This is a genomic window from Sorangium sp. So ce726 (assembly GCF_051521405.1).
GTDB lineage: Bacteria > Myxococcota_A > Polyangia > Polyangiales > Polyangiaceae > Sorangium.
The window spans coordinates 1,960,833-2,018,503 of the sequence record NZ_CP150349.1 but is presented as its reverse complement, the minus strand read 5'-3'; the positions used below and the strand labels follow the sequence as shown (position 1 = coordinate 2,018,503).

The following is a 57,671-nucleotide window of genomic DNA, read 5'->3' as shown; positions in this document are numbered from 1 at the left end:
CGCCGTTCGCGTACGACGTCGCGCCGAGGAGCGCCAGCTCGACCTTCCTGGAGCTGCCGCCGAAGAGCCGGACCCCGTGCCCGAAGACGATGGGATTCACCTTGAGGACGAGCTGATCGATGAGGTCGTGTTCGAGGAGGAAGCCGGCGAAGGCGCCGCCCCCGCAGAGATAGATATCGGCCCCGTCGCCCTCCTTCAGCCGCTTCAGGACCGCGATCTCGTCACGGTCCACGACCTCTACCTCGGCGCCCTCGCCGAAGCGGAGGGTCTTCGAGAAGATGTAATGTGCCATGTGCGGGTAGGCTCGCTTCCCTGGGACGAGCCCGAAGGGATAGCCCCACTCGTACGTCCTTCGCCCCATCACGACGGTGTCGTAGCCCTTCAGGCGCTCGACGTACTCGGCGACGTGCTCTCCTTGCATCACGAAGCCATCCACCGAGCCGTCCTCGTGCGAGACGAAGCCGTCGACCGTCACCGCGATGTCGTAGACGACCTTTCTCATTCAAATCCTCCCTGAAACGCTGCCCTGAGCTCGCCGTGGGTCGGTCCATCGAGAGCGCCGGGCCTCGGCGCGTCGACGACATTCTCCTCGCGCAGCTCGCGCCAGCGCAACCAGAGAAAGCTCGCCGGGGGGGCTGTCGAGCCCCTCCGGCTGGAGTTGTCACGAATTCAGGCTGTTTGAAGCGCTGGCGCGCCTTGCGCGCTTCGCTGCGTGAGGTGCAGCGTGCTCCCCGGCTGGCCCGGGATCAGTCGGCGATGTGGGTCAGCAACGAGCCGGCCACCGGCATGTAGTTGCCGACCACCATCGGCGCCACGCCGGTCGTGAACTCGAACGGACCCACCACGTGGATCACCTCTCCGCTGGAGCCACCGCCTTCACCGCCCGCGCCGCCGACACCGGCCGAGCCGCCTTCGCCGCCCGCGCCGCCGACACCGGTCGTGGCGCCCTCGCCACCAGCGCCGCCGACACCGGACGTGGCGCCTTCGCCACCAGCGCCGCCGACACCGGACGTGGCGCCTTCGCCACCAGCGCCGCCCACGCCGCTCTCACCGCCGGCGCCGACGTCACCGCTCGTTCCACCGGCGCCACCTTCGCCGCTCCACCCGCCAGCGCCACCTTCGCCGGTCCACCCGCCGGCGCCGCCCGCACCACCGGCGCCGCCCTCGCCGCGCTCGCCGCTCGGTGCGGCGCCTCGCGCGGCGCTCGGAGCGCCGGGTTTCGTGACGGTGATGGAGTCGACGTAGAGGACGGTCGGGTTGGTCCAGGGCCCGGTGCCGCCCGCGGTGATCTGAAGTCCGATCAACTTCACCCGTGTGCGGTTGAAGTTGGGACGAGCCGGGGCCAAGGCGTCGACGTCCATCGTGATCTCTTGCCAGTCTGTCAGCCCGGCGATCGGATTCCACGAATAGCCGATGTTCGCATAGAACAGGTCCGCCCCGTTTTGCACGAACGGCTGCACGCCGCCGTTGGTGCCGGCGTGGGTCTTCACACGGAACTTGACCGTGCTCCCCGTCAGATCGACCGGCGAGGCGAACTCGATGAAGAACTGCGTCGCGGTATTCATGGTCGTGAACGGAACGGACAGCCGCGCGCAGCCGGAGCAATGCTCCGCCGGGACCGAGCTGCCGCCGCCTTCACCCGAGCTGCCGCCGCCTTCACCCGAGCTGCCGCCGCCACCGACACCCGGGCTGCTGCCGCCGTCGCCCGAGCTGCCGCCGTCGCCCGAACCACCGCCGCCGTCGCTCGCTCCGCTGCCGCCGTCTCCCGAGCCACCGCCGCCGTCGCTCGCTCCGCTGCCGCCGTTACCCGAACCACCGCCTCCATCGGCGTTCGAACCTCCATCACCCGAGCCACCGTCGCCGCCAGAGCTCGTGCTCGTCGGGCTCGACGACGTGCTGGAGGTGGACGAGCTCCCGCCGCCCGCACCGCCCGCACCGCCCGCACCGCCGCTGCCGGTCGACTCGTCGTCACCGCAACCCGTCATGGCGAACGCGCCGACCAGCACCCCGTACAACGCCAAAGAAAGAACTGATCTCATCGTGACCCCTCCTGGATAGGCCCCCGCGAGGCTGCGCGGCCGAAGCCGCCGTTCGCCGGAGCGGCTCTCACCGCACTCGATCTCTGCCGAGCCAGCCCCGCAAGCAGCGACATTATCCTGGACAGACAACTTTCTCAACAGCCCGGACATGCGAATCCGTCACCAGAACCCAACGCGCTTGGCATCACTCGGCGCTGGCGCCGCTGCGAGCGCGACAGCCACATGAGACCACCTGCGGAGTCGAGCCCGAGCGCGGCGCAGCGGCCACATGAGACCACCTACGGAGTCGAGCAAAGCGGGGCGCGGCAGCCACATGAGACCACCTGCGGAGTCGAGCCCGAGCACAGCGCGGCATCCCGAGAGCGCAAATCAGCGCTCTCTCATGCCAATCGCTTCATCAGCGACCATCGTCGCCGCGACGACGCCACCGACAGCGCACCTCGTTCAGTCAAGGCACCTCCGGACGCGGCAGCGCGCTCGGCTCGTCGAGCGTGCCGAGCCCCTCGCCGTCGCGTCCGGAATCGTCGTCAGATCAGTGCAGATTGATGCTTCAACACGTCGCGTGGACCTCCCTGGCGGGGTACAGCGGGCGCCACGGGATCGCAGGGGTCACGGGGCGACGTGGCTCACAGTCGAGCCTTCCACGGGCTGGTAATCGTTGACCACCATCGGCTCTTCGCTCGTCGTGAACTCGTACGGACCCATCACATGAATCACATCGACGCTGGAGCCGCCGCCTTCGCCGCCTCCGCCGCCTTCGCCGCCTCCGCCGCTCGAGCTGCTGCTGCTCGAACTGCTGCTGCTCGCGCTGCTGCTGCTGCTCGCGCTGCTGCTGCTGCTCGCGCTGCTGCTGCTGCTCGCGCTGCTGCTGCTACTCGCGCTGCTGCTGCTACTCACGCTGCTGCTGCTGCTCACGCTGCCGCCGCCTTCGCCGCCTTCGCCGCCTTCGCCGCCCGCGCCTCCTGCCCCGGCCACCCCACCCGCGCCTCCCATACCCCCGGCGCCGCCATCGCCGCTGGTGCCGCCCACGCCTCCGGCGCCGCCCATACCCCCGGCGCCGCCATCTCCGCTGGTGCCGCCCGCGCCTCCGGCGCCGCCATCGCCGCGCTCCCCGCTAGGGCCAAAGGAGAAGCGCTGGCTGCTCGGAGCCCCTTCGCCTGTGCCGGGTCTCGTGACCGTGACATAGTCGACATCGACAACGGTCGGATTGGCCCAGGGCCCCGTGTTGCCCGCCGTGACCTGAACCCCGATCATCTCCACCACGGTGCGGTTGAAGAATGCATTTGTCGAAGCCAGCGCGTCGACATCGATCTTGAGCTCCTTCCACTCTCCCAGGTCGGCAAGCGGGTTCCACGAGTAGCCGATGTTCGCATAGCCGACATCGCTCCCGTTCTGCACGAACGGCTGCACAGCGCCGTTCGTGCCGGCACGGGTCCTCACGCGGAACGTGACGGTCGCGCCGGTCAGGTCGACCTTCTTCTTGAAGAAGATCATGAACTGCGTGGCCTGCATCGCCCTCGTGATCGGCACGGAGAGCCGCGCGCAGCCAGGGCAGCCATCGCCCGGATCAACGTCGCCACCTACACCGCCGCCGCCACTACCACTACCACCTGCGCCGCCCTCACCGGTAGTTGCTGCGCCGCTCGAGCTGCTGGTCGCGCCCGTCCAGCCCGACGATGTGCTCGGGGGAAAGGGGAAGCCCCCGCCCGTAGCGTCGTCGCTCGCAGGATTGTCCGTGCAACCCATCACGGCGAACGCGCCAACCAACAACCAACACCCCGCCGTGGAACGAACTGTTCTCATCCTAGCCCCTCCTAGATCCATCCCGCGAGGCCCCGCGGCGGATGCCGCCGTTCGCCTTCAGCGGCTCCGACCGCGCCCGAGCTCCTCCGAGCCAAACCGCACGTGGCGAGACTATCCTGGACAGAGCAACTTCTCAACAACACGGACGTGTGGATCCGTCGTTACAGTTCAGCGCATTTCGCGATCACCGACGCCGGCGCCAATGCGCGTGAAGAAGCCACATCATACCACCTGCAACGTCGCGTCCGGAGCGCGGGCACCCGCCAGCGCCAACGGCTGAGCGTTCCTGGCTGCTCGGCCGTGGTGCGATATCGAAGCGGCGCGCGCCGCTGATGGAGCGGCCCCATCCGGACGCAGGGCTCAGCGCCCGCCCGACGACGGGGCCGCGGTGGGGTGGAGTAGCATCATGGCAATGGCGACCACATAAAACGAGAGGCCGACCAGCAGGAACGCGATGGCGACACGGTAGATCGTGGTCTTGCGATCGCGGTAAGCGAGCGAGGCGACGAGCCAGCCGCGCAGGTCGTCGCCCGGCTGCTGGGTGAGCCACCGAATGTGCTGCACACCCCAGACGATCAGGGTCGCGGAGAGCAGGACGATCGCCACGCCGGCGATGATCAGCCCCTGCGCGTGGGGGCTGGTGCCGGCGATGAGGCGGCCCGAGAAGCCGGTCGTGGTGATGACGATGCCGCACAGGCCGATGAGCACCTGGGCGCGGTTGTGGAGGACGGCGAACTGCCGCTCCAGGATCCCGTGGAGGACCTCCCAGGACTCGGCGCCCATGAGCTTGACGAGCCGGTCCACCTCTTCCTCTCTCGCGATCTTCTTCATGACAGGCGCCCTAGCACCACGGCGCCCGCGCCTCATCACGCCGCGCCGCGCGCGCGACGAACAGGCCGAACGCCGCGATCGTCAGCGCGACGAGGAGCGCGCCCGAGGCCCACAGCACGGGGCGCTGCCCATAGCGATCGACGCCCATCCCCACGACGGGCCCGAGCAGCACGAAGCCGAGGCGGAAGAGGAAGCTGCGGAGCGAGACGCAGCTCGCGCGATCGCCGTCGGGCGCGAGGCGCTGCTCCTCGTGGTGGAGCAGCGGCATGTGCAGCCCGCGCACGAGCGTGAGAAGGAAATAGAACGCGACCCCGAGCACGTGGCGCGAGAGCGCGAGGCCGAGGTACCCGGCCGCCACAAGGACGACGCACGCGAGCAGCGTCCCCGTCATGCCGAGGCGGCGGCCGGCGCGCTCGCTCAGCATCGAGCCGAGCGCGGTGGTGAAGCTCGCGACGGCCCACATGGGGCCTATCCACGCGACCGGGGCGCCGGCCTCGGTCGCGTACAGCGCCATGAGCCAGGTGGGCAGGTACGACGCGAGCGCGAGCACGACGCCGAGCAGCAGCACCGCGCGGAAGTCGGCGCGCTCGAACAGCGCGTCGCGCACGATCGCGCGCATGCGGCCCAGGTGGTCCTCGACCTTCGGCTCGGCGCGCCGGGTCTCGCCGAACCGGAGGGCGATCCCCGCCGCGAGCGCCCAGGCCGCGGCCTCCATCGCGAACGGCAGGCGGGACCAGCGCGCGTAAAGGAAGCCCGCGGCGAGCGCGGCGCTCCCCGAGGCGATCTGCGCGATCGAGCGCATGCGGCCGTACCAGCGGGCGAACTCGTGCTCTTTGCCCTGCTCTCGCAGCGAGTCGAAGAGGAGCGCGGAGTCCGCCCCCGAGACGAGCGAGAACCCGACGCCGAGCACGAGCTCGGCGAGCAGCACCGACCAGAGCCCGCGCGCGAGCGCATAGAGGACCCAGCCGGCCAGGATGCAAAAGGAGGCGATCACGAGCGCGCGGCGGTGGCCCAGGCGATCGGCGATGTAGCCCGACGGGAACTCGAAGAGCGCGATGCTCAGGCTGAACGCGCCCTGCACGGTCATCATGGTGGCCACGCTCATGCCGATGTCCTGCGTCCAGAACAGCGGGAAGATGGCCGCCGGGAACATCAGCGACTGAACGCCGTGGTAGACGCAGATGCGCCAGGGGTTCTGCTGGACGGACGACATGGCGGGGAGTCCTGGAGCGCGCGCTGCCGCGGGCGCGCCGGACGCCTAGAACTCGGTCCCGATCATGTACCTGAGTTGCCCCGTCTTCAGCGAGAACACGTAGAGCGCCGTCCAGCTGGCGAAGAAGACGTCGTTCGCCGAGATCGAGATCCCGGACGAGACCTGCGACTTCTTGTGGACCTGCACGTCCCACAGCCGCTTGCCGGTACCAGCCTCGAAGCAGGCGAGGCGCGTGCCGTCTTTGTGATCCTTCATGTCATAAGGGATGACCAGGAACCCGCCTTCATAGGCCCCCGCCTCCACCCCCGTCGCCCTCGTGGTGAGCGGGTCGACGCCGGGCACCACCGTCTTCCAGAGGACCTTCTTCTTGTCCACCGCGGCCACCATGCCGACCTGGCTGCCCTTGCTCCGGCCGCCGAGCAGGAACCGCGGTCCGGGCCCGCTCGGGAGGATCGCGCCGCTCACCGACATGCCCTCGACTTCATGCGACCCGGGCAGCCCGAGCTCGTCGAACTCGTGCCAGCGGGCGAACCGATAACCGGGCGCCTCTTCCTGGCTCGAGCTCGGAACCGTCTTGCAGGCCGCGTCCTTCGCGAGCTCGCGCCGCTTCCCGGTCGCCGGCTCGAGCCCGTGCTTCACGTCGTCGACCGTCTCGACGACGATCACGCCGTCGCCCTGGCACAGCCGCCTCGCCTTCTCGCCGAGCAACGCCGACCATGACGGCGTCCCGGTGCGCAGATCATAGGCCTGCGCCTTGCCCAGCGCGTCGATCGAGATCATCCGATCGAAGACGATCGCGCGCCGCGCCTCGTGGTTGGCCGCGTCCTTGGTGAGCGCCGCCGTCTTCCAGATCGGCTTCCCGTCGCGCCCGTCGTAGGCCGCGATCCACTCCTCGCCACCGGGGACGTTGTTCTTGCCGATCACGTCCGGCGCGCCGTCGCCGTTCACGTCGGCGAGCATGGGCCGATCGCTGAAGTACGAGTTCGGTCCCAGGGCGAGGAGCGGCGCCGACCGGCCCTTGGACGGCCCCGACGCGCTGAACATGAAGGCGCCGGCGGCCGCGCCGGCCACGACCATGGCCATGACGACCGACAGCACGATGATCCCCGCCGCGTTGCTGGACGGCGGGGCGACCCGGACGACGTGCATGCCTTGCGGGATCGGCGCGGTGGTCGGCTTCCTGCCGCGATCGACGAGCGACCGCGCGCCGCAGTACTGGCAGGTGACGGCATCCATCCCCGGCTGAATCGGCAGCGGGGCGCCGCAGCGCGGACACCTGGTATCGACGATCCGTGCCATCGTCCCACTCTACACGAGCGCGCGACCGTCTATTTCTTCTTCTCGCGCTCGCCCGGGGCTGCGCGCGACGTCGCGCGGCCCGAGGGCGGGGGTTCCAGCAGCGCCGCGCGGGTGAGCCCCTTCCCGCCGAAGCGCTCGGCCACCTCCGCCACGACGCCCTCGAGGCGCCGCCGGCGCTCGGAGGCGACCGGGAACAGGCTCAGCGTCGGGCCTGCGGTCTGGCTCGTCAGGTCGCTCGCGGCGACGCCGACGAGCCGCACCGGCCGCGAGAGATCGAAGCGCGAGAGCAGCCCCTTCGCGGAGGTGTAGATCGAATCCGTGTCGCTGACCGGCTCGGACAGCTTCGTCTGGCGCGTCCGCAGCGTGAAGTCCGAGTACTTGAGCTTCACCACCACCGCGCGACAGGACAGGCCCGCCTTGAGCAGGCGCCGCGCCACGCGGCCCGACAGATCGAGCAGCCAATGCTCGATCGGCTCCCTGCCCCGGAGGTCCTCCTCCACGGTCTCCTCCGCGCCGATCGACTCCGCCACGCGGCCCGGGACGACCGCACGCTCGTCGACGCCCGCGGCGAGCAGCCGCACGTGCTCACCCCACGCGGGGCCGAGCAGCTCGTGGAGGCGCGGCGCGGGGCAGCGCGCGAGATCGCCGACGGTCGCGAGCCCCGCCGCGCGGAGCCGCTCGGCCGCGCGCGGGCCCACGCCCCACATGCGCTCGAGCGGCAGCGGCTCGAGGAAGGCGGCGACGTCGTCGGGGACCACGACGAGGCCGTCGGGCTTTCGCAGATCGCTCGCGATCTTCGCCGCGAACTTGCACGGCGCGACGCCGGCGGAGGCCGTGAGCCCGGTCTCGTCGCGGATCGCGCGCTTGATCTGCGCCGCGATCGCCTCGCCGTCGCCGAAGAGCGCGCGGCTCGCGGTCACGTCGAGGAACGCCTCGTCGAGCGACAGCCCCTCCACGAGCGGCGTGAAGCGGCGGAAGATCGCGAAGACCTGCGCGCTCACCTCGGCGTAGCGGGCGTGCCGCACCGGCACCACGATCGCCTGCGGGCAGCGGCGGAGCGCCTCGACCATCGGCATTGCCGAGCGGGCGCCCGAGGTGCGCGCCTCGTACGACGCGGCCGCGACGACGCCCCGCCGGGAGGCGCCGCCCACCAGGACGGGGCGGCCTCGCAGCGAGGGATCATCGCGCTGCTCGACCGACGCGAAGAACGCGTCCATGTCGATGTGGAGGATCTGTCGCATCGGTGCTGCTCTTCTGTACCGCCTCGCCGCCCGCGCGCCGCGGTGAAGCGCCGAAGCGGCGAAGCGCCGAAGTGCTGAACGCCGCGGCGGCGCCGTGCTGCGCGGTAGCGTCGTCGTTCGTTTGCTGCTACGGGTCGACTCTACTTCTTCCTTCGTCAGCCGGACACGTTGGACCGCGTCGGGGATCGTGAGTCATGACGCCGAGCGCCGCACGACCGAACTGCCCCCGTTGCGCCGCGCGCCGGCGCAAGGCGCCCGCGCTGCTCGCGGCGGGATGGCTCGCGCTAGCGTCGGGCGCGGCCGCGGCGGACGAGCCGCGCGCCCCGGAGCGCGCCGGCGCGGGTGAGGCGCCCGCAGCGCAGCGCGCGCTCGTGCTGATCGTCGCTGGGCGTCCGGGCTCGCCGCTCGAGGCGCACGCCGCGGCGCTTGTCGCGGCGCACGTCCGGCCCTCCGGCGTCGGGCTCCACGTGGTCCGCCGCGCGCCGGCGCCCGCGCTCGATCTGCACGAGCGCGTCGCGGCGGCGCGCTCGCTCGTGGAGCAATGGTCCGCGCACGGCGCGCTGTGGATCGAGGCAGGCCCGGGCAACGAGCTCGCCCTCTACCTCTTCCCTCGCGGCGGAGAGCGCGTGTACTCGCGGCGGTTCCCTGCGCCTCCCGGGCGGACATCCGCGGCCGTCGAGGCGCTCGCGAACGTCGCGGGCTCGGCGGCGGCGGAGGTGCTGGAGGGGCCCATCACCGGGGCCGGGATGGCCAGCGTCGAGGTCGGCGGCGCCGCGCAGGCCGCGCAGGCCGCGCCCGCCGCGCAGGCGCCCCCGCCGACGCCGTCCGCGCCACCGCCGGACGCGCCCGCCCCGCCCGCGGCCCCTCCGGTCCAACCGGCCGCGCCGCCCGCGGCAGCGCCGGACGAGCGCCCCGCGCCGCCGCCCTCGACGCTCGAGCACGCTGACGCCGCGTGGTGGCAGCGGTGGTTCCTCTCTGCCGGCTATGCAGGCGGCACGTTCGGAGAGCACGTCCCCTGGCAGAGCGCCGTCTCGCTCTCGCTGTCGTGGACGCCCACGCCCGATTCGTACGTCGGCGCCGGCTACGACTGGATGGACACACAGCACCTCCAGGTGGAGCGCGCGGGCCTCGATCTGGATCTCGATCGGACACCGCTCTTCGCGAGCGGGGGCCACCGCTTCGACCTCGGGAGTGGGCGCTGGGCCTTCCATCTCGGCGGCCGGGCCACCTTCGACGTCGTCTCGCGGAGCGGCGCGTGGCGAGCGCCGCACGCGCTGTGGAGATCGCCGGGTCCGCCGGAAGCATCCTCGCCAGAGGGACCGCCTCTTTCGTCCGACAAGCGGGTGACCGACCTGCTGATCAGCGTCGCGCCCACGACGGGCCTGAGCTTCCGGATCTCCGATGAGCTCCGCATCGCCCTCTGGACCAGCCTCGACGTGCCGCTGAACCGGCTCTCGACCCCCGCGCCGCAGGTCGCCGATCTGCAGCCCGATCCCGTGCGCTTCCTCGGTGGGATCGGCCTCGAGCTCGGGCCGGCCACGCGGAGCGCCCCGCCTCGCACAGTCGCGGGGCGGTGACGACGGGGGCGCGGCGCGCCCTCGCCCCGCCGGGCCACCCTCGCGCCGGGCCACCCTCGCGCCGGGCCACCCTCATAAAAATGACCCGATCGTGCCCGCGGGAGGCACAGGGTCACCGTGATCGTGGATGGACAGGCTCTCCTCATGGGTGTGCGCGTCACGGAGGGGTCGCGCGCTCACCAGGCCGAAGGTCCCCTCGTCTCCTCCATTGATCTCGAGCGGACCCGCCGCGCCGGGGCGGGTGATCCCGCGTCCCAGGCGTGGCTCGTGGCCAGGCTCCTCCCGGGCGTCCGTCAGGTCGCGCAGGCGTTCCTGCGGCGCTCGGCCGACGCGGACGACGCGGCGCAGCTGGCGATGCTCGCCATCCTGAGGGCCGCGCCCGCGTATCGCGGCGAGGCCGCGATCGAGGGCTGGGCGCGGCGCATCGCCGTGCGGACCGTGCTGCGGTACCTCCGCGCCCTGCGGCGGCGCGACGCCCCCATCGCAGGCGACCTGTCGGACGCCGAGGAGGTCCCGGCGTCATCGAGGGGGAGCGCCCAGGAGGCGCTCCCGCGCCACGTGCGCGATTACCTGGGGGAGCTGCCCGAAGCCCAGCGCGAGGCGCTGATCCTGCACCACGCGCTTGAACACACCGTCGATGAGATCGCTGAGATGACCGACGTCAGCCCGGACACCGTGCGCAGCCGCCTGCGCCTCGGGATCGCCGCCCTGCGAAAGCGGGTCCGGCAGGACATCGCCGTCGGCCGGAGAAGATCGTCGTGAAGACCATCATGGCCCATGCCTCGGACGAGGAGCACTGGATCGCGATCGTCGCAGCCGAAGGTCGCGGGACGCCGATCGGGCCCGAGGACGCCGCGTTCCGCCGCCGCTACGAGGAGGCTCACCCGGAGCTCGCCGACGAAGCCGCGCTCTGGGCCGACCTCGGCCGGCTCGGCGCGCGGCGCGGCGGGGCTTCGGGCCCCGTGGACGACGACGTCCTGGCCGCGCGGATCCTCGCGCAGATCGCCGACGAGGCCGGGGCGCAGCGCGTCCCTGCGCCAGAGGAGCGCCCCAGGCGGCGCGCGATCGTGCGGCGCGGGATCGCGGGCACCTTCGCCGGGGTCGCGCTCGCGGCGACGTTCCTGGCCGCGCTCGCGGCCGAGCTGATGAGCGGCCGCGACGTGGCGCCCCCGCCCCCGCGCGCGCCAGACGCGGCGCCCGCGCAGGCCAGCGCCGGGATCGAGCCGCCGCCGCGCTCCCTCGACATCCAGCCCGCCGCCGCGGCGCCCGCGCTGAAGGAGCCGCCTGACGCGGGCGTGGTGGAGGCCGCCGGGGCGGCGGCCGCTCCGAGGGCGGGGGCAGCGCGCGAGGGCCACCGCGGCGAGGCGCACCCCGGTCCGAGCGCCGACGAGCTGCTGCGCGACGCGCAGCTGGCGCTCGCCGCCGGCCGCGACGCCGATGCGTCGGCCGCGTACCTCGCGCTGCTCGCGCGCCATCCTGGCAGCCCCGAGGCGCGCGTCGCGCTCGTATCGCTCGGCCGGCTCTCGCTCTCCGGCGGAGATCCCGCCACGGCCCTCGCCTATTTCAATCGTTACCTCGCGGCCGGGCGCGGCGGGCTCGGCGTCGAGGCGCGCTACGGCCGCATCGAGGCCCTGCGCCAGCTCGGGCGCGTAAGCGACGAGCGGGCCGCGATCGACGACTTCCTCTCACGCCACGCCGACAGCGTCTATGCGGCCCGGCTGCGCGCCCGCGCCGAGGGCGCGGCCGAGCATTGATGGAGCGTTGATCCTCCTCGCGAGACGCCGTCAAATTCATTGACCCGATCTCGCCCCCGGCGGGCACAAGGAGGGCAGGCAGCCGCGCCTGAAGCGCCCCGCTCTACTACTCCAGCCGCACTTGGTCCGAGGTGCGGCCGGAGGCGTAAGGAATTCCCTTATTTCGTGGCCCTTTTCAGCGAAAATATTTGAACAGGGAGGCGAGGAGACAGGGAGTATTTTGAATCTCTCCTCCCCGTCTCCCCGCCTCCCTGTGAATTTTCTGAAGAATTTCACGGCCGGCACACCCAACATCCTTAACAACGAGGAGGCTCGCGTGAGCGCGATCCTGCGATTGAAAGAGCTTGCACTCAGCGATACCGGATTCGTGTTCGATCCCGCGTCGGGCGCGACGTTCACCGTCAATCCCACCGGCCTCTGCGCGCTCAACGCCATGAAAGAGGGGCTCTCGCGCGAGCAGGTCGCCGCCCGGCTCCGCGAGCGCTTCGACATCCGCGGGGGCGACCCGGCGCGCGACGTCGGCGAGTTCGTGGAGCTCCTCCGGCAGCACGGCCTCATCTCCGCGGAGCCGGAGGGAGCCCAGTGAAGACGAGGCCCCGCACCATCGCCGTCACCGGCCTCAACGCGACCGACAACCCCGCGCCCGGCGTCGGCGTCATCCGGGCGCTCCGCGCGGGCGGCGACGCCTCGCTTCGCATCGTCGGCCTCGCGTACGACGCGCTCGATCCCGGCGCGTACGCCGGCGACATCGTGAGCGATGTATTCATGATCCCCTATCCATCGCAGGGCCTGGAAGCGTTCGTGTCCCGCCTCGAGTACGTCCACCGGCGGGTCGGGCTCGACGTGATCATCCCGACGCTCGACGCCGAGCTGCCCTCGTTCATCGACATCGCGCCGCGGCTCCACGCGATGGGCATCGGCACCTGCTTGCCCACGCGCGAGCAGCTCGATCTCCGCTCGAAGGCGAGCCTCGCCGCGCTCGGCGCCCGCGCCGGCATCCGGGTCCCGCGCACGGCGGCCCTCTCGGACGCCGACGAGCTCCTGCGCATCCACGAGCGGGTGCCTTACCCCTTCCACGTGAAGGGCGTGTTCTACGGCGCAACGCTGGCGACGACCTTCGATGAGGCGGTGTCGGCCTATTACAAGGTGATAGCCCAGTGGGGCCTCCCGGTCCTCGTCCAGGAGCACGTGAGCGGGGAGGAGTTCGATGTGGTGGCGGTCGGCGACGGGGAAGGCGGGCTCGTCGGCGCCGTGCCGATGAAGAAGATGCTCCTCACCGACAAAGGAAAGGGCTGGGCCGGAATCACCGTGCGCGACCCCGAGCTCGTCGGCATCGCGCAGGCCTTCGCGGAGACGACGAGGTGGCGCGGCCCCTTCGAGGTCGAGGTGATGCGCGACGCGCAGGGACGCTATCACCTCATCGAGGTCAACCCGCGCTTCCCGGCGTGGGTGTACCTGAGCGTGGCGGCGGGGATGAACCTGCCTCGCGCCGTGGTCGATCTCGCCGCAGGCGCGCCGATCGAGCCGCTCCGCGGCTACGAGGTCGGCGCGATGTTCGTCCGCATCTCGATCGACCAGGTCGCGCGGATCAGCGACTTTCAAAGCATGGTGACGACGGGCGAGCTCGTCCGTTCAGGAGGCCTCTCGTGAATAGCCCGGTCTACGAATCGCCCAGCATCGTCCGGCACCAGATGGGGGCGATGAACAAGTTCGGCCGCCTCCAGGGCGTGCGGCCCCTCACCCACATCGATGGAGTCGCCATCGCCGATCTCGTCGCCGAGCACGGATCACCTCTCTTCGTGTTCTCGGAGCGGACGCTCGTCAGCCGGTATCGCGAGCTCCACGGCGCGTTCGCGCGCCGATGGGCCAAGGTGCGGATCGCCTGGTCGTACAAGACGAACTACCTCGAGGCGATCTGCCGCACCTTCCACCGCGAAGGCGCCTGGGCCGAGGTCGTCTCGCCCTTCGAGTACGACAAGGCGATCCTCGCGGGCGTCCCGGCCGAGCGGATCCACTGGAACGGCCCCTACAAGCCCGACGCGGCGCTCGCGCGCGCGGTCTCCGGCGGCTCGATCATCCACATCGACAACCTCGACGAGCTGGCGCGGATCGAGCGGGTCGCCGAGCGGGTCAAGGCGCGCCCGAAGGTGGCCATTCGGGTCAACATGAACATCGAGGGCCTCGCGCCGTGGAGCCGGTTCGGCCTGAACCTCGAGTCCGGCCAGGCCAGGGAGGCGGTGAACCGCCTCGTGAGCGGAGATCGCATGGAGCTCACCGGGCTGCACTGCCATATCGGCACGTTCATCCTCGACCCGGGCGCCTACGGCAAGGCGGCGTCCAAGCTGGCGCGCCTCGCCAACGAGATACGCGCCGCGCACGGGATCCGGCTCTCGTTCCTCGATCTCGGCGGCGGCTTCGCCTCGAAGAACACGCTGAAGGCGCAGTACCTGCTCGGCGAGCAGGCGTCTCCGTCGTTTGAGCGCTACGCCGAGGCGATCTGCGACGGCCTCGGCGAGCTCGATTATCCCGCGCGGGAGCTCCCGACGCTCGTCCTCGAGACAGGCCGCGCGCTGGTGGACGACGCGGGGTACCTCATCTCGACGGTCGAGGCCAAGAAGCGCCTCCCCGACGGGCGCAGCGGCCTCGTCCTCGACGCGGGCGTCAACCTGCTCTTCACCTCGTTCTGGTACAAACACGATGTCGTCCCGGCGCAGGAGTTCAGCGCCATGCAGGAGCCCACCGTGATGTTCGGCCCGCTGTGCATGAACATCGACGTGGTGCGCGACACCATGCAGTTCCCGGCGTCGTCCCCGGGAGATCGGCTCGTGTTCCGCAACGTGGGCGCCTACAACGTGACGCAGTGGCACCAGTTCATCACCCTCCGTCCGGCGGTGGTGATGGTGGGCGAGGGAGGCGCCTCCTGCATCCGCCGCGCGGAGACGCTCGACGATTTCCGCGCCGTCGAGGACGTGCCGGCATGGCTCAGGTGATCCCCGCGCCGATGAGCGACGTGAGCGGCGCGGCGCACGCGACCGGGACGGCACGGCGCCGTCGGGTCGCGGCGGCCGTGAGCTCGCTGGTCGCGAGGAGCGGCGTCGTCGAGATGGGGGAGTCGCTCCTCCGGGTCTACGCGCACATCCTGTTCTCGCGCTCGCCGGCGGTGGGCCTCCTCGTGCTGCTCGCGACCGCCACCGTGCCTCGCGCCTTCGTGTTCGGCGTCATCGCGGCGTGCGCGGCGAACGGGACCGCGCTCCTCCTCGACCTCGAGAAGGACGCCGTGAAGGACGGGTCGTACGCGTACAACGCGCTCCTCGTCGGCCTCGGCGTGGCGCAGTCGTTCACCGCGGACGGCCCCGCCGTCGCCGTCGCGCTGCTCGGCGCCGCCGCGTGCGTGGTGGTCACGGCCGCGCTGCGCTCCCTCTCCGGTCCCGGTTCCGGCGGCGCCGCCGGCCTGCCGGTGCTCTCGCTCCCGTTCATCGTCGTCTTCCACCTGACGCTGAGCACCTCGGCGTTCTCCGGGCTCACGCTCGCGGCGCACGCGCAAGCCCCGCTCGCGATCGAGGGCCTCCCCGCGCCCATCGCGCTGTTCGCGCAGTGCCTCGGCGGCCTCTTCTTCCTGCCCCGCGTCGACGCGGGCGCGCTGGTGCTCGCCGCGCTCCTCGTCCACAGCCGGATCGCCGCGCTCCTCGCCGCGCTCGCGTTCGCGGCGGTGCTCGGGCTCGCCTCGCGGTGGCTCTCGCTCCCTGACGGCGCGCTCGACGTGCTCGGCTACAACGCCGTCCTCACGGCGGTCGGGCTGGGCGGCGTCTGGTTCGTCCCCTCGGCGTCCTCGTTCGCGCTCGGCCTGACCGGCGCCGTCGCCGCCGCGCTCGTCACCGCCGGCGCGATGGCGCCGCTCGCGCGGCTCGGCGCGGCGCCGCTGATCCTGCCGTTCAACGTCACCGTCGTCGCCGTCCTCCTCGCGATGCGGCGGCGCGCGCGCGACGAGCGGCCCAAGGCCGTGGACTTCCTCCCGGGCACGCCCGAGCAGAACCTCGCGTACTTCCGCACGCGGCGCGCGCGTTTCCAGCAGTCGCCGCACGGGGTGAGCTTCCGGCTCCCGTTCCGCGGCGCGTGGACGTGCACGCAGGCGGTCGACGGCGCGTTCACGCACAAGGAGCAATGGCGCTATGCCTTCGATTTTCAGGTGATGGGCGAAGATGGCCGGGCCTTCCGCGGCGCCGGGAGCGCGCCGCAGGACTTCCACTGCCACCGGCTGCCCGTGGTCGCGGCCGCCGACGGCACCGTGGTGAAGGTCGAGTCGAGCGTGCCCGACAGCGACGTCGGCGCGATGAACCTCGAGCAGAACTGGGGCAACCACGTCATCGTGGCCCACGCGCCCGGCGTCTACTCCATGGTCGCGCACCTCGCGCGCGGGACGCTCAAGGTCGTGGAGGGGCAATGGGTGAAGCGGGGCGACGTCCTCGGGCTCGCCGGCAGCTCGGGTCGATCCCCCGAGCCGCACCTGCACTTCCAGCTGCAGTCGACCCACAAGCTCGGCGCGCCGACGCTCCCGTGCAGGTTCAGCGACGTGGTCACGGTCAGCGAGGAGGCGCGGCTCTGGCCCAGCCTGGAGCCGCGGGAGGGCGACGCCGTGCGCTCGATCGAGGCCGACGAGGACGTATCCGCGTACTTCGGCTTCACCTGCGCCGACACCTGGGCGTACCGCGTCGGCGCGCACGTCGAGCGCGTCACGTGCGACGTCGACGTCCACGGGCGGCTCCTGATCCGCTCGGAGGACCGCGCCGCGTCGCTCTTCTACGGCAGGAGCGACGACCTGTTCACGAGCTTCGACGCGGTGGGCGACGACGCGTCGGTCGTTCACCTGCTGCGCGCGGCGCTCCCGCGGGTGCCGCTCGAGGGCAGCGCCTCGCTCCGCTGGGCGGACACGCTGCCGGCGCGGCGATTCCGCGCGGTCGCGCTCCGGGTGCTCGCCGACTTCGCCGCCCCGTTCCTGCCAGGCGACGGGATCGAGATGGACCTCAGGATGCGCCGCGAGGGCGACCTCCTCGTGGTCCTCGGCGAGTCGCGGCGGCGCGATCGCCGCGGCGAGCCGCTCGTGCGGACGCGGGCGGAGCTCACGAGGGGCAGAGGGCCGCTCCGGGTCGAGGTGACGGCGCAGGGCCGCACGCGGGTGGCGGAGCGGGCCCAGGACGCCGACAGGAAATTCACCGTGTCATTCGGCGAGGAGACGTCATGAGAGCGAGTCGATGGTTCTTCGTGATGCTGGTCGGTTGTGCGTTGAGCGGCGTCCCTTCCGGGGCCGCCGAGGCGGAGGGGAGGCCGGCGGACCTGTTCCAGCTGTCCTATGACGCCGAGGCCGCCGGGAAGGTGCAGGACGCGCTCGCCGCGCTCGATCGCCTCCCTGCGCCGCAGAAGGATGGCTACGTCGCGGAGCTCCGCCGCGGCTGGCTCTATCACAGGCTAGGGCGCAACAAGGAGGCCGTCGACGCGTACAGCAGGGCGAGCGCGATCGAGCCGAAGTCGGTCGAGTCGCGCGTCGGCGCGCTGCTCCCGCAGATGGCGCTGCGCCGGTGGGCCGACGTGGAAGCGACCGCGCGGAGGGCGCTGCAGCTCGATCCCGCGAACTACCTCGCGAGCCTGCGGCTCGCGTTCGCCCTGTACAACCTGGCGCGCTACCCGGAGGCGGCGACGATCTACGGCCGGCTCGCCGAGATGTACCCGAGCGACGTCGAGGTCCGCTCGGGCCTCGGCTGGTCGCTGCTCAAGATGGGCAAGGGCGGCGACGCCGCGCGGGAGCTCCGGCGGGTCCTCGACATCGCGCCCAAGCACGCGCTGGCCCGGGACGGCCTGCGCGCGGCGGGCGTTTCGAACTGACGCGCCCGCGCCCGCTGCCGTGGTCGCCCGACGTGTCGATCCACGCCGCCGAGCGCGCCAGCCAGGCCGCGCGCGGGGCGGAATCAACGCGGAGTCGATCACCGGAGCGCGCCAGCGCGCGCCGCGAGCCGCCCCGGTCGGGTCAGCCGCCAGGCGGGCCCAGGATCACCGGCCCTGGCGAGAGGACGTGGGTGCCGTTCATCAACCACACCGAGATCTGGCTCGTCCCCAGGCGTTGCCATACGACATCCGACATCAGATCGGCGTTGACGTCGCCGGCGGCGACCGCTCTCCAGCCGTCGCCGATGGGCCCGCGGATCACCGGCCCCGCGTCGAGGACCTCGACGCCATTCATCAGCCATACCGCTGCAAGGCCCCTCTCCTCGTTGGACCAGAGCACGTCCGCCATGCCGTCAGCGTTGAAATCGGCCGCCCAGAGGACTTCCCATCCCTCGCCGGCCGGCCCGGGGATCACCGGCCCTCGCCCGATGACCTCGGTGTTGCTCATCAGCCACACCGTCATCAGGTTGTGCACTTCGTCGTTCCAGATCACGTCCGCGATGCGGTCGAAGTTGAAGTCGGGCACGGGGCCGATATCCCAGTCGCCGCCCGGCCCCGGAATGAATGGGCCCGGCGCGAGCAGCTGGGGGCCATCCAACAGCCACACCGTCATCAGGTTCTGCTCCTCGCTGTAAAAGAGCACATCCGAGGCGACGTTGCGGTTGAAGTCGTTCGGCCGGACCACCCAGCCTCCGCCTCGCGGCCCGGGGATCATCGGGCCCTGCGCGAACGGCCGGCCTCCGTCCGTCAGCCAGATCGTGAACAGGTCCCGCTCATCGTGACGCCAGAGCACGTCCGCCAGGCCGTCGAGGTTGAAGTCGTGCCCTATGGCGATCCAGCCCCTGCCGGCCGGCCCACGAACGATCGGGCCCGGCGTGAGCAGCTGGTTTCCGTCCATGAACCATACGGCCATGAGGCTGCGTTCGGCGTCGATCCAGAACACATCCTGCTTTCCGTCGAAATTGTAGTCGATCACCTCGATGACCCTCCACCCGTAGGTGCTGGACCGCTGTTCCGCGACCCCGAGGGTGGAAGTCGCAGGCGCCGCGGGTCCCCCCTCGTCGGGCGGGTCGACGCCGGCCGCGCAGCCGAGCACGGAGAGAATCGCAGCGGCGGCACACATATACTTGGTCACGACCACAGGACTCGTCACGCTCGCCTCTCTTGCGCCGCGTGCGCAGCACGGCCGCCGATCCTGGGGGGATGCGCGACCTCGCGCGTGGGCACGCCGCTCACGCGCCTCCTGGAACGGCAAACGCCAGTCCATCCGAGAACGGCGTTTGCGCCGGGGGGTGTTCGCGCTGTGGACGCCACCATGGCGCGCGCAGGGGATCGCGCTCCACTCCACGCTTCTTGCAGGGAGCGTCGCCCCATAGGACTTCTATGCTCATCGAGCTGGTCTCACGGAGGACTCCCGAGCTCACGGCGCTCACCGGGTGGCTGAACTCTGGCCGCCGCCGCCTCGGAGTCGGAAGAAGAGGCCTCCCGGGACACCGGGACGCGAAAGGTGACGATCGGCTCCTCGGCGCTCTCCACGCCTGAGTGGCTCCGTCACTTCGCTGCTCTGATCGCAACCCAGGGGAGTGAACATGTTTGTTCCTGACGTGAAGCTCGTGCTCGGCACGGCGATGCTGCTCGTTCCATCCATCACTTGCGTGAACCCGCGCGAGGCGTCCGAGGTGCCCGAGCGCGCGGACAGCGGCGTACGAGCCGAGGTCGGAGAGGCCCGGCAGGCCCTGTGTTTTGGTCAGACAATCACGAACGTCCTCGTTCTACCGGAGACGTTCCACTGGGAGGATGCCGCCCACCTGCTCCGCGTGGCGGAGGGGTTCGGCCCGCGGACCCTCAGCGTCTCCGTGTCGGCGAGCGTCTCGCCGGCGGTGCGCGTCCTGAGCACCGTCACGCCCCGGCCGCCTCTGGCCGCAGAGCGCACGATGGGCAGCCGCGCGCTCAACAACCTCTGGCCCTACCCGGCGCTATCGGAGGACGAGCCGTTCGGGTTCTTCCAGCCCTTCCCGGGCATGCCGGGCGGCGTACCGGGGGGCGACGACGACACCTTTGGCCCTCAGCCTTCGACTGGAAGGCCGGGCGGCGGCGGCGGCTGGAGCTATCAGCCCGCGCCGGGCATGCCGGGCGGCGGCACCTGGGGTCCTCGGCCTTCCTCGGCCACGTCGGGCGGCGACACGTCCTCGAGCGCCCAGCCCACACCGGGCCCGCTGGACGATTGCGTGCCATCGGACGACCAGATCACCAAGGCGGTCGGGTTCGACGTGACCGCGACCGTCGCGCTCGACGCGACCTCGGTCCTGTTCGTGCCCACGGCCGCGCTCGCGCGGGTCTCGGCCTATCCGGTCTACCAGCAATACACCTGGGATATCATCAGCACCACCGGCTGGAACTGGGAGACTCATGTAGCAGAGACCGTCGTGGTGGGCTCTGGCATCGCCTACAGGCCGATCGGTATCTATTTCGATACCGACCTCATCTATGATCTGGCCGCGATCGGCGGCGGTCTGATCGACCCGGGCCCATACGTGGACCCCGGTGGCGGCACCAACGGCGCGGGCGGCACCAACGGCGCGGGCGGCGCCGGCGGCGCCGGCGGCGCCGGCGGCGCGGGCGGCACCGGCGGCGCGGGCGGCGCCGGCGGCGCGGGCGGCGCCGGCAACGGCTCGACCCCCGGCGAAGACGAGGGCAGCGGCGTCGGGACCACCGGTGTCGCTGCCACCGGCGCAGCGGCCGCCGGCGGCACGGGAGCCGGCGCCGGTGGCCCCGGTGATGCGGGAGCCGGCGCCGGTAGCCCCGGCGGCGCGGGCGGCGGCGGCGCCGGCACCCAAGACGGCGCGGGCGGCGCGGGCGGTCCTTGGATCATCGATCCGTAGACCGCTGGCAGCGCCGGCGCTTCAGGTAGGGCGGCCGGCACCGGCGGCGGGGGCTCGCAAAGCGGCCGATCTCGGCGATCCGGCGCGCAGCCCAGGAGACCGAAGCTGGAGCGCATCGCCCCTCCGATCGCGGTCAGATCCGATACCAACGAGGGTGTTCCTGGCGTTCATCGTCCTCGATCACGGTCGTTCGAGCTCGAGGCCCCACTGCCGCCGGACCTCCGGAGGAAAGTGATGATCGAGGACGTCATGGGAGAGCGCCTTGAACGCTTGGCGCCGATAAAACAGCGTCCTCAGGGCGGATCGCCAGGCCTTCGCGACGATACGGCCGTCTCCCGCATGGATTGCCTCCCGGATCGCCTTCACATGATGGCTGACGAGGTCGGACACATGATCTCCGTAGTCCGTCACGAGCGCGGGGCGGTCGAGCTTGAGGACCTGGATCGTCCTCTTGCCCCTGCGGCTCCCGCCACGAGCCACGGGGATCCACTTCTCTTTCTTCCCGGCCTGGCGGAATGGCACGAACTGGATGTGCTCGATCGGATCGTCCTCGCCTGAAGGATCGATGAGGATAGCTCGCTCGGGCCCCGGTGGACGGTGACCCGCCGGCAGGATACGGCTCCCCCGGGCAAGGGGGAATTTGTTCTTCTTGTGCCTTCGATTGCAGCTGGGACAGGCGAAGAGGAGATTCGCCCACGTCCACGCCAGCCACCAGTAGCCGTGCATGGGACGCCCCTGGCCGCGGTAGGCGCGGGTCTTGGGCCGGAAGTGCTCGACATCGTTGTAGAGGCGGTCGATTCGGCGCTCGCAGTAGCAGCAGGTCCGTCCTTGCGCTTTCCAGAGATCTCGGCGGGTGATGTTGTATCTGTTGCCGAAATCCTTCGCCTTAGGTGGCGCCTCCCGTGCGAGGGCCGCGAGCCGCTTCACCTCCACCTTGCGGATGGCCTCCAGCCCTTCCGGCTTCGGGCCTCGGTCCACGCGGATCACCGGCCTCGTGCCTTCTTCGTTGACCGCCCCTCGCTCGTCCTGGTGCGAGGCACGGGTTCCCACTCGGGCTCGACCTCAGCGGCGCGGAGCTTCTGCCGCAGCGCGACCATCTCGTGCTCCTCCGCGTCCGAGCGACCGGGATCGTTCGCGAGCAGGCCGTAGCGCTGCGCGGCCTCGCCGAGGTCGGTCGGAAAGAGGCGATCGATCCCGAAGAACTCCTCGTACAGCTCGCTCCCGGTCATGAGCGCAGGCGACTCCCCGGTCTTCCGGGCGATCACGTCGCCGTCCCGGTTCCGGCCGAGCCGGACGATCTCGTCCTTCGCGAAGCCGGGGAGGACCAGGGGCGAGTGGGTGGTCACCACGAACTGCATCCGCGGGAACACCTTCCTCAGCTTCGGCACCAGCTCGGCCTGCCAGCTTGGGTGCAGGTGGAGGTCGATCTCGTCGATGAGGACGAGACCGCTCATCTCCGCGGGGTCCACCAGGGCAGTGGACATCGACGTGTCGGCGACGATCTGAGTATCGGCCAGGATCTGACCGATGAGGTCCGCGATCCAGGAGATCAGCCCCTGGTAACCATGGGACAACCACGTCGCCGGCAACTTGAAGGTGGACGAGCCCGACCGCAGCTCGAAGCGGTGAGCTTCCACAAGGTCCGCGGCGCTCTTCACCCCGCCGCGGCCCCGAAGTTCCAGCCCACGCACGCGCGGGAGGAGGCGGGAGCGGCGAAAGAGGGCGTCCGACAGCATCTCAGCGTAGCGGGCCGGGTCGATGCCGAGGTCCTGGAGAACGTCGGCGAACCCGGTGCCGAGGATGGGGGCGCCGTCGAACAGGGAGTCGAGCCGACTCAGGGTCGGATCGTCCGGGCGCGCGGCGCCGTGCGGCTTGGGCAGGCGCCGGTTGACGCCGTACCCGGCCACGAACCACCACGGCGCACCGACGGCGCGGGCTTCGCGCAGGGGGCCTGGGTCGGCGCTGCGCGCGGGATCGAGGTGTTCCTGCGGATGTTCGGAGGGTTCCCCGTAGTCGGACGAGCCCACGAAGACCTTCCAGCCGGGCGAAAGACCCAGCCGGCTGTGCAGGAGCTGGGGCGGCTGGCCCGGCTTGCCGCCCCAGCGCGGATACGCGCGCGAGCGCCCTTCGGGCAGGGGGCCGAACGCGAAGCTGGCCGCGATGTCGAGCGGCTCGTCCGGGTGCCGCCGGTCCGGCAGCGACGGGATGTCGGCGAGCTGGTTGGCCCGGTCGGGGCCGCTGGCCGCGAGGGCGATGGCCTGCAGGATGGAGGTCTTGCAGAGGCCGTTCTCGCCGACGATCGCGGTCCACATCCGCGGTTCGCCGGAGGAGGTGGTGAACGACAGCCGCAGATCGCGGAGCAGCTTGAGGTTCCGGATGTAGATCTCGCGGAGGTACACGGCGGCATCCTAGCGCAAGGGGCGCGCGGATGTTGCGCGCTGCGCGCCCGTTTGGAGGCGCGAGGCTAGGCAAGGACCTCCGCCACGAGCGCCTCGGCGAGCTTGGCCGCCTTCTCGTCACGGACGCGGAGCTTGGCTTCGAGGTCGTCGCACAGGGCCATGAGCTGGTCGACTTTAGCAACGATGCGCTTCTGCTCGGTGTATGGGGGAAGCGGGATGGGGATGTTGGCTACAACAGTCTGGCTAATCTTCGGCATCGAACCAGCGGTGCCGCTCGCACGTGCGCGGACGAAGGAACGAGTGGGGGATGCGAGAAGCACTCGGTGAACGTAGTCGGCATCGACACTCGCGCTAAGCCTTACCTTCATCATCAAATCGGGATATATGTACTCGCGAGACTTGCCGCGGTACACAGCCGCCATTCCCACATGCTCAAGGGAATTTGAACGCTGAATTAGGACATCGCCATCCTGGAGCCAAAGATAAGACTCTTCCGGAATCGTCTCGTCGATGTATTTATAATGCTGACCATTGAACCGTCCGGAAGTTGTGGCGGTGAGCGCGAGAGTCCTCGTCGCCGTAAGATAACCTACGGCCTTAGGAGAATACCCATTTTTGGGTCCGAATATTACAATATTGGACAAGCGTACCCAGGACCAGGATTCGGGCGCGTCGTAACCAGCATCCGAAGCGATCTGCCTTGGCTGCGGCTCTAGCCATTGACCTCGACATGCGCCAACCTCGCTTCTCAGTGCCGATAGCAAGTCTGCTCCTCTGCCTTCTGACCTGGAGCGAGGAACAAGCCGCCCTCGAACAGCGAGATCGAGGATCAGCCTCCGAGCGCGTTGTATTCCGCCATTCGCATCAATAATAATTGATAATTTTTCGGCAAATTCAGGCCTATTTAGATCATCATTGACGCAAGCAGCGCTCGCAAACAACACATTTTCCTTAAAGAGAGACCTCTGAGTCGTCATCCGCGCCCCTGCTCAAATGCGAGACAAAGCTCTGCTGTCAGGGAGTTGCGCAGTTGACTCGCTTCATACACCGCGACCCGATACTCATTTAACAGCTCATCTACATCGCCAGGCTCATCATCGGCTGCACGCGGATTCTTGACATCGAGATTGTAGCTCCGCGCCTTGATCTCCTCGATGCTCACCTTCCAGGCGTGGTCATTCTCCTTGCGCTTCCCCCACCACTTCTTCTCGGCCTCGAACTCCTCGATCCGCATCGGCTTCGTCTTCGAGTAGCTCTTGTATCCCGCCGGGTACGGGTGCTCGTAGTACCAGACCGTCTTCGTCGGCGCGCCCTTCGTGAAGAAGAGGACGTTGGTCTTGATTCCCGTGTAAGGACTGAACACCCCCTTCGGCAGCCGCACCACGGTGTGCAAGTTGCACTCCTCCAGGAGCTTCTCCTTGATGCGCGTCTTCACCCCGCCCTCCCCGAACAGCGATCCATCCGGCAGGACGATCGCTGCGCGCCCCTCGGGCTTCAGCAAGGTCATGATCAGGGCGAGGAACAGATCCGCCGTCTCCCGCGTGCGGAACGCCTGCGGGAAATTCTGCTCTATTCCGTCCTCCTCCATGCCGCCGAAGGGCGGGTTCGTCACGATCACGTCCACGCGATCCGTTGCTTTATAGTCCCGCAGCGGAGACGCCAGCGTGTTGTCGTGGCGGATGTTCGAAGGCACATCGATGCCGTGGAACATCATGTTCGTGACACAGAGCAGGTGCGGGAGCTGCTTCTTCTCGACTCCCTGGATGCTCTCTTGCAGCTTGGCCTCGTCCTTGGGGCCCTTCACGTACTTCTTGCGCACGTGCTCGATAGCGCACGTCAGGAAGCCGCCTGTGCCGCACGCCGGGTCGAGGACCGTCTCCCCAAGCTTGGGGTCTACCTGGTCCACCGCGAACTGCGTAACCGCGCGCGGCGTGTAGTACTCGCCCGCGTTCCCGGCGCTCTGAAGGTCGCCGAGGATCTTCTCGTAGATCTCGCCGAACTGGTGACGATCGCTCGTCTTGTTGAAGTCGATCTCGTTCAGCTTGTTGATGACCTGCCGCATCAACGTGCCGGACTTCATGTAGTTGAACGCGTCCTCGAACACGCCGCGCACCACGGCAGCGACCCTGGCGTTCTTCCCCCCTGCGGGCAGCGCCTTCAAGGTCCTGAAGAGCTCGTTGTTCACGAAGTCGAGCAACGCATCGCCGGTGATGCCCTCCGGGTCGTTGGCCCAGGTGCGCCACCGGAGCTTCGCGGGAATCGGCGACCTGTACCCGTCGTCCCCCGCATTCTCCTTCTCGAGTTCGCAGTCATCGAACACCTTGAGGAAGATCATCCAGCCGAGCTGACTGATCCGCTGTGCGTCTCCATCGACGCCTGCGTCCTTCCGCATGATGTCCTGGATGGTTTTGATCGTCGTTCCGAGAGACATAGCTCGCTCTTCGTTCCTTCGACGGGCCCCGTCAAGACGCCCGGTACAACTCGTTCTCCAGCGCGCGCACCGCTTTTAGGTACGCCTCCCTACCGCCGAAGGACCGGACGATCTCCATGGGCGTCCCGAGCTTCGTGAGGGGCGCCACCTTGAGGATCGCGAGGTCGGCGATGTCCTCGACCCCCTCCTCCGCGTACTTCGCCAGCAATGCTTCCAGTACGGCGCGGGCAGGCTCGCCGTGCGCGGCGAGGACCTTCCGCTGGCGGAGGTTGCTGGCTCGCTGCTTCCGGCTGATCGGCGGCTGACCGAAGGCGACGTGGCACACGAGGTCGAACGCTGCGTACTCGCGTCCGATCTCCTCCGCAAGGTGGTCGAGCAGGAGGCCCCGCTCGATCAGCTCGTCCACCACGGCCCTCTTGCGCTCCGTGTGGATCCAGCGCTGCACGAACGCATCGAGCGTCCCGTACGCACCGAGCACGGCCTTCTTCGAGAACTCGCGGACGGATTCGTTGATGGGTTTGCCATCCTTCCCGTAATACTCAACCCGCTGCATGACCACGAGGACGGGCACGTCGGCCACCACGTACTTCATCGGCCGCGCACCCGCACCGGTACCCTCGTCGTCGCCTTCGCCGCCAGGAGCAGGCGCGACCGGCTTCTGGACAGCGCCCTCCCCGGCCGGTCCTGCCGTCTCGGGCAGGTCGTCCGGCGGCGCGGCCGGGTCGCCCCGCCTGGGCTCGTAGACCTGCACGGGCTCGCCGTCGAACGCAGGATCGGCGAAGTACGCGGTCGCGCGCCGGAAGTCGAGAATAGTGAAGTACTGCTTGCCCGCCTCCTCGTGGATGCGGGTGCCGCGCCCGATGATCTGCTTGAACTCGCTCATCGACTCGATGTTCTGATCCAGCACGATCACCTTGCAGGTCTGCGTGTCCACGCCCGTCGAGAGCAGCTTCGAGGTGGTGACCAGGACCGGGTAGCGCTCCTCCGGGTGGATGAAGTTGTCGAGCTCGGCCTTGCCCTCAGGGCTGTCGCCCGTGATCCGCATCACGTACCTGCGGTTCTTGGCGCAGAGGTCGCCGTTCTGGTTCACCAGCGCCTCACGCATCCGCTCCGCGTGCTCGATGTCCTCGCAGAACACGATGGTCTTGGCGAAGCGGTCGGTCGCCTTGAGGAACTCGCTGATCTTCCGGGCGACGAGCTCGGTGCGCTGCTCGAGCACGAGGTTGCGGTCGAAGTCGCGCTGGCGGTAGGTCCGGAGCTCGATCTCGCGGCCGAGCTTGTCCTTCTTGCCCTTGGGTGGGCGCCAGCCTTCCAGATCCTTGTCGAGATCGAAACGCACGACCTTGTAAGGGGCCAGGAAGCCGTCCTCGATCCCCTGCTTGAGCGAGTAGGTGTAGACGGCAGGACCGAAGTAGTCGGTCGTGGAGACGTCGGCCGTCTCCTTGGGGGTGGCCGTCAGACCGAGCTGCGTGGCCGACGTGAAGTACTCGAGGATCTCGCGCCACGCCGAGTTCTGATCCGCGCTGCCCCGGTGGCACTCGTCGACGACGATAAGATCAAAAAAATCGCGCGAGAACTGCTTGAAGATGTCCTTGCTCTCGTCGGCGCCCGAGATGGCCTGGTAGAGCGCGAGGTAGATCTCGAACGACTTGTCCACCTTGCGGTCGGTGATCTTGGTCATCGCCCCACCGAACGGTTTGAAATCGTTCGTCTTTGTCTGATCGACGAGGATGTTCCGATCGGCGAGGAAGAGGATGCGCTTCTTCACCCCGGCCTTCCACAGGCGCCAGATGATCTGGAACGCGGTGTAGGTCTTGCCAGTCCCCGTCGCCATCACGAGCAGGATGCGCCGCTGCTTGAGGGCAACCGCCTCGAGGACGCGGTTGATGGCGTTGATCTGGTAATAGCGTGGAGCTTTGCCCGGCGCGTCGGGAAAGTAGTCCAGGGTGACGATGCGCTGCGCTTCGGTGGTGAGCCCCTTGTACTTCGCGTAGCGCTCCCAGAGCTCGTCAGGTGACGGGAACTCGTCGTTCGAGAGGTGCCGCTCCGGCTTCTTCGCGTTGCCGGTCCGGTCGTGCTCCACGAAGCCGTCGCCGTTGGATGCGTAGGCGAACGGCACGTCGAGCGCCTCGGCGTACCGGAGGGCCTGCTGCATGCCCTCGCTGATCGGGACGTTGTTGTCCTTCGCCTCGACGACCGCGAGCGGGACGTTCGGCTTGTAGAGCAGCACGTAGTCGGCGCGCTGAAATTTCCCGCGGCTCGCGGCATTGCCGTGGACGAGCATCGGCCCCGGCTTGACCTGGTACTCCTCGCGGAGCTGCGTGTGGAGATCCCAGCCGGCCTTCACGATGGCCGGGGTGATGTACTTCGTGCAGATGTCCCGTTCCGTGAGGTCCTTCTTGTTCACGCGCGGCTCTCCGCGACCACCGGGGCGCGCACGGGGCAGCGCCATCCCAGGGCCTCCTGGACCGCCGGGCGACCGGACAGCCGGGTGGCCGCGTACCGAGGCTAACCCAGGTCGACCGACGACGTGGTCGAAAGGCAAATGGAACGAACAAGCTCCACGTAAGCACCGGCTCGTCCGCGGCCCCGCGCGGTGCTTGACACACGGCCGATGAGCGCGTCACCACCGATGGGGGCCTCGAGCGCACGCTCCGCAACCATGACCCGGTGGAAATCCAGCACTATCGTGGCGCGTGCTCGTCGTTTGATGTCAGGAAAGGTCCTCATGAGCATGACCTCGCTTGCTGGCATTCCGGCGCAACAGCTCGCGGCGGCCGCGGACGACAACATGGCCGTCCACGCAAGCTGGGCGCAGGAGCGGCTCCCCGGCGCGCATGTCGTGCGCGGCGCCGATCTCGTCCTCGTCGACTCCGGGCTCCCCTGCGACACCTTCAACTTCGTCCTCCGAGCCCGCCTCGACGCCGCGACGGCACAGGCCCGTGTGGAGCAGGCCATCGATCACTTCCGCCGCACCCGCCGCCCTTTCTCGTGGTGGGTCGGCCCCGCGGACGAGCCGGAGAACCTCGGCGAGCTCCTCCGCACCGCGGGGCTCGAGCCCGCGGAGTCGGAGGTGGGCATGGCCGCGGATCTCCACGCGCTCCACGCCGATCGCGAAGCGCCGCGCGGCCTCGCGATAGCGCGCGTCAGAACCGCCGCGCAGCTGCAGGACTTCGCGCGCCTCCTTGCGGCCAACTGGACACCGCCGGATCCCGATGTGGTGCGGTTCTACGAGATGGCGACGCCGGCGCTCCTGTCGGACGACGCGCCGCTGTGGCTCTACGTCGGCTACGTAGGGGACACGCCCGTGGCGACCTCGGAGCTCGCCGTGGGCGGCGGCGTCGCCGGCCTCTACAACATCTCGACGGCCCCGGCGCACCGGCGGCAGGGGATCGGCCGTGCGCTGACGCTGCGCCCGTTGCTGGACGCGCGCGATGCTGGGCTCAGGCTGGCCATCCTGCAGGCCTCGGCCGACGGGCTGGGGCTCTATTCGCAGATAGGCTTCGTCGCGACCGGCCAGATCACGGAGTACAAACCGCCCGGCGAAGCCGCCCCCTGAAGGCAGCTCGCCGGGCTCCTCTGTCCAGCGCGCGCCGCCCCTACCGCGCTGCCCGCGCGATCTCGTCGGCCGCGCGCGCCCTCTCCTCCGCCGACTTCGACAGCGGCCCCGTCAGGAGCGCCTGCGCCTCGCGGAAGCGCGCCGCCACGTCGGACCAGTAGCTCGCTTCCGCGCCCTGCGGGGCGGCGATCTGCTTGATGACGGCCGCGTCGTACGCCGCGATGCCCGCGTACGTCGAGGCGGGCTTCGCGCGGGCCACCCAGTCGAGCGCCGCGAGATCGCCCAGGCCGAGCGCCGCGAGCGGCGCCCGCCGCATCATGAGCGCCGCGTCCTCGGGGCCGTTGCGCAGGCCGAGCGCGACCGCGAGCAGCGCCGTCGCCTCGGCGGGGCGCGGGGTGTCCTTGGGCCACGCCGCGAGCAGCGCGGTCGCCTGATCGAAGTCCACGGCCCGCCAGTACAGCCGGCCAAGCTCGAGCCGCGCCCTCGCATAGAGGAGCCTCGACTCGGGCGAGAGCTGCGCGGTGCGCAGCGCCGCGCGGTGCTGGAGCGGGACGCCTCGGCCGAGCAGGACGCGCAGGATCTCGGGCCGCGCCGCCGCCTCGGGCGCGATCAGGCGGCCCGCGTAGTACGTCGGCAGCCGGGCCGCGAGCCGCTCGACGGCCGACGAGGGGGGGCTGCCCGCCGCGAGCGGCGGCAGCTCCAGCGCGTCCAGCGCGTCGACGCGCCGGCCGCCGTAGAGGCGAGACAGCATCTCGCGCGCGCCGTCGACGCGGGCGTCGCGGAGAACGCCGACCGACGAGAGCTCGCGCAGGCCGACGAGCGCTGCGTCACGGCCGCGGGCCTTCCAGGGATCGAGCAGCTGATCGAGCTCGCCGTAATAGACGTTGGCGAGCTCCGCGTCCTTCCGCATGGCGTCCGGCAGCGGCGCGGACCGGACCGCCTCGACGAGCCGCATGTCGGCCCGCCCCGACTCCACGGCGACGATGCCCTTCGCATAGAACGGAAGCTCGACGCCGCGCCGCCCGAGATCCTCGATCGCCCGGGCCTGCTCCGTCACCCACGCGAAGAGCGGCCCCTTGGTGAACGCGAGGACGCGCTGGACATCGTAGGGCGGCCGCAGCGTGGGCGGCTCGGTCGCGGTGCGCGCGAGCCGGGCGGAGAGCGTCAAGCCGAGCAGCACCTGGTAGAGGTCGCCCCGGAGCGCGGCGGGCGGCGCCTCCAGCAGCGGCGCGGCGATGGCGTCGCCGCAGGTGATGGGCGCGAGCTCGGCCCGGAGCGCGCGCGCGAGGCCCGCCTCGAGGCCCGCGCACGCCTCGACGCCCGCGAGCCGCGCGTCGCGCTTCGCGGCGTCGTCCTCGGCGAGCGCGGCGTCGAGCGCCTCGGTCGCGCCCTGCGCGTCGCCGCAAGGCTGCGCGGGCGCGACGGGGGCGCGCCGCACGAACGCCTCGCAGGCGCGCGGCGCGGCGGGCACGCCGGCCGGCGCCGGGGGGACCAGCGCGGTCTTCGGGTCAAAGGGCGCGGGCTTCAGGATCGGGAGCCACTCGTCCTTGAGCGTGCCGTGGACGGCGAAGGCCTCCTCCTCCGGGAGCGGCGCCGGCGGCGGGGCCGCCTGGCGGCCGTCGCCGGGCGAGACCGGCGCGTTCGGCGCGGGCGGAGGCGCCCCGGCGCAGGCCGCGAGGGAGAGCCCGATCGCGGCGGCGAGGGCGTTGAAGGCGAAGTGCGAGCGAAGGTGGGAGGGCATCACGTCTCCTTGGACACGGGCGGTCCGCAAAGGTTTCGCGGAGGAGCGGCGGGCGTCCATCACAATCCGAGCGGGGGCGCAACCTGAGCGCGGCCCACGGCACGACGCCGCGGCCGGCGCCCGACCTGGGGTCCGTCTCTCGGTCACGCTCTCACCGCAGCCCGACAGCCGCGTTCGACGGGCATCGATCGCAGAACGCAAATAGCGAACCTTGTGGTTCGCATCGCACCCACGGCCCTTGACGCTCCGTCCTCAATGCGATGTCATCGTCTCGAAGGACAACCATGTACACTGGGATGCCTAACGTTCTGGACTGCCTCCGTCGAGCCGGCACATGGCTGGGCGCTCGCAGGCGACGCATGCGCTGTATGGAGACCGGGCTGATGGTGGGACTCGCGTCCCTGCTCTCGGCGTCCTGCTCGTCGACGGCGCCCGAGGAGGCCGACGAGACCGAGAACGCCATCAAAATCGGGGCCCTCCTCCCCTTCTCCGGGAGCGAGTCGGCCATCGGCCGCAACCTCGAGCAAGCCATGTTGCTCGCGGTCGAAGACCTGACCGCCGCGGGCGGGCTCGAAGGGAGACCGTTCGACATCGTGAGCCGAGACAGCCATTCGAGCCAGGAGCGCGGGCTCGACCAGCTGCTCTCGCTGATCTACACGGATGATGTCCGGTACCTGGTAGGGCCCGAAGAGAACGAGCTCGCCCGCGACATCGCGATCGAGGTGAAGAAGGAGAACCTTCTCCACATGCTGCCGAGCTATGCCGCGCCCTCCATCGCGCGCCGTGAGGACGACGGCGGCAAGGTGAGGCTCGCCCCTTCCCCGTTCGGAATCGGCTGCGCGCTCGCGAAAAACCTCGTCAGCGAGGGTGTCCGCACTGCCAATTGCCTCTCCGCGCGGGACGACTACAACACCGCCGTCAGCACCGAGTTCACGACCCATTTCGCGGCGCTCCAGGGCAGGATCCTCCCCTCGGTGACGTTCAAGCCGGGCGCGCAGACGTACATGGACAAGATCAAAGCCGCCTTCAACCCGGAACGGACGGCCGGCCGCACGCTGCTGGCCGCCTATCCCGCCGCCGCCTCGACCATCGTGACCGAATGGACCGTCCGTGGGCGTCCGGGCAGGTGGCTCCTCGGCCCTGCATTGCACACCGAGGTGTTCCTCGCCAACATCCCTCAAGGCACCCTCGATGACAACTCCTATGGGATCTCGCCCTCGCTCAGCCTGCGGAGCGAGTGCAGCCCCAGCCCCAACGACCCAACCGGGGAGGCGCTCAGTTGCACGCACTGGAACGCCGACGCCTTCACCTATCACTTCTCCCGCCGGTGGAACGACGAGGTGCCGTTCCCCGCAGCGCACTTCTATTACGACGGCGTCGTCCTCATCGCGATGGGCCTCGTGTACGGCTACGCGACCACCGGGCAGATCATCACGTCCGGACGTGAGCTGCGGCAGAAGATCCTCGAGCTCAACGACCCCAAGAACGATGTGGCCTTGTGGTGGGATCTGAACACCGCGATGGCCAAGCTCCGCGCGGGGACCCCGCTCCGCTACATCGGGGCGGCCGCCGAATACGAGTTCGACACCTACGGGGCGAGCCAGAATCACATCATGCAAAGGTGGACCATCAAAGGCGACAAGTTCGTCGATGGCGATCCCTTTGATGCCAAATGTGTGATCCAGCAATGATCTAAGGCGGGGAGCCCGTTCGTGGGATACGGGCTCAGCCGTAAGGCAGGCGAGTGAGGCGTACGAAAGTACGCCGCAGCGAGCCGAACCACGCGGCTGACCGCGTATCCCCACGAACCTGCCCCCCTCTATAGAAGAGCGGCGGTCACCCGCACAGGAGACGGGCCCAGATCGGCGTTTTCGGCGCGCAAGCGCACTCCGGTGCGCTGAGCACCGAAAACGTCGAGATGGGCCCGTATCCGACGCGGGTGACCACCGCTCAATAGCGGTGTCGTAGCTCGAAGAAGATCTCGCGCGGGGCCAGCGGGTACTCGAAGCCCGAGAACCCGGGATCCGGGCCGAAGGTGCCGAGGATGTTCTTGGCGCGCACGGCCACGGTCGTCTCGTGCCCCGGGATGATCCACAGGTTGCGCGCGACCAGGCTGGCGTTCCACCTGAGGTACGTGGGCAGCTCGAACGCGCCGCCGGCCTCCAGGGTGCTCGCCTCCGCGGACCGCCGGGGCCCGACGAGGACCCCCTGCGTCGAGAGCTCGAGCGGCACGGAGCTCGGCGACGGCAGCTTCACATAGGCGCCGGCACGGGCGATCCAGCTCGGGTAGGCGACCATCGACGAGCCGACCAGATCCGCCTGGTACCCCACCTGGCCGGAGTCCCGGGTCGAGTGCACGGTCTCGAACGACCCGTAGCCCCCGAAGGCGTCGCCGTGCCGCAGCTCGGCGCGGGTCGCCCAGATCAAGGACTTCTGGCTGGCGACGTTCAGGGCCGTCTGGTTGATGCCTCGCGGAACGAACTCTGCCTTGTCGTTCAAGAGGCTGTACGACACCCCCGTGCTCGCCGAGGCCCAGACAGCAGGCCTCCACGTCAGCTCCGCGTCCACGGTGTGGATGAGCTGAGGCGACAGGCGCTCGTTCCCGATCACGTCGCCCGGCACGAGGGGCTGGGCGAAGAGCAAGTACGGGGATGGCGCCTTGAAGGCGCTGCCGTACAGCAGCTTGGCCACGACCGTCTTCCCCAGGTGCGAGGTCGCCCCGAACCGACCGGTCAGCTGATTGCCATACTTGCTGTGGTGATCGTAGCGGAGCCCGCCCGTGAGCTTCAGCCACGGATCGAGCACCTTGAGGTTGGCGCTAAGGAGCGCCCCGAGGTCGACCAGCTCGGCCGATTGCTGCTCCCGCTCCGGCGAGCCGAAGGACTGCCCCGTCTCCTTGGTGACCCGGCGGAAGGACGGCAGGTCCTCCTTGTCGTAGACGGACTCCAGATTCAATATCAGGTTGAATCGGTCCCACGGCATCCACCGGGCTTCGACGCTCGCGTCCACGCCGCGATACGCCATGCGCCGCTCGATGTAGTACCAGCCGCCGGCGACGTCGATGCGGTCGTCCGGCAGGACGCCACCCTGGAAGTACATCCCCTGCACCGCGAACGCGAGCTCTCGGTTCAGCTGGAAAAGCCCGTCGACCGCCACGCGACGCTGCTGGAGGCTGACCACCGTGCCGGCACGGTTCCCCTGGTCGTCGGTCCCGCCGGTGAGCTGTGCCCATTGCGCAAAATCCCCGCCGCGCCGGAGGCCTGACCAGTACGCGCTGAGCCTGAGGTGGTGCCCGCGCTCGGGATTGCGAAACCCGATGCGCGCCCCGACGACCCCCGACATGCGCTCGAGGTTCTGGGCGTCCAGGCGCCCCGCGTTATAGGGCGCGATGAGGGGAGCCGGGGACTGGGTAGGCATCTCCAGGCCACTTCGATCATCGAGCTCCCCCGCGGCCGTCAGCATCATCTCGAAGCGGTCGGTGAACATGCCGCCCACGAGGTCGAAACGGCCGCGCGGGTGGTCCTTCGTCACGCCGACTTGCACCGTGCCGTCGACGAAGGGAATGTCCTCCGGATCGAGGGTGATGATGTTGACGACCCCGAGGAACGCATCGGCGCCATAGAGCGCCGACGCCGGACCGCGGACGATCTCGATCTGCTTGATGGCCGACAGCGGGATCAGCTCCGTGCCCAGCCAGTTGCCGCTGGTGGTCCGGAACGCCGCCGACCGCCCGTTGATCATCACCTTGATCCCGCCGCTCTCGGCGCCCAGCCCGCCCGTCATCCCCTGTACGCCGGCGTTCGGCAGGATGTGGTCGTCGATAAGATAGAACCCGACGACGTGCTCCAGCACCTCGCCGACGCTCGTATATCCCCAGCGCTGGATCTCTTCCGCGGTGATCGCCGTCATGATGGCGGGCGCGTCGTCGAGGGTCTCCAGCGTCTTCGTGGCAGTGGACACCTCGACGTCGAGCAGCCTCAAGAGGTCGACGTCCTCGAGCGCGTCGTTCCGGCGCTCACCCCCCACCGCCTTCGGCGCTACCGGCGCCGTCGTGGTCGTCGGCTGGGCCCATGCGAGACCGGGGATCGAAGCGATCACCAGCGCAACCATCCACCTGGTTTCGAGTGAGGCAAGCATCATGCGAGTTCAGTGGGCTCCAGACCTTCGTCCATCGTCGATTCGGCGCGATCGTCACGTCGCCTTGGCGGTCGCGGCGAGCTCCTCCTTCAGGGCAACGCTCACGGAGTCGAACTCGTCACGTATTCGCGCGAGGTCGCCCGCCTGCGGCACCTCGCCTTGACCTGCGGCGAGCTGCATCTTCTCCGCCAGCTCCGCGACGCGCGCCGCGCCGATCGAGAGCATGCTGCCCTTCAGCTTGTGAGCGTTCGCCTTGATCTCTGCAGCCACGGCGCTCCGGATGACCCCCTCCAGGCCATCGAGCTGCGCCGGCACGTTCTTGAGGACGAGCTCGATCAGCTTCCGCGAGCGCGGGACCTCCGGGTCGAGCACCGGCGCGCGCGCCGCCTCCGATTCGTTGCCGGAGGGAGACGGCGACGACCCGGGCTCGTCCCGGCTCAGGACCACGTGCCGCCACAAGGTCTTCTGCAGCGATTGAGGGCGCACCGGCTTGGCCAGATAATCGTCCATCCCCGCCGCGAGCACCCGGTCCCGCTCGCCGACGAGCGCGTGCGCCGTCAGCGCGATGATCACCGTGTGGCGATTCCTCGAGCGCTCCCAGGCGCGGATCTCCTGGGTGGCGGTGTACCCGTCCATCACCGGCATCTGGCAATCCATGAGCACGGCGACATACTGCTTTCGCTTGACGCACTCGAGAGCCTCCTGGCCGTTGCACGCGGTCTCCACGCGCAGGCCCAGCTGCTCCACCTGCTCCATCGCCACGTAGCGGTTGATCTCGTTGTCATCGACGACCAGCACGGGGAGCTTGCTCGCGATCTTACCCGGCTCCACGCCGGGCTTGCTAGGCGGCGGGGTCGAGGCGCCCGTGAGCGCGCTCTGCAGCGTGTTGTACAGCTCGGAGACGCGGAGCGGCTTGGGGAGCTGCGTGACCATGCTGGAGTCCATCCCGCTCAACGTCACGCTCGATCCCATGTGGTAGAGCGCCACCACAGGCAACGTCTGGAGCGCCGGGACCGACTGGATGGTCCTGAGGAACTCCTCGAGGCCGAGATCGTCCATCTGGACACCGACGACGGCGGCGCTGAACGGCCGCTTCTCCAGCACCGCGAGCTCGAGCCGGTTGATCGCGTCCCTCCCGGAGGCCGCGGACTCGGCGTCAAAACCCCAGGCCACGAGGTGCTCCACCACGACGTCGCGCCAGCTCCTGCTGTTCTCGACCACGAGCGCGCGGCGCCCGCTCGCCCACTCGGCGGAGCGGATCTGCTCGCCTCCGGCCGTGACGCCGACCCTGATCGTGAACCAGAACCGGCTGCCCTGCCCCGGCGTGCTGTCGAGGCCGACCTCGCCGCCCATGACCTCGACGAGGCGCTTGCTGATCGCGAGCCCGAGGCCCGTGCCGCCGTGCTTGCGGACCAGCGAGCCGTCCACCTGCGAGAAGGCCGCGAAGAGCTTCTTCTGGTCGTCGGGCGCGATGCCGGGGCCGGTGTCCACCACGGCGAGCTTGATGAGCGCCGTGGCCTTGTCCTGCTGAGAGGTCGAGGCGTCGATCAGCACCTCTCCGCGATCGGTGAACTTGATCGCGTTGCCGACCAGGTTGGTGAGCACCTGGCGGAACCGGTCGGGGTCGCCCACGACGCCGGTGGGGACGCGGCGCTCGACGCGGTACACGAGCTCGAGGCCCTTCTCGTGCGCCTGGCTCGCCATCAGCTCCGCGACCTCCTGGATGACGAGGCGCAGATCGTAGGAGACGTGCTGCGCCACGTACTTACCGGCCTCGAGCTTCGAGAAGTCGAGCACGTCGTTGATGATCGACATCAACGTGTTGGCGGAGGCGTCGACGGTCTCGACGTAACGCCGCATCTTGCCGTCGAGCGACTGGTTCTGCATGAGCCGGATGACCCCGAGGATCCCGTTCATCGGCGTCCGGATCTCGTGGCTCATGTTGGCGAGGAACTCGCTCTTCATCCGGGACGCCTCGAGCGCCTGCTCGGTCCTCACGCGCAGCTCCTCGAACGCCTGCTCGTTCGCCTCGACCATGCTGTTGAAGGCCGCGCCGAGCAGCTCGAGCTCGTCGCCGCTCGTGATCTGCACGCGCTCCCACTTCTTCCGATCCACGATGGGCGATTCGGTCGGCGGCGCGCTCGATCGAAGCCCGGTGGCGATGGCCCCCGCCGCCGTGCGCAGCGCGAGCAACGGCTCCGTGATGTGGACAGCGACCCGCTTGACGAGGAAATAGCTGGCCGCCCCGCTGCCGAGGATCAGCGCCACGATCAGGCCGAGCGTGGTCACGAGCCGGCTCGCGGCGAGGTCCCGAGCCTGGACCATGCGCTCGACGACGCTCCTCGTGCTGATGCCGTAGATCACGGTCCCAGCGTGGGTCCCCTCCGAGATGACCGGGGCCGCGACCTCGAGGACGTCATCCCCGCCCAGGGGGTTCTGCCGCCGACGCAGCACGAGCCGGGACTGGTGCGCGGTGCTGATGCCGAGGGACTCCAGGTCTGCCGCGGTGAAGTTCGGCGCCGCCGGGCCGGGCGGCGCGTCCTTCGAGGCGGGCACCCGGGCCAGGCCGCTCGCGGCCCAGACCCGGTTCTCCGCGTCGAAGAACAACCCGTAGGCGATGTCGTTGTTCTCCGAGACGGTCTGGTGAATAAGCGCCTTGACATCCCCGAAGAGATTGTCCGCCACCAGGCTGCGCAGCGCCAGCGCCTGATTGAAGCCGAGGAGGCGCGCCTTCTCTTCCAGACCGCTCAGGAGCTCCTGCTCACGCTTGGCCTGGACCTCACGATCCGTCGAATAGATGAGCGCGCCGCTCGCGAGCAGCGTGGTGCCCCCGAGCAGCAGCAGCGCGCCCAGGATCAGGCGGAGCAGCTTGATGCGGAGCGAGCCGTGGGTGTTCGGGGTTGCCATGCACTCTACTTTGGACGCCTCATCGAGGGCGGCGGGTTAGAGGAGGACGACGCCGCAGACGACCCCGAAGACGAAGGCGGCGGCGGGCTGGTCTTCCCGGCGCGCGCGGCCACCGCGCGCTCGACCGCCGGCGCCAGCGCGACGTGCAGCTTCGCTTTCGAGACGATGCCGTCGGCGCCGACCTTCTCGCCGATCGCGCTCAGCTTGTCGATATCACAACTGGAGACGAGGACGATACCCAGGTTCGAGAGCTGCGCGTTGTCCCGGAGCAGCTTCGCCAGCTTGTCGCCGTTGATGGTCGGCATGTTGATGTCGAGCGCGACCACGGAGATCTTGTCTCGCTTGATGACCGCCGTCGCGCCGATGGGCGTCGCGAGCTCGACCACGTCGAAACCGGCCCTGACCAGGACGGCGCGCATCGCCTCGCGAGCGATCTCGTCGTCATCGATCACGAGCACCCGGATCATGACGGCGCGCTCCAGCGACGGCAGCTACGCGTGCGACGCTCCCCATGCGACGAGCAGATGGCAGGCGAGCCGGGGAGCTCGATGGATCGAGCTGGCCCGTCGCATCGTGACCATGTGCCCGGTTGGAAAGGTAATCGCACGGCGCCTCCATTCCCCCCGATACGCGCTCACCGACCGATGAGAAAGTCAACTTGGCCGAACTGGCTGGAATTCAGGCCGAAGCGTCGTGCGAGCCTCACGTCGACCAGGCGTTTGACTGAGATGGGCAGGCGGACGCCCGACGACCGGAGCTTCCAGTCGGCGTCCGCGAGCTCGTAGAGGACATCCGCCGCTTGCACCGCGAGCGCCTGGGTGTCGGGGATGGCAGCGAACGTCCCGAACTCCGCGTGCTCGTTCACGAGCGAACGCACGGCCACGACCACCGGCGCGCCGAGCCGGTCCACATAGGGCAGCCAGACGTTCGTCAAGAACCTCGGGCTCAGGAGGCCGTTGTCGTTCGGCAGCCAGATCGCGTCGACCTTCGCCCGCTGGAGGTTCACGAGCGCGGCGCGGAGGTCCTGCACGCGTGGCTTGTTCGAGAGCTCTTCCTTGACGAAGGCCAGCTTCTCGACGTGCATGAGCGCTTCTTGTCGCGCGATGTGATCCGCGAAGCCCTGGCGGTAGACAACGCCGACCCGATGTGCGTCGAGGCCCAGCGTGCGCAGGCCCACCATGGCCGTGACCGCCGGCACCTCGTAGGAGATGGCGACCGAGTTGGGGACGGTGCGCTGGAGCTCCTCGGCGAAGGACGCCATCAGGATCAGCGCGACCGGCGGGGTCGGGACGGTGCGCGCCCACTCGCGATACAGGAGCACGGTCGAGTTGTTGACCAGCACCACCGCCTGCGGGCGATCGCGGGCGACGATCCGCGCCACGAGGTCGGGGCTCGACTCCTCGCTGCGCAGCAGCGAGATGATGACACGGTGTTCCTGGGACAGCTCGACGCGGAGCGATCTCAGCATGTCGTCGAGCTGCGGATCCGAGGGGGCGATGACGGAGATGACCGGCCTCGCGTCCGGAGGCGGCGGCTTGAGCGTCGGCGCCGGGTCGCTGGCGACGGGTGTCGCTGGGCCCGACGAGCAGCTCAGGGACAGCACGAGCCCCGCGAGGGCGGAGACCCGCAGCAGCGAGCGCCGAGAGAGGGGACGCGTCGACCTTACTTCCATTCGTCAACCCCCAGATCGGCCAGCACGTGTTTCGGAAGCCTCCGGATCGCGCCCTCCACCGTTTGGCGCTCGCTCAGGAACGTGACCGCCACCAGCCCGACCTTCGCCGTCGAGAGGCTGAGGATCGTGAACGTCATCTTGCTTCTCGACTCGAAGTCAGAACGAAATCGCTCGGGGAGGAGGACTGCATCAGCCGTCTGGAACTGGAGCAGCTGCAGAAGATCTTCGATCTTCGTGACGCGCTGGACCTCAGGCGCGGTGCTCACACCCAGCAACCCAGCTACGAACTTAGGGAGCGATTTTCGTTCGACCAGATCGACGATCCCATATCTGAGACCCGAGAGCATCTCCTTGGTCAGCGCCCTCGTCGAGACCAGGAGGTACTGCTCCGCGTCGCTCCCCGCCTTCACGCCCTGGATATCGGCGGTCCGATTGAGCGAAGCCAGGACCGGCTTCGGCGAGAGGGCCGCGTCGGGCGGCGTCGACTCGAGCGCGGCTTTGAAATCGCTCAACTTTCCGAACACGGTAACATCGACGCCGGGCATCGACTCCTCGATCTTCTGCTCGAGGGCGCGAGCGCGAAGCGGTGTCACCGCATACACATAGAGCGTGGCCACGGGCCCAGCCGTGATCGGCGGGCTGAGCAGCAGAAGGCAGCACCCGATGAGCAGAGCCGCCCCGAGCAGGACCATCGGCGCGCGCGTCGATCGGAGCCCGCGGCGAAGCGGAACTCCGGTCCTGTCGGGCCAAGCGCGCTCGGCGAGAGTCCTGAGGAGTGAGCGAAATCCCCGGTGCCGAACCGGAGGAGCCGCGCGATTATTTCGTGGTACCCACGATGATGCCCAGCGGTATGCGATTCTCGCTCGACACGCGAGGTGCCCTACGGCCCGCTCGACCGCTGACCGCCGTGCCCCTGTGGAGCGCCTGGAGCTCGTTTCCACCCGGCTCATGTCCTCCCGGTCATCATGGGTAGGCAGCGTAGCCGATGGTTAACCCTCTTTGTCAAGCGCCCCCTGGGAGGCGCCCCCGCGGTCCCACCGAGCTTGGCGAAATGGGGACGCCGGAGAGGGTGACGACACCCGACGGCCGCTCCCCCGCCAGCAGCCGGCCAGCACGACCACGCCGGCGCTGCCGAGCACGCCAGATACGGGAGCGAGCGCTTGACCCGCTCCTCACGCACCTCGGTCTCAGGGCTCGATCTCGAGTCCCAGGGGCGCCATGCCCCCCGCACCGCAGAAGCAAGAGATGGCGCCTCAGAGAAAACAGCAGATGGCGCCCCGGATTCGCGCGACACATCATGCCTCGTCAACCTACATGGTGAGCGATGGTGCATCGTGATGCTCGGCAATTTCACCTTGTCATGCACAAACAGCGGAATTCATGGGTGCGCCTTCGCTCCCTGCCATCGAGCTCGAAAGCTCGCGCATCGCGCTCGATCTACGTACCGCCTACTTACCGCTGGCGCTCTACTGCTGGCGCTCTGCCGCTGGCGCTCTCCTGCTGGCGCTTGCCGCTGGCGCAGGACGCTCACGGCGTCCAGCTCTCCGGTGCGGCGTCCCGCCAACAATCGCTCCGACAAGGGGATTGTAGTCCATCTGGTCGCCACACAGCAACCCTCGCGAACCGCGGCCGCAGGGTCGGGGTGTCGCGGATCACAGCGGATGGCGCGCCTACAGAGACGCTGGCGCCGGCCGCCGCGCAGACGTGAGGCCGAGCGTCCTACGATCCGGCGTACTTGCGGGGAACTCTCGTGACCTGGAGAACGAAGGTTCGACTCGAAGGGTCCACCGCCAGCGGCCGGGCAAACCGCTGCCCGCCTCTGCCCGGAGCGCCGGGCGAGCGGAACGGCTCGCCCGGCGAGGCGGCGCACCGCGATCCGGCGCGCCGTCGTCTCAGTACCACTCGCTGCCGAGGCCCAGCGTGAAGGTGAACGTCGGCCCTTCTGGCAGGAACACCGGGTGGAGATCCGCGCTGATGGCGAAACCGCTCCGCCGCGCGCCGCTCCCGGCCAGGCCGCCGAGGATCAGGGCGCCCCGCGCGTGAGCGCCGAAGTACCAGGCCGCCGTGCTCTCACAACCGGCGCTCGGGAGCGGGATGCCGCCCTCCGGGACCTCCGCGCCGCAGGTCGCGACGGCCACGTAATCCATGGAGGGTCCCGCGCCGAGATCGAGGAAGTGGAACAGCGTGAAGCCCGCGAGCACCGAGTTGTAGTCGATGAACCCCGCCTCGAATCCAGCGCTGTTCTCGGTGCTCTCGGGGGTGAGCGTCACCATCGGTGTGTTCTGGTAGTATATCCCGAAATAGTGGTTGACCTGGACACCGAGCCGGCCCGAGAGCGCGAAGACGGCCCCCGCGCCCGTGGGTGACTCGATGATCCCGCCGCCGAGGGTCGTACCGAAACGAAAGCGCATCCCATCCTGCTCGCCCTCCTCGGGCTCCTTCGGTTTCTCCTCGGGAGCGGGCGGAACCGGCGCGGGCGGCTCCGGAGCGGGCGTGTGCACGGCCGGCGCGGCCCGCGGCGCGGGCGGCGGTTCAGGCGCAGGCGCGGACCGCGGCGCGGGCGGCGGTGCAGGCGCCGGTGTCGACCGCGGCGCGGGCGCGGGCGGCGGTGCAGGCGCCGGTGTCGACCGCGGCGCGGGCGCAGGCCGCGGCGCAGGCGGCACCGGCGTGGGAGATGGCGGCGGGAACGGCATGGGAGCGGGCGCAGGCGCAGGCGCGGGCTGCACCGGAATCGGCGCAGGCGCGGGCGCGGGCGCGGGCTGCACCGGTGTCGGCGCGGGCGCGGGCTGCACCGGTGTCGGCGCGGGCGCGGGCTGCACCGGTGTCGGCGCGGGCGCGGGCTGCACCGGTGTCGGCGCGGGCGCGGGCTGCACCGGTGTCGGCGCGGGCGTGGGCGCAGGCGCGGGCTGCACCGGTGGCGGCGCAGGAGACGGCGGCGGTGCTGGCTGCGCGGAGGCAGACGGGAGCGGCTCTGGAGGAGGAGGCGGCGGGAGGGGAGCGTCGCCCTGGGTCAAGGCCGTCGCCGAGACCGCCAGTGGAACGGTGAGCGCCGCGAGCGCGGCAAGCCAGCGAGGGGGTGTCATCCAGTCTTCCTCGACGCACTCCTCGCGGTCGTCAAGCGCGCGGAGGTGCGCGCTGTCGGCCACGGTGCGCTGCAGCGGATGATCCGCCCGCGAGCCGTGGAGCGCCAGCCCATCGACGACCGCCCGATGAACGTCGCCCCCCGTCCCTCCACTTTCCTTCACGGAACGCGGCGGCTCCGGTCACCAGCCCCTCGACCCATGCGCCGAGCTATCCAAGCCCTCCTCTGCGGCATCAGCCCCCTGCTCGGGATGCTCTTCTCCGTGGCTTGTGTAGAGGAAACGCTCCCCCCAGACGCGACTGGGGGCGGCGGCACTGGAAATCTCCATGAGACGAGCGGCGCAGGTGATGGCGGCGCCGGCCCCGTGGACCCCGCCGGCAGCGGTGGCGAAGCAGGGCACACTGTCGGGACAGGGGGCGGCGGCAGCGCGGGCGACGGCGGAAGTGCTGGCAACGGCGGCAGCACGGGCGACGGCGGAAGCCCTAGCGATGGCGGCAGCGCGGGCGACGGCGGCAGCGCTGGCGATGGCGGTAGCGCTGGCGACGGCGGTAGCGCTGGCGACGGCGGCGCTGGCAACGGAGGCAGCGCTGGCGATGGCGGCGCTGGCGACGGCGGTAGCGCAGCCGAACGGCGCCCGTGCAAGCGCGGCATCGCGTACGGCTACCACTCGGTCGCCGATCTCTCGGCCCTCTCGGCCAGCGTCGGCTGGTGGTACAACTGGGCGAGCCTGCCCGACGAGAAGCTCCGGGGCGGCGACTACGTCGATCTGGGCGTCGATTTCGTACCCATGGTCTGGGGCGGCCGCTTCGACGCCGACAAGATCAAGGCGGAGATCCCCGACGGCGCAAAGTACCTGCTCGCGTTCAACGAGCCGAACTTCTTTTCGCAGGCCAACCTCTCCGCCAGCGAGGCCGCGGCGCTGTGGCCGCGCATCGAGGAGATCGCGGACGAGAAGGGGCTCCAGCTCGTCTCGCCGGCCGTGAACTTCTGCGGCGGCGGCTGCCACGAGACCGATCCGTTCGCGTACCTCGACGCCTTCTTCGCGGCGTGCGATGGCTGCCGCGTCGATTTCATCGCGGCGCACTGGTACGCTTGCGACAGGCCGGCGCTCGAGTGGTACCTCGGCGAGCTCAAACGCTACGAGCGCCCGATCTGGCTGACCGAGTTCTCGTGCGGCGACGGCGCGGATCGGTCGCTCGAAGCGCAGGCGGCGTACATGCGAGAAGCGGTGCCACTCCTCGAATCGGACCCCGACGTCTTCCGGTACGCCTGGTTCTCCGGGCGGACTGACGCGATCCCCAACGTGAACCTGCTCGGCGCGAGCGGTGAGCTCACCGAGCTCGGCGAGCTCTACGTCTCGCTGCCCTACGAAGAGGAGTGCAGCCCGTGACGGCACGCGCGGCCGTCGCTCCGTCGACGCCTCCGCCCGCGGGCGCGGTGCCCGCCGTCCCCGCGGCCGGCGTGCAGGCCGCGCCGCCCGACTTCGCCGAGGTGTACGAGGAGATGTTCCCCTTCGTCTGGCGGACCGTGCGCCGGCTCGGCGTCGACGCCTCGGCGCACGAGGACGTGTGCCAGGAGGTGTTCGTCGTCGTGCACCGGCGGCTCCCGGAGTTCCGGGCCCGCTCGTCGCTGAAGACGTGGGTCTTCGGGATCGTCGTGAACGTCGTGCAGACGCACCGGAGATCGCTGCGCCGCAAGAGCCCCGCCCACCGCGGGACAGGAGAGACCGTGGATCCCGAGCTGCTCGCGGGGCCGAGCGACCTCAGCCCCTACGAGGCCATGACAAGGGCAGAGGCCGCGCGCGTCGCGCACGAGCTGCTCTCGTCGCTCGACGAGGAGAAGCGCGTGGTGCTCCTCCTCGCCGAGCTGGAAGAGATGCCGGCGGCGGAGATCGCGCGGGGCATCGGGGTGAACGTCAACACCGTGTATGCGCGGCTGAGGGCCGCTCGACAGGCGTTTTCCGACGCGGTGCACCGCCACCACGCCAGGATCCGAGGAGGCCGCAATGGATGAGCTGGGGGCAGGTGAACGAGCGCTCCTGAACGCCCTTCGTGACGAGGACGGGCCGACCGACGACGACAGGCGTCGGATGCGCGCGGCCGTGTGGGCGCGGCTCGGCCTCGCAGGGACGGCGGCCACGGCCACGGCCGTGGCCGTGAGCGCCGAGAGCGCCGCGGGCGCCGGAGCCGCCGGCTCTGCGAGCGCCGGCGCGGCTGCGCACGCGGTCGGCCCCGCCGCCGCGAGCGTGGCCGCGGGCGCGAGCACCGCGGTCGCAAAAGGCGCGGCCCTCTCGCTGCTCGGCGCCCCGCTGAAGATCGGGCTGGCGGCGCTGGTCGTGGGCCTCGCGACGGGGGCCGCGCTCTACTTCCCGACACCGGGCGAGGCGCCCGATGCGCAACGCGCGCTGGAGGCGGCGACGGGCGCGGCCGAGGCGCCCCGAGCGGCGCACGCCGCCGCGCCCTCCAGCGCCCCGAGCGACGGGACGCCTGCGTCCGCGGGCGAGGCGAGCGCCTCCACCAAGGCCGACGCTCCCGAGAAACCCAGCGCACCCGCCGAGCCGAGCGCCGCGCCCCCGGCGGCCGCCGCGGCGCGCCCGACGGCGTCGCGCACGCCCCGGACGGCGACCGCCGCGAGGCAGGGCTCCGAGGGGCTCGACGCGGAGATCGCGCTGCTCCGCGACGCGCAGCAGGCGCTGCAGGCGGGCCAGTTCGCGCAGGCGCTCTCGAAGCTCGACGAGCACGCCAGCAGGTACCCGAGGGGCGTGCTCTCGACCGAGCGCGAGGCGTCGCGCGCGATCGCGCTCTGCCGCTCCGGCCGCGCGTCGTCCGGCAGGGCGATCGCGGCGAGGCTGCTCGCGAAGAGCCCGGGCTCGCCGCTCGCGACGCGCGTGCGCGCCGCGTGCGGACAGGAGGAGTAGAGTGCGCGGGTGCACGTCTCCAGGTGGGCGCATGCGCCGTCGATCCTTCCGGCGCTGATCGTCGCGGCAGGGCTCCTGCCCGCGCGCGCGCTCGCGGCGCCCGCCGAGCCGCGCGCCATCGATCTCCGCTGGGAAGCGCCGGACGGGTGCCCGCCGGTCGACGAGGTCCGGAACGAGATCGCCCGGTTGCTGGGAACGTCGGAGCAGCGTCAGCCGATCGAGGTCGAGATCGCGATCGCTCGCGAGCGCGACGAGCGCCTCCGGCTCGACCTGCGCATCCGCGCGCCGGCGCCGGGCGAGCGGGTGATCCATGGCGACGACTGCGCATCCATGTCGCGGGCAGCCGCGCTGATCGTCGCGATGTCGATCGATCCCGACGCGGTCGCGCGGAACGCCGCCGCGCAGCCCGCGCCACCCCAGGCGATCGCCGCCCCCGCCGCCAGCGCGCCGCGCCCGCCGCCTCCCGCGCGGGGACGCGCGCCGCGCCGCCCACCTCCCGCGGCACCGCCGCCGTCCGCCGCGAACGAGCGCGACGTGGAGGGAGCGCTCTGGGTGAGCGCGCAGCTCGAGCAGGCGCTCGTCCCGACGATCGGCGTCGGGCTCGCCGTGGGCGGCGGGATCCGCAGCGGCTGGTTCCGCGCGGACGGCGCGGCCGGCGTCGTGCCGTCGAGCTCGAGCCACATCGCGGGGCTGGCTGCAGGCGCCGAGTTCCGGCTCTGGTTCCTCGAGGTCGACGCGTGCGCGCGCCCGCTCGGGCGCCCCATCCGCGTGTACGTCTGCGCGCTCGGCCGCCAGCACTGGCTACGCTCCAAGGGGCGGGAGGTCGATGAACCCTTCACCCTCACGACGCCGATCTTCGCTGCCGGGCTCGGGACGCTGCTCGAATGGCGCGTCGCTGCTCCCGTGAGCATCGAGGGCGCGCTGCACGCCGTCGTCCCGCTGACGCGGCCCCGCTTCGTCGTCGAGAACCTCGAGGGCACCGTCTACCGCCCCCCGGCCGCAGGCCTCAGCGCGCGGCTCGGTCTCGCGCTGGCCTTCTGAGCCGGCCTCAGGGCCGATCCGGGCCGGCGCGCCACGCGGCCTCGATCGCGCAGCCGGCCAGCGCCTCGCGGTAGAGGCGCAGCTCGTCGTAACGCCCTCCGAAATACGGATCCTGATCGAACTGGGACCGCCCGAGCCAGTTGTTCGCGTCCTGGATCGCCGAGAGCGGAAAGCCGACCGGCGTGCTGCCGAGGAGCGCACCGTCGAGGTAAAGCGCCAGCGTCCCCGCAGCGCCGTCGAACACCGCGGCGAGCTGATGGATCTCGGCGTTCTCGAGCGTGGGCGCGGTGGCGACCTGCACCTGACCCGCGGCGCCGCTGTCGCTCGCGAGCGCGGCGATCCCCGGCGGGTCGAAGCCCGTCGAGGGGGTGATGACCAGGTAGGAGCGCCCCACGCTCGAGTCGCCTTCGACGGGATTCTCACCTGTGCTGCCGATGCCGAAGTCGACGACGCGCAAGTACGCCCCTCCGCCGTTGCGAGCGACCCAGACCATGAGGGTGACGTCGCTCAACCCCGTGAGGAGACCCGCGGGCAGCTCGACGTAGTCGTCCTCTCCGTCAAGGGTGAGCACCCCTCCGCCATCGAGGCTCGCGCCGCCGAAGATCTCGCCGTCGGCGCCGCCGACCGTATCGGCGACGACCGCCCCCACCCCATCGAACGAGTACCGATGAGCCAGCGACGGCAGCGCATCGCAGGGGGCCGCGCCGCTGCCTCCTTCCCCGCCGCTGCCCCCTTCCCCGCCGCCGCCCGCCTCGCCGCCGCTTCCCGCCTCACCGCCGCTCAGCGCCCCACCACCACGCCCCCCTTCCCCGCTGCCACTACCACCTTCCCCGCTGCCGCCCACAACCGACGTCGGAGTCATACGGCCCACCGCAATATCCACATCTGCCCCACATCCGAACAGGCCGAGGAGCAGCGCCATCATCGTAGTCTTCCGCGCGCACGACACGGGCTGATCCTAGCGCGGGCGTGCGGTCGATTCGATCACGAAAGGCACGCGTCCCGGTCACGAGGGGGAGAGTGCTGATTCCACACGCGGGAGCCGACCATGATGTGCCGACTTGACCGAGTGTTTGCAAGTCCCTGGCTCGCCGCCGGGGGATGTCTCTTGAGCATCTCGTGCACTGGCATCCTTGGGGGCGATGACGCCCCGGGACAGGAGCCGGGGGACGACGCCGTCGTCGCGCCAGGCGGGATGCCTTTGCACCACATGACAGCATCGGAGTACAACAACACGGTCGCCCACCTCCTGGGCACGCGCCTGCGGCCGGCGGACGGATTTCCGGCCTCCGGCGCGAAGGGCTTCGACGCGAACGCCAGCGCGCTCTCGAGCCTGTCGCAGGTCCTCGTCCAGGGGTATTACGACGCCGCCAAGAAGCTGGCAGCCGACGCGTTCTCGAACGAGGCGCAGCGCGCCGAGATCCTCGTGTGCGACCCGGCAGAGGGCGCGGGCGCGGACGACGCGTGCGCCCGCGAGATCATCGAGCGCTTCGGGTTGCGCGCCTTCCGGCGCCCGCTCGAGGCGGCGGAGGTCGACCGGTACGCGGCGCAGTACGACGACGCGCGCACCACCCTCGAGATGTCCCCCGTCGAGGCGGTGCAGCACGTCGTCCGGACCCTGCTGACGTCGCCGAATTTCTTCCTGCGGATCGAGGTCGGCCCCGACTCGAAGCGATCGCCGGGCGCCCTCGGCGGCCATGAGATCGCGTCGCGCCTCTCGTACCTCCTCTGGAGCTCGCTCCCGGACGAGGAGCTCTTCGACGCGGCAGAGAGCGATGAGCTGGCCACCGAGGACGAGCTCCGGCAGCAGATCGACCGCATGCTGGCCGACCCGAAGAGCGCCGCGTTCTTCCAGAACTTCTTCGGGCAGTGGCTCGGGACCCGCACGCTCCCGAGCCACAGCGTCGATACAGCGATGTTCCCGGGCTGGAACGACGAAATGAAGGGCGCGATGATCGACCAGGCCAACGCCTATTTCACCGGCTTCACGACCGGCGAGCGGCCGTGGTCCGAGTTCCTCACGGCGCCCCACCCGGAGAGCCCGCTGCTCGCGCCGCTCTACGCGAACGACCCCGAGGCCGGGCGCGGCGGGTTCCTCACGCTCCCTGCGTTCCTCACGCTGTCTTCGCGCGCCGATCGGACCTCCCCCACGTCCCGCGCGAAGACGATCCTGGCGCAGCTCTACTGCTCCGACCTGGCCCCTCCCGCCGGCGTGGATATCCCGGAGCTCGAGGCCGCGGGAGGCGACACGAGCACCGTCGACAACGTCCGCAAGAAGCTCGAGAAGCACCGCGAGTCGCCCGACTGCGCGGGCTGCCACAATGTCCTCGATCCCATCGGGCTGAGCCTCGAGAACTTCGATGCGATCGGCGCCTACCGGACCGAGTACCCGAACGGCGACGCGGTCGACGCGACTGGCGAGTACGGGGGCGCGCAGTTCCAGGACATCTCGGGCCTCATCCCGGAGCTCCAGAAGGACCCCCAGCTGGGGATCTGCCCCTCCGAGCAGCTCTTCACCTATGCGTTGCGCCGGCGCCCGGTCGGCGGCGACAAGGACGCGCTCAAGGAGATCGCCGCGCGCTGGGAGAAGGGGACGATCGCGGATCTGGTGAAGCAGGTGGTGACCAGCGAGGCGTTCCGCCTCCGCGCAGCGAAGGTCGGGGCGAAGTGAAGCCGCAGGCGTTGTTTCCTCACGGAACCAGGCACGAAGGAGCGATGCGCACATGAAACGCGGGATGACACGCAGGAACCTGTTGCGCGGCGCGGGCGTCTGCCTGGCGCTGCCGTTTCTCGAGAGCCTCGCGCCGCGCCGGGCGCGCGCGGGGGAACCCGGCACGCCGAAGCGCTTCTTGCTCTGCGCCTTCCCGAACGGGGCGCCCCACCACTGGTGGGAGACGGCGCCCGCGTTCGGCAAGACGCTGACGGGCGCCGATTTCAAGCTGCCGAGGGTGCTCGAGCACTTCGCGCCGGTGAAGTCGAAGATGCTCATGATAAGCCGCCTTGGCAACCACACGTGGAGCAAGGAGCAGAACGCGTTCCTCGAACCGTCCCACTCGCGCTGCATGGCCGCGCTGTCGACCTGCGTGGACGCCGACGAGCTGGGGAGGGCCGCTGGGCAGGACCTCGGCGAGTGGGTGGGCAACGGCGTCTCGGTCGATCAGCTCATCGTGCAGAAGGCAGGCCCGGAGCAGGCGACCCGCATCCCGTCGCTGCAGACGGGGCTCGGGGTGAAGCCCGGCTTCTTCGACGGACGCAGCTACGCCTACAATCAGGCCGTCTCCTGGAAGAGCCCGCGCGAGCCGCTCAAGCGCTCGGTCAACCCGAAGGCGGTGTTCGACGCGCTCATCAACGCGGGCGCCGCGAGCGCGCCCTCCGTGCCAGGGCAGACCGACGAGCAGGCCAGGATCGAGGCGGAGCGCCGCGCGGCGACCGAGAAGAGCGTCATCGACGCGGTGCTCGCGGACGCCAACTCGCTCATGCGCAAGGTAGGCACGGACGACCGAAAGATCGTCCAGCAGTACCTGGACGCCCTGCGAGAGACCGAGAAGAACGTGACCCGTATCCAGTCGACGATGACCCCATCGAGCCTGGGCTGCAGCCCGATCGGCGAGCCCGGCGTGGTCCCCGAGCCGCCGGGGCAGCAGGAGGGGCTCAACGAGAACGACAGCACGGAAGCCGGCGAGTACAAACACGACGATCACGCGAACGTCATGATCGACCTCATCGTCATGGCCATTCAATGCGACGTGACGCGCGTGATCACCCACATGCTCGACGACGCGCGCTCCGAGTTCGAGTACCGGTGCATCCCGGCCGACGTCCGCGCGAAGGTGGGCCTCGAGTACAGGGAGGGCAGCAGCCTCCATTATCACTCCTGCCAGCACGGCCCCGGCAACCTGGGCACCACGGACGAGGGCGGCCGCTACGCGGTCGTCGAGGAGAGCAACCTCGATTTCGCGGCGATCAACTGCTGGCTCGGCCAGAAGACAGCGCAGCTCGCGCAGCGGCTCGACGCGATCCCCGAGGGGGATGGAACGGTGCTCGATCACTCCGTGATGGTCTACATGAGCGAGATGCGTACGCACGACCACGACGCGTACGATCTGCCCATCGTCCTCCTGGGCGGCGACGGCGTCTTCCTGAACGACGCGCACGTCGCGTATGGCCCCCTCGGCCAGGATCGCCAGCTCCGCGATCTGTGGTTCACCATCATGAACCAGTACTACAACCTCGGCGTCGCGTCGTTCGGCGAAGATCGCCGCGGCGTGCCGAACGCGCTTCTCGAGGAGATCCTGCGGTAGCTCTGCGGTTCACGGTCTCGATGGATGGGCTCACACCGGAGGTCGAAACGCGATGTTCGAAAGCCGCTCACGTCGGTTGGTGTCCGGGGGTCTCCATGTCGCGCTCGGGCTGCTCGTGACCTGCGCAGCAGAGCTCGGGTGCTCGGGCGACCCGTCGCCCGCGTCTCCCTCGCCGGGGTCGCCCTCGCCGGGGTCGCCCTCGCCGGGCGACGGGGGCGGTCCGCCAGGCGCGCCGCCCTGCGAGGAGACGAGCGACGGGCCAGCGCTGCCGCAGGCGTTCGCGCTGAACTGCGGCGGGTGCCATAGCGCCCACGGCAAGCCGGCCGGCGGGTTCCCCGATCTGTTTGCCTTCGACGGCACCCTGGAGGAGTTCACGGCGCAGGTGCGCACGGGCAAAGCGCGTATGCCGGCCTTCGGCGAGCAGCAGATCACGACGGCCGACATCGAGGCGATCTTCACGTATTTCTCTGCCGGAGCGCCGCCCGCGCCGGCCTGCGACGGCGGCGAGGTCGATCCCGGCGAGTGCTCCGGCGTGGACGGCGACATTTCCCCCCTTTTCCCCTCCGCGACGGCGGGCAAGCCGATCACCACGACGGCTGCCGATGGGACGATCACGCTCGAGGCCGCAGGGCGCGTGCGCGGGCGCCACGAGAAAGAGGAAGAGTTCAGCCCGTACCAGCCGCGCTATTTCGAGAACCGAAGCTACAAGTTCATCGTCGAGGACACGATCCCGGCGGGCGGCAGCACCATCAAGTTCACCTGGCTCCCCAAGGCAAACGCATCGCTCAACCAGACCATCAATTTCCGCTGCTGGTACTCGGGCGATGGCAACGTGTTCGACTCGAACAACGGCATGGAACGCATCACGAACACCCACTGGGAGTTCGTCGTGGATCGCAACGCCAGGGAGAGCAGGGAGATCCGCGAGGGAGATCTGCTCGAGTTCGAGTTCGGGGTGTTCCTTGACGCGGGCACCGTCGAGGGCAGGACGAGCTATTACAGCGACACGTTCCGCTACCGCGTCGGCGGCGGCGAGCTGACGCCGTTCAACGAGCCGAACGAGGCGGCCCTGTCGGGCGGCGACGGGACGATACCGTACATCTTCGAGGAGCCTCATCTCTATTACGAACAGATGGCGCTCAATATCCAGGAGAGCTCGATCCAGCCCTTCCTCGAAGGGCGCCGCCTGTTCCATACGGATTTTACCACCGGCGAGCACAGCGAGGGCGGTAACCCCGTCTTCGACGAGCACGCCGGCAAGGCGGGGCCGCTCTCGAACCAGGCGGCGTGCGTGAGCTGCCATATCAACAACGGTCGCGGCGCCCCGCCCGAGCCCGGCGAGGCGCTGGAGACCGCCGTCGTGAAGCTGTTCGGCGCAGGTGCGAACGCGGACGGCGGACCCACCGTAGATCCAAGCTACGGCCGGCAGCTGCAGGACAAGGCGCAGGGCGGGGGCGCCAGCGAGGGTACGGCCACCGTGGCCTACACCGAGGAGCCCGGGCAGTTCCCCGATGGCACGCCATACGTCCTGCGAAAGCCCACGTTCCGCTTCGACGGGCTCTCCGCAGGGCCGATCGCGAGCTACTCGGTCCGCGTCGCGCGCCCGATCGTGGGCATGGGCCTTCTCGAGGCGATCGCAGAGGACGCGGTGCTCGAGCGCGCAGACGGGATGGACTGCAACCAGGACGGTATCTCCGGCCGTCCGAACCTGATCCCGGACCCGGTCTCGGGGGTGATGCGGATAGGGCGCTTCGGCTGGAAGGCGAGCAAGGTGAGCGTGCCCCACCAGGTCGCCGACGCGCTGGTGGCGGACATGGGCGTGACGACGAGCCTGTTCCCGGTCGAGGAGTGCGGCGAGGCGCAGACAGGTTGCCAGGCCGGCACGGGCGGAGATCCCGAGCTCTCTGACGAGGATCTCGACAGGTTGGCGACCTACATGCGCATGCTGGGCGTGCCGCCGCGCCGCGACACGGCGGACCCGGCCGTCCAGCGTGGCGAGGCGCTGTTCAGCCAGGCAGGGTGCGCGAGCTGCCATGTCCCCTCGATGAAGACGGGGAGCCGCCACCCGCTCGTCGAGCTGCGGGATCAGCTCATCCAGCCGTTCAGCGATCTGCTCCTGCACGACATGGGAGAAGAGCTCGCGGACACGTCGACGAGCGAGCACCTCGCGGGGCCGCGCGAGTGGCGGACGCCGCCGCTGTGGGGCATCGGGCTGCTCGAGGCCGTGAACGGCCACACCCAGCTGCTTCACGACGGCCGCGCGCGGAACGTCGTCGAGGCGATCCTGTGGCACGGCGGCGAGGCGGACGCCGCGAAGCAGCGCTTCATGGCGCTCCCCGCGGGAGATCGCGACGCGGTGGTCGCCTTCCTGCGCTCGCTCTGAGCACCCGCCGTGCTGCGCTCGCTCCGAGCGCCCCCTCCCCGCCCCCGCCTTCCTTCGGCTTGCTCGGGTGCTCGACCCGCTCGGCGTTCACGGCGCAGGAGGGGCGCGCTTCGCTCAGAACCCGGAGCGGCGCGCCATCCGCCTCGAGAGCCAGCGCATGGGGCCAGGCGCCACGCGGGCGGCGAGGCTCGCGGTCTTCACGAACAGGCTCGTCTCCAGGACGTCGCGGCCCGCCTCGACGGCGCGCACGATCATCTCGGCGACCTCGTCCGGGCTCTGCTTCTTGTGGCCAGGCGGGCGGTACCCGACGTTGTCGTCGGTCACCACGGCGTTCGCGTGAAACGGGGTCTCGACCGGCCCCGGCCGCACCACGAGAACGCGCACGCCGCGCGACGAGAGCTCCGCGCGGAGCGACATCGCGAGCGCCTCCAGCGCGAACTTCGACGAGGCGTACGGGCCCATCCGCGGCGCCGCGACGATCCCCGCGATCGAGGAGACCATGACGATGGTGCCTTTCGTGGCCGCGAGGGGCTCGATCGCGAGCCGCGCGAGGTGCACGGGGGCGACGACGTTCAGCCGGTAGAGCGCCTCGAGCTCGGCGGGATCGATCTCGATCGACGGCGTGTAGTAGCCGCGCCCGGCGTTGTTCACCAGCACATCGAGCCGCCCGTACGCGCCGAGCGCGCGCTCGCAGAGCGCCTTGCGGTCCTCCTCCACGGTCACGTCGCCGGCCACCGCGAGGACGTCGCCGCCCGCGGCGCGCACCTCCGAGGCGACCGCCTCGAGCGCGTCTCGCCCGCGCGCGCTCAGCACCACGCGCGCGCCGCGCTTCGCCCAGGAGAACGCGAGCGATCGACCAATTCCGCTGGATGCACCGGTGATGACGACGACGGGAGCCATGGCATCGAGAGTACACGACCTCGTGACGGCGACGAGAAACTTGCGGCCGCCCGCCGTGCGGCCATGGGCGGGCAAGCCGGCGGCCACACTGGCTGCCTCTTCGATCTCGGGCGCAGCTACCTGAAGGCGCGACGCCTGCTCTCGCAGGAGCCGCAGTATCGAGCGCTGGCGTTCTACCGATCCGGCACAGGACCGTCGCAGAGCTGACAGCCGAATCGAGCTCGAATGGATCAGCTCGCCAATCGAGACGACAGGCTCTCGCCATAATCCCAGGCGACACGTCGGTAATACGTAACACAAACTTCGCGCATTTCGTTTTCGCGCCTACTATAGTCCGACCCACACGAAGCCGCCGGGGGGCATGGCTGCCGTCCCCCCGCATAGCGAGCTATGGCGTGCGGGTCTCGATTGCATCGACGCGCCCGAACCGCACAAATGCGTGAGCGTTCGGGCGCGTCACCATTGCATTCTGAAGCGGGGTGACCAGCAGAGGCAGGAGCTCGGCTCGTCCTCGCTCCGTTGGCTGGCAGCGCCGCGGCGGCATTTCGCGATCGTGCGGTGACCCGAATGGGTCCGGCCATCAGCTCCACGCAGCCATGGCCGTTCAACCAACCTGTTTGGCGTGTCCGGCCAGCGCGCGGTCTCGGCGTTGCGTTCTCATCGCGCGCGCCTGGCGCCGACACCCCACCCTACCGCGGGACGTGATTCGCGCCGCGGCACCATGGCTCGTCTTGCGAGCAAACAGGACCGAATCGAACTGGGACGGAGCTCGTATCCGGGGAGGGAATGGGGGACGCACCGTGTGTGCACGCAGTTTGCCAGCGCAGTTTCGAGCGGGATCGTGACGACCGCTGACGTGCGCGAGCGCGAAGAGGCAGCGGTCGAGAGCGCGCGTAGCGCCGCGCTCGACGGGCAACGCCAGCGCGGCGCAGCTGCGGCATTCACAGCTTCATAACAGGAGATCTCGCAAGACGCACTCAACCTCAAACCCTGATAGAGAATAAAATGAAGAGAAAGTCGATCGTTGCCTTGTCGATGATGGTCGGCGCCGCATTGCTGGCGCACGCGGAGCGCGCGAGCGCCGGGCATTGCCCGGCGGCGTCCGTGGGTGACATCACGGAATACGCCATTCCTTCGGGCGCCGCGCCGGGGAACATCACCTTTGGCCCTGACGGCCGCGTCTGGTTCACCGAGGGCGCCGCCGCCAAGATCGCCGCCGCGGATTCCAGCGGCAACGTGACCGAGTACCCGCTCTCGGCCGGATCGAACCCCGGCGGCATCACCCTCGGTCCAGATGGCCGGATCTGGTTCACCGAGCCGGGGACCAACCGGATCGGGGCGATCACGAGGAGCGGCGTCGTGACCGAGTACGACATCCCGACGAGCAACTCGAGCCCATTCGCGATCACGCTTGGATTTGACGGGAATCTGTGGTTCACCGAGCTCCTCGGCAACAAGGTCGGGCGCATCACGCCGGCCGGGGTGATCACCGAGTTCGCGCTGCCGACCGCCAGAAGCCAGCCGCGCGGGATCGCCGCTGGAGCCGATGGGAACCTCTGGGTCGCGGAGTCGTTCGCGAACAAGATCGCGCGGATCAGCGCGTCCGGGACGGTGACCGAGTACCCGCTGCCGGCCTCGGCCGTGAGCCCCAACGCGGTGACGCTCGGGCCCGACCTCAAGATCTGGTTCACCACCGCGAGCGAGATCGCGAAGATCGACACCAGCGGGACCGTCACGGAGTTCGCGCTCCCCGCGCCGGACCGCGGCCCCACGTCCATCACCCTCGGGGTGGACGGCAATCTCTGGTTCACGGAGCAGCTCGGGAACAAGATCGGACGCATCACCACGAGCGGCGTCGTCACCGAGTTCGATCTGCCGATCGCCAACTCTCGTCCGCTCGGGATCACGCTGCGCCCGTCGCTCCTGGGGTGCGGCATCCTCGACGTCTGGTTCACCGAGCGGCTGGGGAAGCGCCTCGGCAAGATCCGCACGGTGACCACCCACTGAGCGGCCCGCGTCGCGAGAGATAGAGACTTGACCGCCTGACGGCGAGCGCTTCGGCGGCCTGGCGGTTTTCCTTGGATTGTTGCGTTGGTAGATGTGCGCCGGTGCACCGAGACGGTCGAGGTGCACGAGCGCACCGTCACTCTGAACGATGGAGATGAGCATGAAGAAGATGGGCAAATTGGTCCTTTCGGCGCTCTCGGTCCTCGGCCTCGCGGCGTGCGCGGTGGGCAGCACGGACGAGTCATTCATCGGCGAATCGGAGCAGGCGCTGATCGCCCCCAACGGGGGCTTCTATGGGTCGGACACGCTGTTCAACGCGATCACGGACGCGATCGCCAACGGGTGGGGCGTCGGGGGCCTGACCTACCTCGGTACCGGGTCGGGCAAAGGCGAGCAGTGCCTGGAGGGCACCGGCTCCGCCCCCTGCAACACGAAGGTGCAGACGATCGCTCCGATGTCCAGGGACCTGAACGGCACCTGTGACTCTGGTCAGAAGAGCAATCGCATCGCGCTCGACGCCATCGCGCTCTGGACGAAGAGCACCCAGGCCGCTTCCAACCTGACGAACACGGACGTCGCAGATGCGTTCTGCGGGACCAACAGGAATGGGACCGGCTGCACGGAAGACCTGTGGAGCGAGATCGTCTCGGGGGCGTCGAACCCCTCGAACGCCATCAAGCTCTACCGCCGCGACAACCTCTCGGGTACGACCGAGGTCTTCCTGCAGAAAAACAGCTGCACGGCCTTCTGCCCGAGCGTGAAGATCGTCGTGGACGACGAGACCGCCGGGCCGCGGCTCTCGACCGACGCGGCGGGGACCTCTTCGCTCGTGAGCGGGGGCACCTGCGCGGCGACCGACTCGGCCACGAAGTGCATCGGCAAGATCGCCGCGAGCGACATCGACGTGCTCGCGTACTCCGGCCTCGACGCTTCCGCCACGGGCAACAAGGCGCTCAACATCAACACCGTCGCGCCGACGGCGGCCAATATCCGCTCAGCCGCTTATTACTACTCTCGCTTCCTGTACCTCAACGAGGGCAATGGAACCCGCGACCCCTTGGAGGCGGACTTCCTCGACTGGGCCTTCGGCCGCTCTCCGTACGGCTCGAGCGACAAGGCTGCCTTCGAGGATATCCTGATCAGCCACGGCTTCATCGCGTGCACCGATCCGAGCAGCTCGCCCCGCACCCCGCTCGCCTGCGGTAGCAGCGGCACCACGTGCCCCTCCTCGCTGTGAGCTGACAGGCGGATGACGAAGGACGGAGCGCGCCGCGCGATCCGTGCGACAGGCGCGCTCCGTTCGACGCCAATGGCCAGCGCGGCTGCGGCGCTTGAATCAATGACAGAGCTATCATCTACGTCCATGGGACCGCAATGGCGTCACGGGTCCGTGACAGCCAGCATTCACGGTTGTTCCAGGACCTCACCGGTGTCATTTCGGCCGCCGCGACGGTAGGGGGTTCGCCCGCTGCGAGCCCGGGGAGCTGGCAACGATGGGTCACGGTCGACGTTGGGTGACGATGAGGTCGATGGTGCTGTTGCTCGGGGTCGTGTCCGTGGCCGGGTACAGCTGCGGAGGTGACGACACCGCTGAAACCTCGCCCCCGGAGGGCACGAG

General features: G+C 69.8%; 45 protein-coding genes (2 of these 45 cut by a window edge). 23 read left to right on the top strand and 22 right to left on the bottom strand.

Annotated features, from left to right (window positions below):
- The 7 genes from WME79_RS07610 to WME79_RS07580 form a co-directional block, all read right to left on the bottom strand.
- Window positions 1-502: the 5' portion of a dihydrofolate reductase family protein gene (locus tag WME79_RS07610; RefSeq protein ID WP_437533890.1), read on the bottom strand. Its footprint begins 44 nt before the window's first position; 502 of the gene's 546 nt are visible here — the first part of the coding sequence; it begins with the start codon at window positions 500-502; the stop codon falls past the left edge of the window.
- 244 nt (window positions 503-746) lie between these two features.
- Window positions 747-2,039 carry a hypothetical protein gene (locus WME79_RS07605; RefSeq protein ID WP_437533888.1) on the bottom strand — a complete coding sequence of 431 codons (1,293 nt, stop codon included), beginning with the start codon at window positions 2,037-2,039 and terminating at the stop codon, window positions 747-749.
- A gap of 609 nt (window positions 2,040-2,648) precedes the next feature.
- Window positions 2,649-3,842: a hypothetical protein gene (locus WME79_RS07600; RefSeq protein ID WP_437533886.1), complete on the bottom strand. Its 1,194-nt coding sequence runs from the start codon at window positions 3,840-3,842 to the stop codon at window positions 2,649-2,651.
- 360 nt (window positions 3,843-4,202) lie between these two features.
- The gene (locus tag WME79_RS07595; RefSeq protein WP_437533884.1) at window positions 4,203-4,673 is read right to left on the bottom strand and encodes a hypothetical protein; all 471 of its coding nucleotides are present in this window, start codon (window positions 4,671-4,673) and stop codon (window positions 4,203-4,205) included.
- A gap of 10 nt (window positions 4,674-4,683) precedes the next feature.
- A complete protein-coding gene (locus WME79_RS07590; protein ID WP_437533882.1) occupies window positions 4,684-5,886 on the bottom strand; it encodes an MFS transporter in 1,203 nt (400 codons plus the stop codon).
- Between the two features lie 45 nt (window positions 5,887-5,931).
- On the bottom strand, window positions 5,932-7,185 hold the full coding sequence (locus WME79_RS07585) for an outer membrane protein assembly factor BamB family protein (RefSeq protein ID WP_437533880.1): 1,254 nt from the start codon (window positions 7,183-7,185) through the stop codon (window positions 5,932-5,934).
- Between the two features lie 29 nt (window positions 7,186-7,214).
- Window positions 7,215-8,426, bottom strand: a complete 1,212-nt coding sequence (locus WME79_RS07580; RefSeq protein ID WP_437533879.1) for a DNA polymerase IV — start codon at window positions 8,424-8,426, stop codon at window positions 7,215-7,217.
- Window positions 8,427-8,620: 194 nt separating this feature from the next.
- Between WME79_RS07580 and WME79_RS07575 the strand changes: the two genes are divergently transcribed.
- From WME79_RS07575 to WME79_RS07540, 8 genes are all read left to right on the top strand, one after another.
- On the top strand, window positions 8,621-10,003 hold the full coding sequence (locus tag WME79_RS07575) for a hypothetical protein (protein WP_437533877.1): 1,383 nt from the start codon (window positions 8,621-8,623) through the stop codon (window positions 10,001-10,003).
- Between the two features lie 144 nt (window positions 10,004-10,147).
- Window positions 10,148-10,765, top strand: a complete 618-nt coding sequence (locus WME79_RS07570) for an RNA polymerase sigma factor (RefSeq protein ID WP_437533875.1) — start codon at window positions 10,148-10,150, stop codon at window positions 10,763-10,765.
- Complete coding sequence (locus tag WME79_RS07565) at window positions 10,762-11,757, top strand: tetratricopeptide repeat protein (protein ID WP_437533873.1); 996 nt, start codon at window positions 10,762-10,764, stop codon at window positions 11,755-11,757. The genes WME79_RS07570 and WME79_RS07565 overlap by 4 nt, the downstream gene beginning before the upstream one ends.
- Window positions 11,758-12,073: 316 nt before the next feature.
- Window positions 12,074-12,343: a PqqD family peptide modification chaperone gene (locus WME79_RS07560; RefSeq protein ID WP_437533871.1), complete on the top strand. Its 270-nt coding sequence runs from the start codon at window positions 12,074-12,076 to the stop codon at window positions 12,341-12,343.
- Window positions 12,340-13,407, top strand: coding sequence for an ATP-grasp domain-containing protein (locus tag WME79_RS07555; protein WP_437533869.1), 1,068 nt, complete (start codon window positions 12,340-12,342; stop codon window positions 13,405-13,407). Before WME79_RS07560 ends, WME79_RS07555 begins: the two co-directional genes overlap by 4 nt.
- Window positions 13,404-14,747 (top strand): diaminopimelate decarboxylase, encoded by a 1,344-nt coding sequence (locus WME79_RS07550; protein WP_437533868.1) that lies wholly within the window; start codon window positions 13,404-13,406, stop codon window positions 14,745-14,747. Before WME79_RS07555 ends, WME79_RS07550 begins: the two co-directional genes overlap by 4 nt.
- Window positions 14,735-16,996 (top strand): urea transporter, encoded by a 2,262-nt coding sequence (locus WME79_RS07545; protein ID WP_437533866.1) that lies wholly within the window; start codon window positions 14,735-14,737, stop codon window positions 16,994-16,996. The genes WME79_RS07550 and WME79_RS07545 overlap by 13 nt, the downstream gene beginning before the upstream one ends.
- Window positions 16,993-17,634 carry a tetratricopeptide repeat protein gene (locus tag WME79_RS07540; RefSeq protein ID WP_437533864.1) on the top strand — a complete coding sequence of 214 codons (642 nt, stop codon included), beginning with the start codon at window positions 16,993-16,995 and terminating at the stop codon, window positions 17,632-17,634. Before WME79_RS07545 ends, WME79_RS07540 begins: the two co-directional genes overlap by 4 nt.
- Window positions 17,635-17,776: 142 nt before the next feature.
- On the opposite strand, the gene WME79_RS07535 is transcribed toward WME79_RS07540, so the two are convergent.
- Window positions 17,777-18,829 (bottom strand): FG-GAP repeat domain-containing protein, encoded by a 1,053-nt coding sequence (locus WME79_RS07535; protein WP_437533862.1) that lies wholly within the window; start codon window positions 18,827-18,829, stop codon window positions 17,777-17,779.
- A gap of 454 nt (window positions 18,830-19,283) precedes the next feature.
- On the opposite strand from WME79_RS07535, the gene WME79_RS07530 reads away from it, so the two are divergent.
- Window positions 19,284-20,576 (top strand): hypothetical protein, encoded by a 1,293-nt coding sequence (locus WME79_RS07530; protein WP_437533860.1) that lies wholly within the window; start codon window positions 19,284-19,286, stop codon window positions 20,574-20,576.
- A gap of 180 nt (window positions 20,577-20,756) precedes the next feature.
- Here WME79_RS07530 and WME79_RS07525 read toward each other — a convergent pair whose 3' ends face one another.
- From WME79_RS07525 to hsdR, 5 genes are all read right to left on the bottom strand, one after another.
- Window positions 20,757-21,563, bottom strand: coding sequence for a hypothetical protein (locus WME79_RS07525; protein ID WP_437533858.1), 807 nt, complete (start codon window positions 21,561-21,563; stop codon window positions 20,757-20,759).
- Window positions 21,560-22,975 (bottom strand): AAA family ATPase, encoded by a 1,416-nt coding sequence (locus WME79_RS07520; RefSeq protein ID WP_437533856.1) that lies wholly within the window; start codon window positions 22,973-22,975, stop codon window positions 21,560-21,562. Before WME79_RS07520 ends, WME79_RS07525 begins: the two co-directional genes overlap by 4 nt.
- A gap of 65 nt (window positions 22,976-23,040) precedes the next feature.
- Window positions 23,041-23,952 (bottom strand): restriction endonuclease subunit S, encoded by a 912-nt coding sequence (locus tag WME79_RS07515; protein WP_437533854.1) that lies wholly within the window; start codon window positions 23,950-23,952, stop codon window positions 23,041-23,043.
- Window positions 23,949-25,406, bottom strand: coding sequence for an N-6 DNA methylase (locus WME79_RS07510; RefSeq protein ID WP_437533852.1), 1,458 nt, complete (start codon window positions 25,404-25,406; stop codon window positions 23,949-23,951). The genes WME79_RS07515 and WME79_RS07510 overlap by 4 nt, the downstream gene beginning before the upstream one ends.
- Before the next feature lie 31 nt (window positions 25,407-25,437).
- Window positions 25,438-27,858 carry an EcoAI/FtnUII family type I restriction enzme subunit R gene (gene hsdR / locus WME79_RS07505; RefSeq protein WP_437533850.1) on the bottom strand — a complete coding sequence of 807 codons (2,421 nt, stop codon included), beginning with the start codon at window positions 27,856-27,858 and terminating at the stop codon, window positions 25,438-25,440.
- A 276-nt stretch (window positions 27,859-28,134) separates the two neighbouring features.
- On the opposite strand from hsdR, the gene WME79_RS07500 reads away from it, so the two are divergent.
- A complete protein-coding gene (locus WME79_RS07500; protein ID WP_437533848.1) occupies window positions 28,135-28,965 on the top strand; it encodes a GNAT family N-acetyltransferase in 831 nt (276 codons plus the stop codon).
- A 40-nt stretch (window positions 28,966-29,005) separates the two neighbouring features.
- On the opposite strand, the gene WME79_RS07495 is transcribed toward WME79_RS07500, so the two are convergent.
- A complete protein-coding gene (locus tag WME79_RS07495) occupies window positions 29,006-30,706 on the bottom strand; it encodes a hypothetical protein (RefSeq protein WP_437533847.1) in 1,701 nt (566 codons plus the stop codon).
- Between the two features lie 383 nt (window positions 30,707-31,089).
- Between WME79_RS07495 and WME79_RS07490 the strand changes: the two genes are divergently transcribed.
- A complete protein-coding gene (locus WME79_RS07490) occupies window positions 31,090-32,397 on the top strand; it encodes an ABC transporter substrate-binding protein (RefSeq protein WP_437533845.1) in 1,308 nt (435 codons plus the stop codon).
- Between the two features lie 259 nt (window positions 32,398-32,656).
- Here WME79_RS07490 and WME79_RS07485 read toward each other — a convergent pair whose 3' ends face one another.
- The 6 genes from WME79_RS07485 to WME79_RS07460 all read right to left on the bottom strand — a co-directional run bounded on the left by WME79_RS07485 (window position 32,657) and on the right by WME79_RS07460 (window position 41,923).
- Entirely contained in the window at window positions 32,657-34,804 is a 2,148-nt protein-coding gene (locus tag WME79_RS07485) for a TonB-dependent receptor plug domain-containing protein (RefSeq protein ID WP_437533843.1), read from the bottom strand.
- Window positions 34,805-34,897: 93 nt separating this feature from the next.
- A complete protein-coding gene (locus tag WME79_RS07480; RefSeq protein WP_437533841.1) occupies window positions 34,898-37,750 on the bottom strand; it encodes a response regulator in 2,853 nt (950 codons plus the stop codon).
- Window positions 37,751-37,755: 5 nt separating this feature from the next.
- A complete protein-coding gene (locus WME79_RS07475; RefSeq protein ID WP_437533840.1) occupies window positions 37,756-38,217 on the bottom strand; it encodes a response regulator in 462 nt (153 codons plus the stop codon).
- A 167-nt stretch (window positions 38,218-38,384) separates the two neighbouring features.
- Window positions 38,385-39,422, bottom strand: coding sequence for a hypothetical protein (locus tag WME79_RS07470; protein ID WP_437533838.1), 1,038 nt, complete (start codon window positions 39,420-39,422; stop codon window positions 38,385-38,387).
- Window positions 39,413-40,114, bottom strand: coding sequence for a hypothetical protein (locus WME79_RS07465; RefSeq protein ID WP_437533836.1), 702 nt, complete (start codon window positions 40,112-40,114; stop codon window positions 39,413-39,415). The genes WME79_RS07470 and WME79_RS07465 overlap by 10 nt, the downstream gene beginning before the upstream one ends.
- 1,200 nt (window positions 40,115-41,314) lie before the next feature.
- A complete protein-coding gene (locus WME79_RS07460) occupies window positions 41,315-41,923 on the bottom strand; it encodes a hypothetical protein (RefSeq protein WP_437533834.1) in 609 nt (202 codons plus the stop codon).
- On the opposite strand from WME79_RS07460, the gene WME79_RS07455 reads away from it, so the two are divergent.
- The 5 genes from WME79_RS07455 to WME79_RS07435 all read left to right on the top strand — a co-directional run bounded on the left by WME79_RS07455 (window position 41,916) and on the right by WME79_RS07435 (window position 46,462).
- Window positions 41,916-42,587, top strand: a complete 672-nt coding sequence (locus WME79_RS07455; protein ID WP_437533832.1) for a hypothetical protein — start codon at window positions 41,916-41,918, stop codon at window positions 42,585-42,587. The two genes, WME79_RS07460 and WME79_RS07455, sit on opposite strands and share 8 nt — an antisense overlap.
- A gap of 281 nt (window positions 42,588-42,868) precedes the next feature.
- The gene (locus tag WME79_RS07450) at window positions 42,869-43,894 is read left to right on the top strand and encodes a glycoside hydrolase family protein (RefSeq protein ID WP_437533830.1); all 1,026 of its coding nucleotides are present in this window, start codon (window positions 42,869-42,871) and stop codon (window positions 43,892-43,894) included.
- The gene (locus tag WME79_RS07445) at window positions 43,891-44,517 is read left to right on the top strand and encodes an RNA polymerase sigma factor (protein WP_437533828.1); all 627 of its coding nucleotides are present in this window, start codon (window positions 43,891-43,893) and stop codon (window positions 44,515-44,517) included. The genes WME79_RS07450 and WME79_RS07445 overlap by 4 nt, the downstream gene beginning before the upstream one ends.
- Window positions 44,510-45,421 carry a hypothetical protein gene (locus WME79_RS07440; RefSeq protein WP_437533826.1) on the top strand — a complete coding sequence of 304 codons (912 nt, stop codon included), beginning with the start codon at window positions 44,510-44,512 and terminating at the stop codon, window positions 45,419-45,421. Before WME79_RS07445 ends, WME79_RS07440 begins: the two co-directional genes overlap by 8 nt.
- A gap of 9 nt (window positions 45,422-45,430) precedes the next feature.
- Window positions 45,431-46,462, top strand: a complete 1,032-nt coding sequence (locus WME79_RS07435) for a hypothetical protein (RefSeq protein WP_437533825.1) — start codon at window positions 45,431-45,433, stop codon at window positions 46,460-46,462.
- A gap of 7 nt (window positions 46,463-46,469) precedes the next feature.
- Here the strand turns inward: WME79_RS07435 and WME79_RS07430 are convergent, their stop codons facing one another.
- Entirely contained in the window at window positions 46,470-47,324 is an 855-nt protein-coding gene (locus tag WME79_RS07430) for a LamG domain-containing protein (RefSeq protein WP_437539794.1), read from the bottom strand.
- A 246-nt stretch (window positions 47,325-47,570) separates the two neighbouring features.
- On the opposite strand from WME79_RS07430, the gene WME79_RS07425 reads away from it, so the two are divergent.
- From WME79_RS07425 to WME79_RS07415, 3 genes are all read left to right on the top strand, one after another.
- A complete protein-coding gene (locus tag WME79_RS07425; RefSeq protein ID WP_437533823.1) occupies window positions 47,571-49,133 on the top strand; it encodes a DUF1592 domain-containing protein in 1,563 nt (520 codons plus the stop codon).
- A gap of 52 nt (window positions 49,134-49,185) precedes the next feature.
- Window positions 49,186-50,763: a DUF1552 domain-containing protein gene (locus tag WME79_RS07420; RefSeq protein ID WP_437533821.1), complete on the top strand. Its 1,578-nt coding sequence runs from the start codon at window positions 49,186-49,188 to the stop codon at window positions 50,761-50,763.
- A 79-nt stretch (window positions 50,764-50,842) separates the two neighbouring features.
- Window positions 50,843-53,146, top strand: a complete 2,304-nt coding sequence (locus WME79_RS07415) for a di-heme oxidoredictase family protein (RefSeq protein ID WP_437533819.1) — start codon at window positions 50,843-50,845, stop codon at window positions 53,144-53,146.
- Window positions 53,147-53,260: 114 nt separating this feature from the next.
- Here WME79_RS07415 and WME79_RS07410 read toward each other — a convergent pair whose 3' ends face one another.
- A complete protein-coding gene (locus tag WME79_RS07410) occupies window positions 53,261-54,046 on the bottom strand; it encodes an SDR family NAD(P)-dependent oxidoreductase (RefSeq protein WP_437533818.1) in 786 nt (261 codons plus the stop codon).
- A gap of 63 nt (window positions 54,047-54,109) precedes the next feature.
- Between WME79_RS07410 and WME79_RS07405 the strand changes: the two genes are divergently transcribed.
- From WME79_RS07405 to WME79_RS07390, 4 genes are all read left to right on the top strand, one after another.
- Window positions 54,110-54,253, top strand: coding sequence for a hypothetical protein (locus WME79_RS07405; RefSeq protein ID WP_437533816.1), 144 nt, complete (start codon window positions 54,110-54,112; stop codon window positions 54,251-54,253).
- Between the two features lie 798 nt (window positions 54,254-55,051).
- On the top strand, window positions 55,052-56,053 hold the full coding sequence (locus WME79_RS07400; protein WP_437533814.1) for a Vgb family protein: 1,002 nt from the start codon (window positions 55,052-55,054) through the stop codon (window positions 56,051-56,053).
- A gap of 154 nt (window positions 56,054-56,207) precedes the next feature.
- Window positions 56,208-57,290, top strand: a complete 1,083-nt coding sequence (locus tag WME79_RS07395; protein WP_437533812.1) for a PstS family phosphate ABC transporter substrate-binding protein — start codon at window positions 56,208-56,210, stop codon at window positions 57,288-57,290.
- Between the two features lie 292 nt (window positions 57,291-57,582).
- On the top strand, window positions 57,583-57,671 hold the 5' portion of the coding sequence (locus WME79_RS07390; protein WP_437533810.1) for a hypothetical protein. 2,971 nt of this gene lie beyond the right edge of the window; 89 of the gene's 3,060 nt are visible here — the first part of the coding sequence; its start codon is at window positions 57,583-57,585; the stop codon falls past the right edge of the window.

Excerpts from the sequence above, each read along its gene's own strand:
- WME79_RS07395 (WP_437533812.1), top strand. The coding sequence starts at position 56,208 with ATGAGCATGAAGAAGATGGGCAAATTGGTCCTTTCGGCGCTCTCGGTC.
- WME79_RS07600 (WP_437533886.1), bottom strand. The coding sequence starts at position 3,842 with ATGAGAACAGTTCGTTCCACGGCGGGGTGTTGGTTGTTGGTTGGCGCG.
- WME79_RS07405 (WP_437533816.1), top strand. The coding sequence starts at position 54,110 with ATGGGCGGGCAAGCCGGCGGCCACACTGGCTGCCTCTTCGATCTCGGG.
- WME79_RS07585 (WP_437533880.1), bottom strand. The coding sequence starts at position 7,185 with ATGGCACGGATCGTCGATACCAGGTGTCCGCGCTGCGGCGCCCCGCTG.
- WME79_RS07540 (WP_437533864.1), top strand. The coding sequence starts at position 16,993 with ATGAGAGCGAGTCGATGGTTCTTCGTGATGCTGGTCGGTTGTGCGTTG.
- WME79_RS07575 (WP_437533877.1), top strand. The coding sequence starts at position 8,621 with ATGACGCCGAGCGCCGCACGACCGAACTGCCCCCGTTGCGCCGCGCGC.
- WME79_RS07570 (WP_437533875.1), top strand. The coding sequence starts at position 10,148 with ATGGGTGTGCGCGTCACGGAGGGGTCGCGCGCTCACCAGGCCGAAGGT.
- WME79_RS07480 (WP_437533841.1), bottom strand. The coding sequence starts at position 37,750 with ATGGCAACCCCGAACACCCACGGCTCGCTCCGCATCAAGCTGCTCCGC.
- WME79_RS07545 (WP_437533866.1), top strand. The coding sequence starts at position 14,735 with ATGGCTCAGGTGATCCCCGCGCCGATGAGCGACGTGAGCGGCGCGGCG.
- WME79_RS07470 (WP_437533838.1), bottom strand. The coding sequence starts at position 39,422 with ATGGAAGTAAGGTCGACGCGTCCCCTCTCTCGGCGCTCGCTGCTGCGG.
- WME79_RS07595 (WP_437533884.1), bottom strand. The coding sequence starts at position 4,673 with ATGAAGAAGATCGCGAGAGAGGAAGAGGTGGACCGGCTCGTCAAGCTC.
- WME79_RS07500 (WP_437533848.1), top strand. The coding sequence starts at position 28,135 with ATGAGCATGACCTCGCTTGCTGGCATTCCGGCGCAACAGCTCGCGGCG.
- WME79_RS07605 (WP_437533888.1), bottom strand. The coding sequence starts at position 2,039 with ATGAGATCAGTTCTTTCTTTGGCGTTGTACGGGGTGCTGGTCGGCGCG.
- WME79_RS07410 (WP_437533818.1), bottom strand. The coding sequence starts at position 54,046 with ATGGCTCCCGTCGTCGTCATCACCGGTGCATCCAGCGGAATTGGTCGA.
- WME79_RS07440 (WP_437533826.1), top strand. The coding sequence starts at position 44,510 with ATGGATGAGCTGGGGGCAGGTGAACGAGCGCTCCTGAACGCCCTTCGT.
- WME79_RS07495 (WP_437533847.1), bottom strand. The coding sequence starts at position 30,706 with ATGCCCTCCCACCTTCGCTCGCACTTCGCCTTCAACGCCCTCGCCGCC.
- WME79_RS07420 (WP_437533821.1), top strand. The coding sequence starts at position 49,186 with ATGAAACGCGGGATGACACGCAGGAACCTGTTGCGCGGCGCGGGCGTC.
- hsdR (WP_437533850.1), bottom strand. The coding sequence starts at position 27,858 with ATGGCGCTGCCCCGTGCGCGCCCCGGTGGTCGCGGAGAGCCGCGCGTG.
- WME79_RS07430 (WP_437539794.1), bottom strand. The coding sequence starts at position 47,324 with ATGACTCCGACGTCGGTTGTGGGCGGCAGCGGGGAAGGTGGTAGTGGC.
- WME79_RS07465 (WP_437533836.1), bottom strand. The coding sequence starts at position 40,114 with ATGGTCCTGCTCGGGGCGGCTCTGCTCATCGGGTGCTGCCTTCTGCTG.
- WME79_RS07530 (WP_437533860.1), top strand. The coding sequence starts at position 19,284 with ATGTTTGTTCCTGACGTGAAGCTCGTGCTCGGCACGGCGATGCTGCTC.
- WME79_RS07515 (WP_437533854.1), bottom strand. The coding sequence starts at position 23,952 with ATGACGACTCAGAGGTCTCTCTTTAAGGAAAATGTGTTGTTTGCGAGC.
- WME79_RS07580 (WP_437533879.1), bottom strand. The coding sequence starts at position 8,426 with ATGCGACAGATCCTCCACATCGACATGGACGCGTTCTTCGCGTCGGTC.
- WME79_RS07590 (WP_437533882.1), bottom strand. The coding sequence starts at position 5,886 with ATGTCGTCCGTCCAGCAGAACCCCTGGCGCATCTGCGTCTACCACGGC.
- WME79_RS07400 (WP_437533814.1), top strand. The coding sequence starts at position 55,052 with ATGAAGAGAAAGTCGATCGTTGCCTTGTCGATGATGGTCGGCGCCGCA.
- WME79_RS07510 (WP_437533852.1), bottom strand. The coding sequence starts at position 25,406 with ATGTCTCTCGGAACGACGATCAAAACCATCCAGGACATCATGCGGAAG.
- WME79_RS07490 (WP_437533845.1), top strand. The coding sequence starts at position 31,090 with ATGGTGGGACTCGCGTCCCTGCTCTCGGCGTCCTGCTCGTCGACGGCG.
- WME79_RS07475 (WP_437533840.1), bottom strand. The coding sequence starts at position 38,217 with ATGATCCGGGTGCTCGTGATCGATGACGACGAGATCGCTCGCGAGGCG.